Raw genomic sequence first — 50,290 nt, forward strand, 5'->3', positions numbered from 1 at the left:
GTTCATGTAAAGCTCCTGTGGTTGGTTGAGCTCTACTCTGGGCGTTTTTGACCGGGCGGGGTAGCCCGGTGCGTGGCATAGCGTTTATTCCTGGCGGGAATGATCGTGGGATTGGTCCGGCAGTACGGCATGCAGCCGTCGGTGTCGATCAGCTATTTCGGTCAGCTATTTGAGGTCGGTATTTTGGCCACCACCTTGATCTCGAAGTCAAACCCATACGACCACGTCACGCCCACCGCCGTCACGGTCGGATGCGGCGCCACGCCCCAGTAGTCGGCCTGCACGATATCCCAGATGCGCTGGAAGTTCGACTGCGGGTCGACGATAAAGATGGTGACGTCCTGCACGTCGTCGAAGGTGCAGCCGGCGGCGGCAAGGATGGCGTTCAGGTTGTCAAAGGCGCGCCGCACTTGCGCTTCGAGTTCGGGTTCGGGCGAGCCATCTTCGCGGCTGCCGACCTGGCCTGAGACGAACAGCAGGCCGTTGGCGCGCACGGCGGGCGAATAGCGGTTCTTTTCATACAGGGCCTGGCGGCCCGGGGGGAAGATGACGTCGCGTTTCATGGGGTTTCCTTGTTTGATGCAGCGAAGCTGCTGCCTGAGGAACACTGTAGCCATCAATCGATTGCGGATAAAGCGGCAAGACCGGCCTGGACTATTTGTATAATCCAAACAATCGGCTGACAAAGGGGCATATGGACAGGTTTGATGCGATGAAGGCATTCGTGCGGGTGGTCGAGACGGGCAGTTTCACGAAGGCGGCCGCGACGCTCAATATGAGCCGCACCACCGTGACGCAGCTGGTGCAGCAGCTTGAAGCGCGTCTGCGCCTGAAACTGTTGAACCGCACCACGCGCAAGGTGAATGTGACGGCCGACGGCGCCGCCTATTACGAGCGCATCGTGCAGGTGCTCGATACGCTGGAAGAAATCGAAACGAGCTTGCCGCATGCAGCCGCCTTGCCACGGGGCCCGTTGCGGATCGACGTGCCCAGTCCGCTGGCCGCCTTGCTGCTGGTGCCGGCGCTGCCGCGCTTTCATGCGCTGTATCCCGATATCGTGCTCGACATGGGCGCCAGCGACCGCATGGTCGACGTGATTGGCGACAATGTCGATTGCGTGATACGCGGTGGGGAACTTGCCGACCAGTCGCTGATGGCGCGCAAGATCGCCGACTTGCAACTGGGCGTGTATGCGGCGCCAAGCTATCTGGCACGGCTCGGCACGCCCTTGCATCCGCTGGAGTTGCAGGACAGCGCGCACCGCATCGTGCGCTTTCGCTGGGCGCGCACTGGCAACGGTTTTCCGTATGTGATGCACCACGAGGGCAAGAGCGTCAGGATCGAGGGCCAGCATGTGCTGTCGATCGACGACGGCAATGCTTATCTGGCGGCCGGGGTGGCGGGGCTGGGAGTGCTGTGGCTGCCGGACTATATGGCGCGCCCGCATGTGGCCAGGGGCGAGCTGCTGCCCCTGTTCGAACAATGGACGGTCGACCCCATGCCCTTGTTCCTGGCGTACCCGCCAAACCGCCATGTCAGCAAGAAGCTGCGCGTCTTTATCGACTGGGTGGTCGAATTGATGGCGCGTGACGGCGGCGCGGTGGCGCCGAGTTAATTGCCCAGGATAATCTGCGCGATCAGGCCGGTGGCAGCCGCCATCAGCACATAGTCGTTATCGACCTTTACCCACTGGTGGCCGCGTGGCGGTGCGCTCAGGCGGCGGGCGCGCCAGTCGTTGACGACATGTTTCCTGTTGCGGTATTCGGCCGGCAACCGGTTGCCCTTGTACAGATTGTGGCGCGGGCCGACGCCGCGGTTGCGGGCGTGCGGGTTGCCGTTGTTGCCGTCATTCGGGCGCGCATGGTCGTCACGGCGGTCATCGTGGTGATCGCCACGTTGGTCGTGCTGTTGCTGCCTGTTGTCATTCCGGTCATGGCGGTCCTGGGCAAAGGCCGAGGTGCTGCAAACCATAAAGGCTGCGATCAGGGAGGAGACGAGGATTTTCTTGTTCATGTGGTGTTCCTTTTTAACAGGACTAGCAAAGCAGCTGGTCAATAGTTGCAGTAGAACACTGTTGACGTACGGTTTCAGTCTGCTGGCGCACATAGTTTTCAGGGCAGCTGGTTGACCCACACGGGCGCCGACCAGAGCAGGTTGCCGTCGTCCTGCGTTATGCGCGCGTAGTAGAAGTGGGGGCCGGGTGCAGGTGTCAGGCTGATGCTGGCCTGGTCCGACAGGGCCGTCACGCTGCCATTGGCGCCAGGTACTCCCTGGACAATGGCAATGGCTGCCGCCTGGCGCCCGCGCGTATTGCTGAAACTGACGGCCAGTTGCAAGGGGCCCTGGTTGTCGAAGCGCTCGCCCATCATCCTGCCGTTGGCGGTAAAGATCAGTTGACCATGCTTGTCCATGGTGGCAAACACGCGCCGCGCGCGCAGTGCCTCGAACAGGCTGTCGCGCGACAGGGCGGCGTCGCGGTCGATCAGGATGGCGGTGCGGTTGCCATAGGCGGCGCCCCAGTTGGCGCAGTGATTGTCCTGGTTGCTGCTGAAGGCGACATGGTAGCCGGCCGCCAGGGCCTGGTTGCAGGCCGCTTCGAAATTGCTGCGCCGGGTTTCCGTTTCCTGCTCGTTGGTGGAAAAAGCCGACGTATTCATCACCTCGCACAGCACCATGGCCGCGTCGCCATCGGGCGTGTAGCCGAGCGGCTGGCCGCCCACCAGGAACTGGCCCGAGCGCGCCGGGTGGTTGAACTGGCCCAGCCAGCCGCGCTCGCGCATCAGGGTGTACAGGCCGGCGTAATCGCCTTTCGGCGTGTCGATTTCGGCAAGCAGTTCGCCACGGCCATTTTTTTCCCAGCCCAGCAATTGCTCGCTGTTGAAGATATTCAGGTGGCCGCCCTTGTTGATCACGCCCCATTCCATGCCGTACAGGGCCAGGAAGCCGGGGTGGGCCGCGGTGTAAGCGGCCGCTTCGGCCAGGCCGGCGTGGTACAGCGCGATCGTATCGAACGGTTCGGCCGCCGCGTTGGTACCGTCGGAGCCGTCATACATATGGTTGTGCTCGGACGTCAGCAGCACGTCCAGCCCATGCTGTTGCGCATAGCGGTAGGCGTCCAGCGGGCCGTAGGGCGCTGATTGCGGCTCCTGCGCGCCCTTGCAGGCGTCCAGCGCGGCGCCGCCGTCGCTGTGGCGGGTCTGGCTGTGCAGGTTGGCATGGACGATGCGATAGGGGAAGGTGCTTCCCACCACTGGTGCGGACATGGCCGCCATGCGTGGCGCCGAGGGTGCGTCACGGTCGACGGCGATCTGCCATTGCTGCTCTACCGTGTCGTCGCCGCTGCTGGCCAGCAGGCTAAGCGAGTACAAGCCTGCCGGCGCGCGGCGCCGATCAACGCCGCGGCCATCCCAGTGCAGGCGCAGGATGGCGCTGCCGCCTTCCAGCACTTGCCGTCCCGACCAGCTGCGGCGCAGCAGCCCCTGTGCACCGGGACCAGACAGGTTCAAGCTCCAGTCGACGGCGTGCGCGCTGCCGCCATCGGGATGCTCCAGGCGAACCACAAAAGTGCGTGCCTGCGTGCGGCGCTGTGCCGGTGCCGCCCGGAATGGCGCTTCCACGGTCGCTTCCAGTTCGCTGTGTTCTTTCGGTTCGGCCGCCTGCGCGGGCAAGGAGATCAACACCAGCGCACAAGCCCAGCTTGCCACCATATACCGTCGCCCGGCCATGATTGCCTCCACAGGGATGACTTCGATAACGATTAGACAAGCTCTGCCATCTTTCGGTTCCGTGCATGCACCACGAAGTGGCAATGCTGCACCGCGATAAACCATGAGCGGGCGCAAACGGCCTGCATTTCAAGGGCTAGCCCTTGGTGAAAGCTGGCACGGCGTTTGCTAAAGGATAGATACGGATCAACGGCGATCCCCTGAACAAACAACGGTCCAACGACGGACCACCATGGACAACGGCGTCCGCTCAACTGATTTTGTGATCGGTGGGAGCGGGCGCCGTTTTTGTTTTTCTAACGGGATACTTCGGGAACCATCATGGCCAGCAAAGCTACCAGCATCACGCTCTTTTCCCTCGCCACGCCACCCATGCGCGCCTTCCACCTGACCTGGATGGCGTTCTTCGTCTGCTTTTTCGCCTGGTTCGCCTGCGCGCCGCTGATGCCCATCATCAAGGGCGAGTTTGGCCTGTCGCTGGCGCAAGTGGCCAATATCAATATCGCCGCCGTCGCCATCACCATCCTGGTACGCCTGATCGTCGGCCCCATGTGCGACCGCTACGGCCCGCGCAAGACCTATACCGGCTTGCTGCTGCTGGGCGCGATTCCCGTGCTGGGCGTGGCCGCTTCGCAAAGCTATGAAAGCTTCCTGTTCTTCCGCCTCGGCATCGGCGCGGTGGGCGCCAGTTTCGTGATCACCCAGTACCACACCTCGGTAATGTTCGCGCCGCGCGTGGTCGGCACGGCCAATGCGGCCGCCGCCGGCTGGGGCAATGCAGGCGGCGGTGCGGCGCAGGCGCTGATGCCGCTGATGTTGGGCGCACTGGTGATGCTGGGCGTGTCCGAATCGATGGGCTGGCGCGTAGCGCTGCTGGTGCCGGGCGTGCTGATGCTGGTGATGGCGGCCCTCTACTGGCGCTTTACGCAAGACTGCCCGCAAGGCAATTACTCCGACATGCGCAAGGCCGGCATCGCCATCGAAGGCGGCAAAAAGGGCGGGTGGGCCAGCTTCAAGGCCGCCAGCGCCAACTACCGCGTGTGGCTGCTGTTCGTCACCTATGGCGCCTGCTTCGGCATCGAGATCTTTATCCATAATATCGCCGCCGTCTACTACGTCGACCATTTCGGCCTGTCGCTCAAATCCGCCGGCCTGGCCGCCGGCAGCTTTGGCCTGCTGGCGCTGTTTGCCCGCGCCCTGGGCGGCTGGATGTCCGACAAGCTGGCGCTGCGCGGCAACCTGAACAGCCGCGTCACCCTGCTGTTCATGCTGATGATCGGCGAAGGCGTCGGCCTGCTGTGGTTTGCCAAGGTCGACAGCGTCACCTGGGCCGTGATTGCCATGCTGGTGTTCGGCCTGTTCACGCACATGGCTTGCGGCGCCACCTACGCGCTGGTGCCATTTATCGACAGCAAGGCGCTGGGCGGCGTGGCCGGGATTATCGGCGCCGGCGGCAATGTCGGTGCGGTGGCGGCCGGTTTCCTGATGAAGGGCACGGGCGACATCCGCCAGACATTGATCATCCTGAGCGTGCTGGTGGTGGTGTCGGCCCTGTGTGCGATCGCGGTGCGTTTTACCACCAGCGCGGCCGAATCGAAGATGGCTGCGGCCTGAGGAGAACAGCATGAATCACCCCCTGAAAATCGTCGTCCTCGGCCATGGCATGGTCGGGCATAAATTCCTCGAACGCCTCGCACTGGAAAACAATACGCGCCTGTCCGTGACGGTGCTGTGCGAAGAGCCGCGCCCGGCATACGATCGCGTGCACCTGTCCGAGTTTTTCAGTGGCAAATCGGCGCAAGACCTGTCGCTGGTGGCGCCCGGCTTTTTCGACCAGGGCAACGTGGCCTTGAAGCTCAATGCCCGCGCCATCGCGGTCGACCGGGCGGCAAAAACCGTCACCGTCAGCACCGGCGAGATCCTGGCCTACGACAAGCTGGTATTTGCCACCGGGTCGACGCCGTTCGTGCCGCCGCTGCCCGGCAAGGACCGGGACGGCTGCTTCGTCTACCGCACCATCGAAGACCTGGAAGCCATGCTGGCCTGGGGCGACAAGTCGAAAACCGGCGTGGTGATCGGCGGCGGGCTTTTGGGTCTGGAATGCGCGAAAGCGCTGCGCGACCTGAAACTCGACACCCACGTGGTGGAATTTGCGCCGCGCCTGATGGCGGTGCAGGTCGACGAAGGCGGCGCGCGCGTGTTGCGCCGCAAGATCGAAGAGCTGGGCGTGACCGTCCATACGCAAAAGAACACGCTGGCCATCGTCGACGGCGAAGCCGCCACGCACCGCATGCAGTTTGCCGACGGCAGCCACCTGGAAGCGGACATGATCGTGTTTTCGGCCGGCATCCGCCCGCGTGACGAACTGGCGCGCGCCTGCGGCCTGGAAGTGGGGCCGCGCGGCGGCATCGCCATCGATGACAGCTGCGTTACTTCCGACCCCGACATCTACGCCATCGGCGAGTGCGCGCTGTGGGGCGGGCTGATATTCGGCCTGGTGGCGCCCGGCTACGAAATGGCCCGCATCGCGGCGCGTCATGTGCTGCAGGAAGAGGGCGAAGCGTCGTTCAAGGGTGCCGACATGAGCACCAAGCTGAAACTGATGGGCGTGGACGTGGCCAGTCTGGGCGACCCGCACGGCAATGCGCCGGGCAGCCGTTCCTACCAGTTCATGGACGAGCGCAAGCAGATCTACAAGAAAATCGTCGTCTCCGACTGCGGCAAATACCTGCTGGGCGGCGTGATGGTGGGCGACGCCAGCGAATACGGCACCTTGCTGCAGATGATGCTCAACAAGATCGAGCTGCCCGAGTCGCCCGAGTTTTTGATCTTGCCGCAGGCCGATGGCCAGCAAAAGGTGGGTCTCGGTGTCGACGCCTTGCCCGATGGCGCGCAGATCTGCTCGTGCAATGATGTTTCAAAAGGTGCGCTGTGCGCGGCGGTGGCCGATGGCGCCACTACCATAGCCGCATTGAAATCCTGCACGAAGGCGGGGACGGCCTGCGGTGGCTGCGTGCCACTGGTAACGCAGATCATGAAGGCGGAAATGAAGAAGCAGGGCATGGCGGTCAACAACCATGTCTGCGAACATTTTGCCTATACGCGCCAGGAGCTGCACCATTTGGTGCGGGTCGGCAAGATTCGCAGCTTCGGCGCGCTGCTCGAAGCGCACGGCCGTGGCCTCGGTTGCGACGTGTGCAAACCACTGGCGGCCAATATCCTGGCCTCTTGCTGGAACGATTTCGTGCTCACGCCGGTCCACGCCAGCCTGCAGGACAGCAACGACTACTTCCTTGGCAATATCCAGAAAGACGGCACGTATTCGGTGGTGCCGCGCATGGCCGGTGGCGAAGTGACGGCCGATGGCCTGATCGCGGTCGGCACGGTGGCGAAAAAATACGGCCTGTACACCAAGATCACGGGCGGCCAGCGGGTCGACCTGTTCGGCGCGCGCGTCGATCAACTGCCAGCGATCTGGGAAGAGCTGATCGCCGCCGGGTTCGAATCGGGCCACGCCTACGGCAAATCGCTGCGCACGGTCAAATCGTGCGTCGGCTCGACCTGGTGCCGCTACGGCGTGGCCGACAGCGTGGGCTTTGCAATTGAACTGGAAAACCGCTACAAGGGCCTGCGCACGCCGCACAAGATCAAGTTCGGTGTCTCTGGCTGCACCCGCGAATGCGCCGAAGCGCAAGGCAAGGACATCGGCCTGATCGCCACCGAAAAAGGCTGGAACCTGTACGTGTGCGGCAATGGCGGCATGAAGCCGCGCCATGCCGAACTGATTGCCTCCGACCTCGACGAAGCCACGCTGGTGCGCTATGTCGACCGCTTTTTGATGTTCTACGTGCGCACGGCCGACCGCCTGCAGCGCACCAGCGTGTGGCGCGACAACCTCGAAGGCGGCCTCGATTACCTGAAACGCGTGATCATCGACGACAGCCTGGGCCTGGCGCTTGAGCTGGAAGCGGACATGCAGCACGTGGTCGACACCTATGCGTGCGAGTGGAAAGCCGCCGTCAGCGACCCGGCCGTGCGCCAGCGTTTCCGCCATTTCGTCAACAGCGACAAGAACGATGAAAACGTGGTGTTTGTCGAAGAACGGGGCCAGATCCGTCCCGCCACCGAACTTGAACGCCGCAGTACCGTGATCCCCATCCTTGCCGTGGAGGCTTGATTCATGAACGCGATTAACGAACTTTCCGGCATCAGCGCCGACAACTGGATGGCCATCTGCCAGCTCGACGATATCGTGCCCGACACCGGCGTCTGCGCGCTGTTAAAAGGCCGGCATGTGGCCGTGTTTCGTGTCGGCGACGCCAGTCCGAAGATTTTCGCCATCGATAATGTCGACCCGAATGCGGGCGCCTCGGTGCTGTCGCGCGGCCTGGTGGGCAGCCTGGGGGAGCGCATCGTGGTCGCCTCGCCGATCTACAAGCAGCATTTCGACCTGCACACGGGTGAGTGCATCGAAGCGCCCGAGTATTCGGTGGCCGCCTGGCCGACGCGCGTGTTTGGCGGCATGGTGTGGGTGGCACTGTGAACCCGGCCAAACGACCATCGCTGGTGGTGGTCGGCAACGGCATGGCCGGCATGCGCACGGTGGAAGAGCTGCTGAAACTGGCGCCGGATTTGTACGACATTACGGTGTTCGGCGCCGAGCCGCACGGCAATTACAACCGCATCTTGCTCTCGCCGGTGCTGGCCGGCGAAAAGACGGTGGACGACATCATGCTGCATACGCGCGAGTGGTATGCGCAGAACGGCATCACCCTGCACGCGGGCGACCCGGTGGTGCGCATCGACCGCAAGGCGCGCACGGTACACGCGCTGTCCGGCATCAATGTGAGCTATGACCGGCTGCTGCTGGCGACCGGCTCGACGCCGTTCATCGTGCCAGTGCCCGGCCATGAACTGCCTGGCGTGATCGGCTTTCGCGATATCGACGACGTCGACACCATGCTGCGCGCGGCGCGCGAACACCGCCACGCGGTGGTGATCGGCGGCGGCCTGCTGGGCCTCGAAGCGGCCAACGGCCTGCAGCGCCAGGGCATGGACGTCACCGTGGTGCACATGAGCGGCAGCCTGATGAACCAGCAGCTCGACGCACCGGCCTCGATGCTGCTGAAAACGGCGCTGGAGGCACGGGGCCTGCGCTTTTTGATGCAGGCGCAGACCGCCGAAATTCTCGGCACCGAGCGCGTGCAGGGCGTGCGCTTTCTCGACGGCAGCAGTATTCCGGCCGACCTGGTGGTAATGACGGCCGGCGTGCGGCCCAATATCGCGCTGGCGAAAGAGGCCGGCCTGCACTGCGAGCGCGCCATCGTCGTCGACGACTGCCTGCAAAGCTATGATCCGCGCGTGTATGCGGTCGGCGAATGCGTGCAGCACCGGCGCGCCACCTTCGGCCTGGTGGCACCGATCTGGGAGCAGGCGCGCGTCTGCGGCGCCCACCTGGCCGGCGCCGGCCATCGCCGCTATGTGCAGCAGGCCAGCGCCACAAAACTGAAAGTGACCGGCATCGACCTGTATTCGGCCGGCGACATTATCGGCGGCGAAGGCAGCGAAGACCTGGTGCTGCGCGACCCGCGCCGCGGCGTCTACAAGCGCCTGGTGGTGCAGGGCAACCGCCTGGCCGGCGCCGTGCTGTATGGCGAGGTGCAGGACGGCCCGTGGTATTTCGACCTGATACAGAAGCGCAGCGACATCAGCCGCCTGCGCTCGCACCTTTTGTTTGGCCAGGCCTTGTGCGACCTGGCTGCCTGACTGGAAAGCTCCCATGACGACCTGCACGCCCGTGAAAACCACTTGCCCTTATTGCGGCGTCGGCTGCGGCGTCGAAGCGACGCGCCTGCCCGATGGCGCGATCCGCATCGCCGGCGACGCCAAGCATCCGGCCAACCTGGGGCGGCTGTGCGTGAAAGGCTCGGCCCTGGGCGACACCGTCAGTCTCGACGACCGCTTGCTGTACCCACAGCTGCGCCAGGACGGCGCGTTGGCGCCGGTGTCCTGGGATGATGCGCTCGATAAAGTCGCCGGCGGCCTGCGTGCGATTATCGACGAACACGGTCCCGATGCGGTGGCATTGTATGTCTCGGGCCAGTTGCTGACGGAAGACTATTACATCGCCAACAAGCTGATGAAAGGCTATGTCGGCAGCGCCAATATCGACACCAATTCTCGCCTGTGCATGTCGTCGGCGGTGGCTGGCCACAAGCGCGCGTTCGGCGAAGACATCGTGCCGGGCTGCTACGAGGACCTGGAACTGGCCGACATGGTGGTGCTGGTCGGTTCGAACACGGCCTGGTGCCATCCGATTCTGTTCCAGCGCATCGCGCGCCTCAAGGAAAGCCGGCCGAATCTGAAACTGGTGGTGATCGACCCGCGCCGCACCGCCACCTGCGAACTGGCCGACCTGCACCTGCCCGTCAAACCGGGCACCGACGTGTGGCTGTTCAACGGCCTGCTGTGTTACTTGGCGAGAGAGGGCGTGATCGCCGATGATTTCGTCACGCGCCACAGCGTTGGCCTGGACGAGGCGCTGGCCGCTGCCCATGTCGACTGCGCCGACCCCTTGCAAGTGGCGAAGATCTGCAAGGTCGACCCGCAGGCGCTGCTCGGTTTTTACCGCGATTTTGCCGCCACGCGCAAGGTCGTCACGGCGTTTTCGCAGGGCGTGAACCAGTCCTCGAGCGGTACCGACAAGGTCAACAGCATCATCAACTGCCACCTTGCGACCGGGCGCATCGGCCAGCCGGGCATGGGGCCATTTTCGCTGACAGGCCAGCCCAACGCCATGGGCGGGCGCGAAGTGGGCGGCCTGGCAAACATGCTGGCGGCCCACCTGGACCTGGACAAACCGGCGCACCGCGAGGCCGTGCAGACGTTCTGGGATTCGCCGCGCATCGCGGATAAGCCCGGCCTGAAAGCGGTCGAGCTGTTCCAGGCGATCGAGGCGGGTACCGTGAAAGCGGTGTGGATTATCGCCACCAATCCGCTGGTCAGCATGCCCGACGCCGACCAGGTGCGCCGCGCGCTGGACAAATGCGAACTGGTGGTGGTGTCCGACATCAGCGCGCAAGCCGATACCAACAGCTATGCCGACGTGCTGCTGCCGGCCCTGGGCTGGGGTGAAAAAGACGGCACGGTGACCAATTCCGAGCGCCGCATCTCGCGCCAGCGCGCCTTTTTGCCGGCGCCGGGCGAAGCACGCGCCGACTGGCAGGTACTGTGCCAGGTGGCCACGCGCATGGGCTACGAGGGCTTCGATTTCACGGCGCCGCAAGCGATTTTCAATGAACACGCGCGCCTCTCCACCTATCGCAACGAGGGCGAGACGGCGCGCCTGTTCAATCTGTCGCACCTGGCGGCGCTCGACGCCGAACAGTACGATGCTTTGCTGCCGCAGCAATGGCCGCACAATCAGCCACGCTTGTTCGGCGACGGCCGCTTTGCGCATGCCGATGGTCGCGCGCGCTTTATTGCCACCGCGCCGCGCGCGCCGCAGAACCTGCCGGACGAGGACTTTCCGCTGGTGCTCAATACCGGGCGCGTGCGCGACCAGTGGCATACCATGACGCGCACCGGCAAGGCGGCGCGCTTGTCCGGCCATATCGCCGAATCGTTCATCGACATCCACCCGCAGGATGCGCTGCTGTACAGCGTGCGCGAAGGCGAGCTGGCGCGCATTTCCAGCCGCTGGGGCGCGATGGTGGCGCGCGTGGTGCATGGCGGCGGTATCGCGCGCGGCCAGGTGTTTGTGCCGATCCACTGGAGCGACGCCAATGCGTCCGACGCGAGGGTCGGCGCCGTCGTCAACCCGGTGGTCGATCCGGTCTCGGGCGAACCGGAATTCAAGCATACGCCGATTTGCATCGAGCAGTTCCGCGTGCACTGGCATGCGTTTGTATTGAGCCGCACGCCCTTGAATCTGGACGGCGTGGCGCACTGGACGCGGGTGCAGGGCGAGCAGTTCCTGCGCTACGAACTGGCCGGGCGCAATCGCCTCGACGACCTGGCCGGCTGGGCGCGCGGCTTGCTGGGCGTGAGCGATAGCGACGCCGACTGGCTCGATTATGCCGACGCCAGCGCCGGCGTGTATCGCGCGGTGCACCTGGTCGATGGCCGCATCGCGCAATGTGTGTATGTGTCGCCACGGCCGGACCTGCCGTCGCGCGCCTGGCTGGCCGGCCTGTTTGCGCATGATCAGCTCGACGCGCTTGATCGCGCCGGCGTGCTGCTGGGCCAGCCGATCGTCAAGGGCATGGATGCCGGCGCCACCGTGTGTTCGTGCTTTGGCGTGGGCCGCAATACCATCTGCGACGCGATCCGCAAGGACAATTTGACGACCGCCGCGCAGGTAACCGCCTGCGTGAAAGCGGGAGGCAATTGCGGTTCCTGCGTGCCGGAGATACGCCAGCTGATTGCGGTAGTGGCGGCCGAAGCGCTGGCCGAGCGCGCTGCATAGGCTGTAATGCCGTTCAGTTAAGCTGTCCGACGCATGTCAATGCGTAAGGCTTACAAACGTAAAAATGGCGGGCCGGAGACGCGCGTCTGAGAAAATGCCGATGGCGGCGTTGCAGCTCCTCGCCGTACATGCGTACTGTCTTCGTCGCTGCGCCTTGCCCTCGACATTTTTCAGCCTCGCTTGGCCCGGTGGGCCTGTGCGGGCGACTGGGGTTTTAATCCGTTTTGCAGGTTTGCCGGGAGCGTAGGAACACTAACTGAACGGCACTACGGCGTAGGCTGTCTTTTTTGTTCGTGCTTTGTTATATTTCCTGTCACGACAGGAGAGCACATGAAGCAAGCACAAAGCAGGGCGGCCACGGTCTGGCTGACGGGGTTGAGCGGCGCCGGCAAAACCAGCATTGCCGAGGCGCTGGCGCGGCGCCTGAAGGCCGACGGGCGCCCGGTTGTCGTGCTCGATGGCGATCTGCTGCGCCATGGCCTGAACCGCGACCTGGGCTTTACGCCGCAGGACCGGCACGAAAATATCCGCCGCACGGCCGAAGTGGCGTGCCTGATGAATGATGCGGGGCTGGTGGTGATCGCGGCCCTGATTTCGCCCAACCGCGCCGACCGCGCCATGGCGGCGGCCATTATCGGCGACGCCCAGTTTATCGAGGTGCACGTCAGCACGCCGGTGCAGGTGTGCGAGGCGCGCGACCCCAAGGGCCTGTATGCGCGCGCCCGCGCCGGCCAGATCCCGCAATTCACGGGCGTCTCTGCCCCCTACGAAGCGCCGCTGGCGCCGGCCCTGACGCTCGATACCCAGAGCCAGGCGCTGGAAGACTCGGCTGGCCAGTTGTACCGTCACCTGCTGGCGCATGCGACACTGTTGTAAGTCCGCCCGTGTTGCGCGTAGGCATGGACAATTTGGTATCATATCGTAAAGCAATATTATTTTTTGCCTGCCGGCGCATGCGCCAGGACTGGCGACGACGATAGCAGGGGCGCAGCGCCAGGAAGTCCCGGACCCCTGATTCCATGAGAACGAGACTACGCAAGAGCATCGGCAACATCCTGCCCGCCAGCCTGAAGGCGCGCATGAGCGTGGTGGTCTTCCTGCTGGTGCTGGGCGCCGTCGCGCTGCTGGCGCTGGCCACGCTGGCGGTGGCCGAACGCGACATGCGCGGCGTGACGGGCCAGCAGCAATATGCCTCGCTGGCCAGCGCCGCCGTGTTCATCGATGAAGAGCTGGCCGCCAAGCGCAATGTGCTGCGCGTGATGGCCGACAGCCTGGCCGCGCAGGACCTGCCCGACCAGGCTGGCCTGCAGCGCTTCCTGTCCGCCCAGACGATGCTGGGCAAGGAGTTTTTCACGGCCGGACTGGTCGATCTCGACGGCCGCGTGCTGGCCAGCCTGGGCCCGGTCAAGCCGCGCACCGGCACGACGGTCAGGGACCGGCCGTATTTCACGCAGACACTGGAACAGAAGCGCTCGGTCATTTCCGAGCCGCTGCAAGGCAGCATCTCCGGCATGCCCATCGTTGTCGTCACCCAGCCCGTATTCAACGCGCAGGGTCAGGTGCGCCTGGTGCTGGCGGCCAGCGTCAACTTGCGCCAGCCCGATTTCCTGGGCCGCCTCGATACGCTCAAGCCGGGACCTGGCGGTCATCTGTACATCATGACGGAACAGGGCATCGTCATCGAGCATCCCGACAAGACGCTGATCATGCGCCATATCGGCGCGCTCTGCCCGCCCAGCGTGCCGACGCGCAGCGCAATGCAGGGCTTCCAGGGGGCGATGGCGGGCAAGACCAGCAATGGCGACGACGCCCTGTTTGCCTACCACCGCATCGCCAGCACCGGCTGGATACTGGCCTCGGTCTACCCTACGCGCGAGGCCTTCGCGCCGCTGCGCGCCATCCGCAGCAAGATCTTGCTTGCGGCGCTGCTGCTGGCGGCGCTGGCGGGCCTGGCGGGCTGGCGCGTGGTGCTGCGCCTGCTGCGTCCGCTGGAACGCCTGCGCAGCCAGGTGCACCAGATTCGCCGCCACCGGCTTGGCATCGAGGCGCTGCAGATTGAAAGGCGCGACGAGATCGGCGACTTGAGCCGCGATTTCTACACCCTGGTGGCCGAACGCGAACTGGCCGAGACGCAGACGCGCGACAGCGAACGGCGTTTGAAACTGCTGACCGACCATGTGCCGGTGGTGATCGTGTATATCGACCGCGAACACCGCTACCAGTTCATCAACGCCACGTTTGAAAAATGGTTCGGCGTCTCGGCCGAGGAGGGCATGAGGCGCCCGATCAGCGAAGTGCTGGGGGTAGCGGCTTACCGGCTGCGCGAGCAGTACCTGCGGCGCGCATTCGCCGGCGAAGAGGTCGAGTATGAATTCACGGTCGAGGACGAGCGCCACGGCTACGCTGGCGACGGCCGCGCCTTCCAGGCCAGCTATGTGCCCGACATCGATGAGCATGGCGTGGTGATCGGCGTGTATGGGCTGATCCATGAAATCACCAAGGTCAAGGCGGCGCACTCGGCGCTGCGCTTCGCCGCCGCCACCGACACCCTGACCGGCATCGCCAACCGGCGCCGTTTCGACGAGCACCTGGCGCAAAGCCTGGCGCGCACGCAGGCGGCGGGCGCGCCGATGGCGCTGGCCTATCTCGATATCGACCGCTTCAAGGCGATCAACGACAGCCTGGGCCACCAGGCCGGCGACGAAGTGCTGAAGGAATTTGCCCAGCGATTGCTGCGCAGCGTGCGCGCGACCGACCTGGTGGCGCGCCTGGCCGGTGACGAGTTCGTGATTATCTTCGAAGGGGTGAAAAGTGCGGCCGAAGTGCGCCAGATCGGCGCCAAGATCGTTGCCGCCATCCGTGTGCCGTTCGCGCTGGCCAGCGGCCCGCTCAGTGTCACCACCAGCATCGGCATCGCCGTCTGCCGCGAAGGCGGGCTGACGCCGGAGCAGTTGCTGCACCTGGCGGACCAGGCGCTGTACCAGGCCAAGGGCCAGGGCCGCGATGGGATGGCCCTGCTGGACGCTGCCGCCTAGTTGAGCGGGTCGCTTTTGAGCTGGTGCGTGCGCGCCACTTCCTTCATCGCCACCAGCAGGTTTTCGCGCAATTCCGGCGGCAGCTGGCCGAAGAATTCTTCGTCGTTCTGGTCGGCCATGTCGGCCAGCACCGGCACCAGTGCTTCGCCTTCGGTGGTCAGTTCGATCGAGTGCTGGCGGCGGTCGGCCAGCAGGATCGATTTGCTGACCATGCCCTTGCCTTCCAGGCGGTCGATCAGTTTCGAGACGGCGCCCTTGCTCATGCCGGCCACTTGCGCCAGCACGGTAGGAGAGGTGCAACCGAGGCGGAACATTTCGCGCAGCACCACCCACTCGGACACCGTCACGCCATTGGCTTCGGCTTTTTTCTGGAAACTGTGCGACACATGGTTGGAAACAAAACGCAGCCAGTAGCCCAGGTGGGCTTCCAGTTCGCTGACGCTGGCGGCGTTGGCGGCGTTGCTGGCGCTGACGGCGGGCGGCATGGTGGCCGATTCGATATTGTGGTTCATCTGTTTTCCTTCACTGGGCGGCATCGGGCAGGGTCGGGGCGCTTGCGGACGAGTGCGTTGTTGTCGGTATGCGTACGGAAGAAGGCGCTTTTGCGTATCGGCAAGGCGCTGCTTCACCAGTTTTTCAGCCTTCCGCCAGCGGCGCGATCAACAATATTAATCACGCAATAGTATTGCCAAAGAGGAAGATTAAAAAACCAACTCATGTTGCCTCAATGGTAACAGGAATTTTTTGAGCTTTGCTAACTATTTCACAGTGTTAAGTGAGATTGTCCACACATGGCGGCATTGCACCGCCACTTTTCCGTCCCGCCCAGGAAATCAGCCAGCCACCACCAGCTTGACGGCCGCGTCGCGCAGCACCTGGGCAAACAGCGCCGGCGGCGGCGCATCGGTAAACAGCATGTCGACCTGGGCCAGGTCGGCCAGGCGTACCAGGGCCTTGCGGCCGAACTTGTGCTGATCGGCCACCAGCCATACTTCACGCGATTGCTCGATGATCGCTTGCGCCACCTTCACTTCGCGCGCATCGAAGTCGCGCAGGCTGCCGTCTTCATCGATGCTGGAAATGCCGATGATGCCGATATCGACCTTGAACTGGCGGATAAAGTCGATGGTGGCTTCGCCAACGATGCCACGGTCGCGTCCGCGCACCACGCCGCCGGCAACGATCACTTCGCAGCCGGGGTTGTCGGCCAGGATGGCGGCCACGTTGAGGTTGTTGGTCACCACGTGCAAGCCCGTGTGCTGGCCGAGCGCGCGCGCCACCTCCTCGGTGGTGGTGCCGATATTGATCAGGAGCGAACAGCCATGCGGCACCTGCAGCGCGACGGCGGCAGCGATGCGGCGCTTGGCCTCGCTGTTGAGCACCTGGCGCTGGCTGTAATCGATGTTCTCCACCGACGAGGGCAGGCCGACGCCGCCGTGGTAACGCGCCAGCAGGCGCGCTTCCTCCATCTGCTTGACGTCGCGGCGCACGGTCTGCGGCGTCACTTTCAATTGCTGGGCCAGTTCTTCAACCGAGACGGTCAGGTGCTGGCGCACGGCGTCGAGCAGGCTGCGCTGGCGGGGATTGAGGATCATGATGCATTCTTTCTTATAATCGAACAGAAACGAACAAATAGTGATGAAAATATGTTGCCATGAGTTCGTATTCTGGCGTAATCTTATTCATCTGGCATATGAATTATATCGTTATTGATTACTACGAATGGAGTTTTGATGGTGGCAGCACAGGCAGACACAATCATGGAATGCGATCTGCTGGTCGTTGGCGGCGGCATCAATGGCGCCGGGATCGCACGCGATGCGGCGGGGCGTGGCCTGTCGGTGGTGCTGTGTGAAAAGGATGACCTCGCATCGCACACCTCGTCGGCCTCGACCAAGTTGATCCATGGCGGCCTGCGCTACCTGGAATATTACGAGTTCGGCCTGGTGCGCAAGGCCCTGATCGAGCGCGAAGTGCTGCTGCGCTCGGCGCCACACATCATGTGGCCGCTGCGTTTCGTGATGCCGCATGCCGAGGGCCAGCGCCCGGCCTGGCTGATACGCGCCGGCCTGTTTCTTTACGATATGCTGGCCAAACGCGAATTGCTGCCGGCGTCCGCCAGCATCAACTTGCAAAACCATCCGGCCGGCAAACCATTGAAGCCGCAGTTCAAGCGTGGCTTTGTGTATTCCGACGGCTGGGTCGACGACGCCCGCCTGGTGCTGCTCAACGCCATGGACGCGAAAGAGAAGGGCGCCACGGTTCTCACGCGCACGCGCTGCACCAGCCTGGCTCGCGAGGCCGATCACTGGCTGGCCAGCCTGCAGCGCAGCGATGGCGGCACGCTGCAAGTGCGCGCGCGCAGCGTGGTCAACGCCACCGGCCCATGGACGGCCGACTTCCTGCGCCAGGCCGCGCCCACCGCGCAAGGGCGCAATCTGCGCCTGATCAAGGGCAGCCATATCGTCGTCAAGCGGCTGTTCGAGCATGATCACGCGTATATCTTCCAGCACCATGACGGGCGCATCGTGTTTGCGATTCCCTACGAACAGGATTTCACCCTGATCGGCACCACCGATCTCGATTACCAGGGCGATAGCGGCAAAGTGGCGATCGACGATGCGGAAATTAGTTACTTATGCGAACTTTCCAGTTACTATTTCAGCAAGCCCATCGTGCCTGTCGACGTGGTCTGGACTTACTCGGGCGTGCGTCCGCTGGTCGAAGACGCCTCGGCCCAGGCGAAGGCCGTGACGCGCGACTACCGCTTCGAGCTGGACCGTGAAGGCGCGCCGCTGCTGAGTATTTTCGGCGGCAAGATCACCACCTTCCGCAAGCTGGCCGAGGAAGCGGTCGACCTGCTGGCACCCTTGCTGGAAGCCAGACAAGGACCCTGGACCGCGCAAGCCTGTTTGCCGGGCGGCGACGTGACCGGCAAGTTGCCTGACAACCGTGCGGTCAGCGGCTTTGGCGACTTTATTGCTGGCTTGCAGCGGCAATACGGCTGGCTGCCGGCGCCGCTGGTGGCGCGTTACGCACGGGCCTATGGCACGCGCATCCATGCGCTGCTGGAAGGGCGGGCCAGAGTGGAACAGATGGGCGAGGAAGTGGCCAGCGGGCTGTACGCGGCCGAGATCGATTATTTGCGGCGCCATGAATGGGCCACCGGCGCGGCCGACATCTTGTGGCGGCGCTCCAAGCTGGGCTTGCATTTGCCGGTCGGTACGGAACAGTTGCTCGATGCCTGGCTGGAGACGCATCCCATGTAGACCTGTGTAGCAGAAGCAAGCGGCAAACGACCATGCCCCGTCAGAGGGTGCGGCGACCATACCTGGAGGAGAAGACGTGCAACTTGACTTGAGCGAGATCAGCAAGCAGCAGGGTGCTGACACTTATTTGTATCCGATGTCGCTGGCGCTGGTGCCGGGCGCCATCAATGTACTGCTGGGCACCACGCGTGCCGGCAAGACCACCCTGATGCGCGTGATGGCGGGCCTGGACAAGCCCACCGCCGGCAAGGTGGTGGCCGATGGGGTCGACGTGACGGGCGTGCCGGTCAGTCGACGCAACCTGGCCATGGTCTACCAGCAATTCATCAATTATCCCGCGTTTTCCGTCTACGACAATATGGCCTCGCCCTTGCGCCTGCGCAAGGAGCCCGAAGCGCAGATCCGCAGCAAGGTGCTGGCGCTGGCCGAACGCCTGCATATCACGCCCTACCTGGAACGCCGGCCCGGCGAACTGTCGGGCGGCCAGCAGCAGCGCACGGCGCTGGGCCGCGCGCTGATCAAGGATGCGTCCCTGCTGCTGCTCGATGAGCCGCTGGTCAATCTCGACTACAAGCTGCGCGAGGAATTGCGGCGCGAACTGACGGAACTGTTTTCCAGCGGCAGCACCACCGTGGTCTACGCCACCACCGAGCCGCTCGAAGCGCTGCAACTGGGTGGCCATGTGGCCGTGCTGCACGAAGGCCGTTTGCTGCAGCAGGGCCGCACGCTCGATGTCTTCAATGCGCCCAACAGCATCGCCGTGGCGCGCACCTTCAGCGATCCGCCGATCAACCTGATCGAAGCGCAGCTCGATGCCAACGGCGTGGCGCAGGGTGCCGATGGCCTGGCAATTCCCTTGAGCCCACAGCAACTGGCATCCCTGGCCGGCCAGCGGCAAATCACCCTTGGCGTACGCGCCCACAGCCTGCATCTGGCGCCACAGTCGCCGCTTGACCTGGCGATCGCGGCGCAGGTCGACCTGGCCGAAATCAGCGGCTCGGAAACCTATGTCCACGCGCGGCGCGGGGCGCTGTCGCTGGTGGCGCAACTGGGCGGCGTGCACAACCTCGATATCGGCAGCGATTGCACCGTGTATTGCCAGCCGCAATCGTTGTTCATCTTCGGCGCCGATGGCGCCCTGTTGTTCGCTCCGCAGGGAGGGGCTTGAGATGGCGCGCATCGAACTGGTTGACCTGGCGCACGCCTACAAACCGAACCCTTCCGCGCCCACCGACTATGCACTGCGTCCGATGAGCATGAGCTGGCAGGATGGCGGCGCCTATGCCTTGCTGGGGCCGTCCGGCTGCGGCAAGACCACCTTGCTCAATATTATTTCCGGCCTGGTGAAACCCTCGCATGGCAAGGTGTTGTTTGACGGCAAGGACGTGACCCAATTGCCCACCGAAGCAAGGAATATCGCGCAGGTGTTCCAGTTTCCCGTCATCTACGACACCATGACCGTGCACGACAATCTGGCGTTCCCGCTGCGCAATCGCGGCTGGAAGGAAGCGGACGTGAAAAAACGCGTGCAGCAGGTGGCGCAGATGCTGGAACTGTCCGGCGACCTGAAAATGCGCGCGAGCGGCCTGTCGGTCGATGCCAAGCAAAAGATTTCGCTGGGCCGCGGCCTGGTGCGCCCCGACGTGGCAGCGGTGCTGTTCGACGAGCCGCTGACGGTAATCGATCCGCACCTGAAATGGCTGCTGCGCAGGAAACTCAAGGAAATCCACCACGAACTGAAACTCTCCCTGATCTACGTCACCCACGACCAGGTCGAAGCGCTGACCTTTGCCGACCAGGTGGTGGTGATGACGCAAGGCGAAGTGGTGCAGACGGGCAGTGCGCAGGCGCTGTTCGAAGCGCCCGAGCATACGTTTGTCGGCTACTTTATCGGCAACCCGGGCATGAATTTGCTGGAATGCAGCGTAGAGGATGGCCAGGCGCGCATCGCTGGCCAGTCCCTGGCCCTGTCGGAGCCAGCGCGCGCGGCCCTGCTTGGTGCGCAAGGCAAGATCACCCTGGGCGTGCGGCCCGAATTTGTCGAATGCATCGCTGCGGGCCAGGCTGGCGACGATAGCCTGGCCGCCACCGTATTGGCCGTGCGCAATATGGGCACGCACTACCTGGCCGAATTCCAGCTGGGCGCGGTAACGGTGGCGGCGAAATTGCGCGCCATCGACGCTGCCGCAGGCCAGTCCGTGCGGCTGCGCTTTCCGCGCGAGCGCACCTTGTACTACCTCAACGACAAACGGGTGGCCTGAATGAAGACCGATAACAACCGCGCTTGGTTTTTGATCCTGCCCGTGCTGCTGTGCGTGGCGTTTTCCGCGATTTTGCCGTTGATGACGGTGATTAATTATTCCGTGCAGGATATTTTGAGCCCGACGCAAAAAGTCTTTGTCGGCACCGAATGGTTCCGCATGGTCATGCTCGATGGCGACCTGCACAGCGCCTTGCTGCGCCAGCTGCTGTTCTCCGGTTCGGTGCTGGCGATCCAGATTCCGCTGGGCATATTGATTGCCCTGTGCATGCCGGCCGATGGCTGGAAGGCCTCGCTCGCGCTGGTGTTGATCGCGCTGCCGCTATTGATCCCCTGGAACGTGGTCGGTACCATCTGGCAGATCTTCGGCCGTGGCGATATCGGCCTGATGGGCTATACACTCAATTCGCTGGGCATCAACTACAACTACAACGGCAATTCGCTTGACGCCTGGCTGACCGTGATGGTGATGGATATCTGGCACTGGACGCCGCTGGTGGCCTTGCTGTGCTATGCGGGTCTGCGCGCGATTCCCGACGCCTATTATCAGGCGGCGCGCATCGATGGCGCCTCGCGCCTGGCCGTGTTCCGCTATATCCAACTGCCGAAACTGCGCAATGTCCTGATGATCGCCGTGTTGCTGCGCTTTATGGACAGCTTCATGATCTATACGGAACCGTTCGTGCTGACCGGCGGCGGGCCGGGCAATGCCACTACCTTCTTGTCGCAATACCTGACGCAAAAAGCCGTGGGGCAGTTCGACCTGGGACCGGCCTCGGCCTTCTCGCTGATTTACTTCCTGATCATCCTGCTGTTCTGCTTCGTGCTGTACACCTGGATGCAACGCGTTGGCACGGGAGACCAGAAATGATGCAGCATAAACTCAAGAGCCTGGTACTGGTCGCCTTTCTGTTCGCTTCCATGCTGCCGATCTACTGGATGCTGAACATGTCCTTGAAAACCAACGAGGAAATCGTTGGCGTGCTGAGCCTGTGGCCGCAGCAACTGACGTTCTCCAACTACCACACCATCTTTACCGACCCATCGTGGTACAGCGGCTATATCAATTCGATGATCTATGTGGCGCTGAACATGGTGCTGTCGGTCACCGTCGCCTTGCCGGCCGCGTATGCTTTTTCGCGGTACAACTTTGTCGGCGACAAGCACTTGTTTTTCTGGCTGCTGACCAACCGCATGACGCCGCCGGCCGTGTTCCTGGTGCCGTTCTTCCAGCTGTACTCGACCGTGGGCCTGATGGACACCCATTTGGCCGTGGCGCTCGCGCACATGGTGTTCAACGTGCCGCTGGCCGTATGGATACTGGAGGGCTTCATGTCGGGCGTGCCGAAGGAAATCGACGAGACGGCGTATATCGACGGCTACAGCTTTCCGCGCTTCTTTATCCGGATATTCCTGCCGATGATCAAGTCGGGCGTGGGCGTGACGGCTTTCTTTTGCTTCATGTTCAGCTGGGTGGAACTGCTGCTGGCGCGCACCTTGACGTCAGTCAACGCCAAGCCGATCGCTGCCACCATGACGCGCACGGTGTCGGCGGCCGGCATGGACTGGGGCGTGTTGGCGGCCGCCGGTGTGCTGACCATCGTGCCCGGCGCGCTGGTGATCTGGTTCGTGCGCCATTACATCGCCAAGGGCTTTGCCATGGGAAGGGTCTGAGATGGAAAACAATAGCGACAGCACAACCAGCCTGTTCGGCTGGATGGCGTGGACGCCGGAAGTGGCGGTGTTCTTTATTTGCATAGGCTTGATGCTGGCCGGCATGACGATCTGGCAGATTCGTTCACCGAGCATCGAACGAAAAGGTTTTTTGCCGATGCCGACCACGCGCGGCGACCGCCTGTTTGTCGGCTTGCTGGCGGCGGCCTATGTCAACCTGGCCTGGGCCGGTTTTACTGAATTTCAACAAACGATAGGAGCGGCGATCAGTTTTGTACTGTTGTTGGTAGTAATGCGTTGGGGATAAGTCGTAGAAGTAGTCGTAGATAAAGGCGCTGGCTGGTGCGACCGGCCGGATGACAACTATAAAGGAGAATCACGATGAAATTGCAGTTTACGGTAGTTGCGGCGGCAGCCGCGCTGTTGATGTCGGGCGCGGCGCTGGCCGACGTCAAACAGGCGCAAACCTGGATCGACAAGGAATTCCAGCCGTCGAGCCTGAGCAAGCAGCAGCAGATGGAGGAAATGAAATGGTTTATCGACGCCGCCGCCAAGCTCAAAGCCAAAGGCATCAAGGAAATTTCCGTGGTGTCGGAAACCATCGACACCCACGTCTACGAATCGAAGACGCTGGCCAAGGCGTTCGAGGAAATCACCGGCATCAAGGTGCGCCACGACATCATCCAGGAAGGCGATGTAGTGGAAAAGCTGCAAACGTCCATGCAGTCCGGCAAGAGCATCTATGACGGCTGGATCTCCGACTCCGACCTGATCGGCACCCACTACCGCTATGGCGCGGTCGAACCGCTGTCCGACTATATGGCGGCCAAGGGCAAGGAATTTACCAATCCGGGCCTCGACCTGAAGGACTTTATCGGCATCAGTTTTACCACCGCGCCGGACGGCAAGGTGTATCAGTTGCCCGACCAGCAGTTCGCCAACCTGTACTGGTTCCGCGCCGACTGGTTCGCGCGCAAGGACCTGCAGGCCAAGTTCAAGGCCAAGTACGGCTATGAGCTGGGCGTGCCGCAGAACTGGTCCGCCTATGAAGACATCGCCGAATTCTTTACCAATGACGTGAAAGAAATCGACGGCAAGAAGGTGTATGGCCACATGGATTACGGCAAGAAAGATCCGTCGCTGGGCTGGCGCTTTACCGATGCCTGGCTGTCGATGGCTGGCGCTGCCGACAAGGGCATTCCAAACGGCATGCCGATCGATGAATGGGGCATCAAGGTGGCAGCCGACAAGTGCACGCCGGTCGGCGCCTCGATGTCGCGCGGCGGCGCCACCAATTCGCCGGCGGCCGTGTTTGCGCTGACCAAATATATCGACTGGATGAAGAAATACGCGCCGCCGCAGGCGAACGGCATGAATTTCTCCGAGTCCGGCCCGGTGCCGGCCCAAGGTGAAATTGCCCAGCAGATCTTCTGGTACACGGCCTTTACGGCCGGCATGGTGAAACCGGGCTTGCCGGTGGTAAACAAGGACGGCACGCCGAAATGGCGCATGGCGCCGTCGCCGCATGGCCCGTACTGGAAGGACGGCATGCAGAACGGCTACCAGGACGTCGGTTCCTGGTTCCTGTTCAAGTCGACGCCGGACGACCGCAAGGCCGCCGCCTGGCTGTACGCGCAGTTCGTCACGTCGAAAACGGTGTCGCTGAAAAAATCCATCGTTGGCGTGACCTTCATTCGTGATTCCGATATTCGCCACGAGTATTTCACCAAGCATGCCAATGAATACGGTGGCCTGGTCGAGTTCTACCGCAGCCCGGCCCGCGTGGCCTGGACGCCGACCGGCAACAATGTGCCCGATTATCCGAAGCTGGCGCAGCTGTGGTGGAAGAACGTCGCCACCGCGATTACCGGCGAAAAATCGCCGCAGGCCGCAATGGACAACCTGGCCGAGGAAATGGACCAGGTCATGGCGCGCCTGCAGCGCGCTGGCATGAAGGCCTGCGCGCCGAAGCTGAACGCCAAGGGCGACCCGAACCAGTATCTGTCGGACCAGCACGCGCCGTGGAAGAAGCTGGCCAATGAAAAACCAAAAGGAGAGACCATCGCCTACGATAAATTGCTGCAAGCCTGGAAGGAAGGCAAGGTAAGGTAAACTGCCGCGCTGTCATGAGGGCGCAAGCACACGCTGCTTGCGCCTGTTTTTACCGGTTTTTTTGTAGTAGCAGACAATGACTAAATACATACTCGCTTTAGACCAGGGCACCACCAGTTCGCGCGCCATCCTGTTTGACCATGCCGGCCATCTGCATGCCTGCGCCCAGGGTGAATTCCGGCAGATTTTTCCGCAGCCGGGCTGGGTAGAACACGACGCGAACGAGATCTGGGAATCGCAGCTGAACGCGATGCACCAGGTCATGCGCGACAGCGGCGTGGCCGCGACTGACGTGGCCGCCATCGGCGTGGCCAACCAGCGCGAAACCACCGTGCTGTGGGACCGCGCCACGGGCCAGCCGGTAGCCAACGCCATCGTCTGGCAGGACCGCCGCAACGCCGCTTTCTGCGAGCAATTGCTGGCAGAAGGCAAGGCCGGACTGATCCAGCAAAAGACCGGGCTGGTGCTGGACGCGTATTTTTCCGCCACCAAACTCAAATGGCTGCTCGACAACGTGCCCGGCGCGCGCGCGCGGGCCGAACGCGGCGAGCTGGCTTTCGGCACGGTCGACAGCTGGCTGATCTGGAAGCTCTCCGGTGCCCACCTGACCGACACCAGCAACGCCTCGCGCACCATGCTGTTCAATATCCATACCCTGCAATGGGATGCGGACCTGCTGGCGCTGCTCGATATTCCCGCCTCGTTGCTGCCGCAGGTGGTGCCGTCGAGCGGCGTGGCCGTGCACACGCATGCCGAGCTGCTGGGCGTGTCCTTGCCGATCGCCGGCATCGCCGGTGACCAGCAGGCAGCCACCTTTGGCCAGGCCTGTCTGAAGTCGGGCATGGCGAAAAATACCTATGGCACCGGCTGCTTCATGCTGATGAATGTCGGCAAGAAGCCGCTGCCATCGAAAAACCGTTTGCTGAGCACGGTTGGCTGGCGCCTCGGTGACGGCCCTGACAGTACCGATTACCTGCTTGAAGGCAGCGCGTTTGTTGCCGGTGCCGCCGTGCAATGGATGCGCGACGGCCTGGGCATCATCCAGCATTCCTCCGAAGTCGAAGCGCTGGCCACCAGCGTGCCCGACACCGGCGGCCTGGTCTTCGTGCCGGCGTTTGCCGGCCTGGGTGCGCCGTACTGGGACCCGTATGCGCGCGGCACCCTGATCGGCATCACGCGCGGCACCGGCAAGGCGCATATCGCGCGCGCGGCGCTCGAGGGCGTGGCATACCAGAACGTCGACGTGCTGTCGGCGATGCGCGATGACGCCGGCATTGCGCTCAGTGAGTTGCGCGTCGACGGCGGCGCGGCCCGCAACGACATGCTGATGCAGTTCCAGTCCGATATTCTGAACGTGCCGGTGGTGCGGCCCGTGGTGACGGAAACCACGGCGCTGGGCGCGGCCTACCTGGCCGGCCTGGCCGTGGATTTCTGGAGTTCGCTCGATGAAATCGCGTCACAATGGCGGGTGGCGCGCCGGTTCGAGCCGAAAATGGCCGATGACGAGCGCTTGACGCGCCTGCACAAATGGCAACGTGCGGTCGAGCGTTCGCGCGACTGGAGCGAGTGAGTCAAAGCAGTTCGAGCGTGGCCGGGTCGCGCTGGCCATTGAAATACCGCGCCAGGCAGGCGTTAAACAGCGGCTGCCCGGGCGCGGCCTGCGCAAACAAGGTCAGCGACGAATGCAGTTTCAGATCATCGGGATAGCCGAAAATCTGGCTGGCCGTGCGGCCTTCGGTGGCCGCCAATATCCGGCAACATTCTTCCAGCCGCTCGCCCAGCAGCGGATGCGCCAGGTAGGCCTGCGCTTCGTCGATGCCGGACAGCGCAAAGCGGCGCGCCGTATCGCTGCGGCCAAGGCCGGCTATTTGCGGAAAGATGTACCACATCCAGTGCGTGCGCTTGTGGCCGGCCCGCAGTTCGGCGCGCGCCGTTTCGTACATGGCTTGCTGCGCATCGATAAAGCGTTGCAAATCAAATAGCTGCGTCATGCCATCATCCCCTGAAGTAATACAGCAGATAAGCCACGGTTTCGCGCGGAATCGAGTACAGGTCGCGCAGTTCAACGTAGCGCGCATGCGCGTGGCCGGCCACGTCCACGCCCTGGCGCGCCATTGCCAGTTCGAAGCGCGGCACATGGAAATACTGTGTGGCAACGATAGCCGTGGTTTGCCCCTGCGCACGCAGATACGCCGCCGCGTTGGCGGCAGTCGCGCCCGTGGTCCAGCCCTGATTGTCCTCGATAATGGCAGCCGCTGGCACGCCCTTGCGCCGCAGATAGGCCGCCATCGACGCCGCTTCATCAAAGCCTTCCTTGCCCGTACCGCCACTGACGAAGATGCGCGGCGCGCGGCCTTCCCTGAACAGCCTGATGGCCGCATCGAGCCTCGCTTGCAGACGCGGACTTGGCGTGCCGTCAGGCGCGATCGTATTGCCTGGCACTACGATCAGCTGGGCCTGGCCCGGCTTGTCGTTGAGTCCTGCCACGACGAGGGCGATGGACGCCAGCATGAAAGCCCCGAGGGCAAGAAGGACAAGGCGATTGATGAATCTGAGCATGGATGGTCGGCAAGGGTGAGGATATCAGCGCTGCATCATACGCCAGCGTCCTTTTTTGCCGCGCGCTGGTTGGACAGATAAATATTGTCCTTTTCCAATGGCTGGCCTAGTTCGACAGCCTTGAGCCAGTCGGCCGTGCTGGCCACGGCGGCAAAGTTTGAATGAAATACAGTGCTGTAGACACGGTGGATTTCCTCGGCGCTGGCCTGGCCGGCCGCATTGGCGTAGGGCAGGGAACCGCTGGCGTCAGACAGGAATTCCACGGCGAGGCCATCGTGCGATGCCTGGTAGATGGTGGCTGCGTCGCAATTGTGCGTCATGTAGCCGACGATGGTCAGCGTATCGATGTTCTTGCCAGAGAGCCACTCGCGCAAATCCGTGCCGGCAAAGGCGCTGCCCATGGCTTTGTGGACATGATGGTCGGCCGCGATGGCGGCCACTTGCGGATGCAACTGCCAGCTGTCGCTGCCCTTGGCAAACACGGGCGAACCTTGCGGCGCGTCGTGCTGCACAACGATCACGGGTACGCCGGCAGAGCGGGCGGCCTGCATGGCGGCCGTGATATTGGGCAGGGAAATGTCGACCGGTGGATATTCGATCCGCAGCTGGCCCGTGAAATATTCGTTCTGGACGTCGATGACCAGCAGGGCGCGGCGCGGGGTTGTATTGGACATGGGGTTTCCTTTCAAGGTGGACAGTGTGCTTATTCTGGCCCGTGCCGCATTGTACGGATAGTGGCCTGAAGGCCTGTCTGCGATATAATCGGGCCATGCTTGCACTTTCCGCCACCCGTCCCCTCGAAGTTGCCGTGATCGCCTATGAAGGCATCACGCCATTCCACCTGTCCGTGCCCTGCCTGGTGTTCGGCACCCGTTTCGACGAAGCCGAAGCGCCACAGTTCGTGGTCAGGGTCTGCGCCGCCATTGCCGCGCCGTTGCCCACGGCGGCCGGCTTTGCCATCGTGCCCGAGCATGACCTGTCGCTGCTTGAGACGGCCGATATCGTCATCATGCCGTCCTGGCATGACGATTGCCGCGCCGCGCCGGGTGCCCTGGTCGCGGCGCTGCAGGGCGCCCACCGGCGCGGGGCGCGTATGGTGGGCCTGTGCCTGGGCGCGTTTCCGCTGGCGCAGGCGGGGCTGCTCGATGGCAAGCGGGCCGCCACCCACTGGGGTATGGCGGCGATCCTGGCGGCGCGCCATCCGCGGGTGATGGTCGAGCGGGAAATGTTGTATGTCGACGATGGCGAGGTGCTGACGTCCGCTGGCGTGGCCGCCGGCCTCGATTGCTGTTTATATCTGCTGCGCCAGCTGGTCGGCGCCGAGCTGGCCAACCGCGTGGCGCGCCGGCTGCTGGTGGCGCCGCACCGGCAGGGCGGCCAGGCGCAATTTATCGAGCGGCCGCTGCCGGTATCTAGCAGTGAAGGACGCTTTGCCGACGTGCTCGCCCATGTGGGCGCGCATTTACATGCCGTGCACGGCATCGATGCGCTGGCGGAACGGGCCGCCATGAGCCGGCGCAATTTTACCCGTCATTTTCGCCAGGCGACCGGTACCTCGTTCAAGCAATGGCTGCTGGCCCAGCGCCTGGCGCACGCCCAGGGCCTGCTGGAAAAAAGTGACGTCGCTATCGACATGGTGGCGCACTCAGCCGGTTTTGGCACGGCCCTGTCGCTACGCCAGCATTTTCGCGCCAGCCTGCAGACCTCGCCGTCGGCCTACCGCAAGCAGTTCCGCCAGCAAGGTGCCTGTATTACTCAGACGGACTGAACTTTCCACAGCCTGGCCGGATCGCGCCCGCCCTCGGCCAGCTGCGCGCCGACGGCGATCTGGCGCGCGATGAACGCGGCCTGGTCGAAGCCGTAGCGTTCTTGAAACGATACGGTTTCCGCGCTCATCAGTTCCGCATAGGTTTGCATCAGGGTCGAGGCGGAGCGCAGATTGCCTTGTTCAAGATAAGTGTCGATGGCGGCGGACAGCAGCGGGTAGTCGGCGTTTTCCTTGCTGCCGCCAAAGTTGAACGACAGCTGTGCGCACTGGCGCCAGATCGGGTCGTGCTCCGTCCCGCTCTGCGTTTGCTGGCGCAGCCAATGCAAGGCTTTCAGTGGCGGACCGCCAAACGATGGCGGCGAAATAATGGCCTGGATTGCCACTTTCACTGCCTCGTCGATTCTTCCCGCGCGCACATATTGGCCGTGCAGTGCCACCAGCGCGTCGGTATATTCGGGCAGGATGAGCAGCGTCGCTTCCAGCAGGGCAATGGCCCCGGCGCTATCTTGCTGCGCGATCAGCTCCTTGGCTGCCAGAAAGGAAGCGCGTGGTGAAGCGGGGTCGTCGGCGAGCGTCGGCGTATCGACATAGCCGCCATCTTCGTCGTCTTCGTCCAGCTGGGCGTGCGCCTTCAGGAATGCCGCCAGGCTGGAAAAGTGCGGCTGGATGCGCCATTCGTCGTGCCAGGTCTCGACCACGATCGGTTCCTTCGCTTCGCGGCCGATCGGCCAGTACAGGCCGAAGCTGTCGCCATTGCCCAGGGCGGATTCGGAAAAGGGCATGAAACCGAGTGGCGGATAGGACTTGCCGTGTTGCCAGTCCTTGTCCAGCGAGATGAAATGGAGGTTGGCAGGTAGTTGCATAACGCTACAGGGAGATAAAACGCCACTGTAACGCAGCGGCCGGTGTTACGGCGGACAACTGCTTATTTGCGCGGTTCGTGGATGCGGAATTTCCTGACCACCCCGGCGCGGTCGAACATCACGGCCACTTCGCGCGTGCCCTTGGTGCCCGGCAAAGGCAGGTAGCGGCTGGCGGACGGCGCTTGCAGCTGGTTCTTGTAGACCCAGACTTCATAGCCGGGGTCGAAACTGACCACCGTGGCGCTGCCCAGGGCCGCGTCGAGGTCGAGGCGGGTGGTCTTGCCGACGGTAATGTTCTGGTAGATGGCGCCGTTGGCGGGCGCGCGGTTGACGGTATATTCGCTGGCGGTGCACATGGCCATGCTGAGGCCTGCGAGGCAAGAAAACGCCAGTTTTAAAAAATTATTCATAGCAGTAGTCCCGGTGCGCATCACTGCTTCCAATCTCAGAGGGGACGGGCGTGATGTCGAGGGGGAGTGTGCTTGCGTTTGTAACGTTCTGCTACATGAATATACAAAGGCGCATGAAACGATGCCGACGGTACTGGAAAGCGCTACCTTCAGCGGCCCTGCAGCACTTCGGTCGAGACCGCCAGGGTTTCCTTGATTTCTTCCATCACCACATAGCTTTTCGATTGCGCCGCGCCTGGCAGCTGCAACAGCATGTCGCCCAGCAATTTGCGGTATTCCGCCATTTCATGGATGCGCGCCTTGATCAGGTAGTCGAAATCGCCCGATACCAGGTGGCATTCCTGCACCTCGGGAATCTGCAGCACTTCGCGGCGAAATTGCTCGAAGGCCGATGCCGATTTCTGATTGAGCGTAATCTCGACAAAGACCAGCAGTTTGGCGCCCAGCGCGGCTGGATTGACCTTGGCGTGGTAGCCGGTGATGACGCCATCGCGCTCCATGCGCTTGACCCGTTCGATGCACGGCGTGATCGACAACCCCACCTGTTCGCCCAGGTCTTTCATCGAGATGCGGCCGTCCTGTTGCAGGATGCGCAGGATATGCCGGTCCAGCTTGTCCAAGCCGCGTGATGATTCTTTAAGAATTCTCATGGATTTTATGATTATTTGCTGAATATCTCGATTTATACGTGAACATATACTGGGGACTTGGCAATATCATAGCGGTAAATCTGGCAATCTGCCCTAAAATAAATAGAGGAAATTATGCGTATCGTGATTCTGGGTAGCGGCGTCATCGGCGTCACCAGTGCTTACTATCTGGCCCGGGCAGGGCATGACGTGACCGTCATCGACCGCCAGCCGGGGCCGGCACTGGAAACCAGCTTCGCCAATGCCGGGCAAATTTCTCCTGGTTACGCTTCGCCGTGGGCGGCGCCAGGCATTCCCCTGAAGGCCGTGAAATGGATGATGCAGCGCCACGCGCCTTTGTCGATCTCGCTCGACGGCAGCATGTCGCAGCTGAAATGGATGTGGCAGATGCTGCGCAACTGCACCCCCGAGGCGTATGCCGTCAACAAGGAGCGCATGGTGCGCCTGGCCGAGTACAGCCGCGATTGCTTCAAGGTATTGCGCTCTGAAGCCGGCATCACTTACGAAGGCCGCCAGCAGGGCACGATGCAATTGTTCCGTACCGAAAAGCAGTACAACGACGCTGCCAAGGATATCGACGTGCTGCGCGACGCCGGCGTGCCGTTCGAGGTGTTGCAGCGCGATCAATTGTCGCGCGCCGAACCGGCCCTGGAGGCTGTCAAGGACAAATTGTTCGGCGGCCTGCGCCTGCCCAACGATGAAACCGGCGACTGCCAGTTGTTTACTACACGCCTGGCCGAAATGGCCGTCAACCTGGGCGTGCAGTTCCGCTATGGCGTGTCGATCGACGCGCTGCTGACGCAGGGCGAAAACATTGCCGGCGTGCAGTGCGGCGGCGAAGTGGTCAAGGCCGACGCCTATGTGGTGGCGCTCGGTTCCTATTCGACCTCCTTGCTCAATCCCTTGCTCGGCATCCCCGTGTATCCGCTCAAGGGCTATTCGATTACCGTGCCCATCGTCAACGCGGCCAAGGCGCCCGTCTCGACCATCCTCGACGAGACCTACAAGATTGCGGTGACGCGTTTCGACGACCGCATCCGTGTCGGCGGCATGGCCGAGATCGCCGGCTACGACCTGCGCCTGAACCCGCGCCGCCGCGAAACCCTGGAAATGGTGGTCAACGACTTGTTCCCGGGCGGCGGCAATACAAGCGAGGCCACCTTCTGGACCGGCTTGCGGCCGATGACGCCGGACGGCACGCCGATCGTCGGCCGCACGCCGCTGCGCAATCTGTACCTGAACACGGGCCACGGCACCCTGGGCTGGACCATGTCCTGTGGTTCGGCCCAGTTGCTGGCCGACCTGATGTCGTCGAAACAGCCGGCGATCCGCGCCGACGACCTGTCCGTGGCCCGCTACAATGGCGGGGAGCAGCATGGCAAGCTGCACTATGCGGAGGCGTAATTCCAGATGTCCAAGATGAACAATGTAACGGCAAAAGAGCGCAGCGGCGCCATCCTTACCATCGATATCGACGCCGTGCGCGCCAATTACCGGCTGCTGCGCGAGCGTGCGCAACCGGCCGCCTGTTCGGCGGTGGTGAAATCGGACGCGTATGGGCTCGGTGCGGCGCAGGTGGCCGCTGCCCTGCATGAAGAAGGCTGCCGGCATTTTTTTGTGGCCCACCTGGAAGAGGGCATCAGCCTGCGTCCGTACGTGGCGCCGGACGCGGCCATTTTTGTCTTGCACGGCCCGCCAGTCGGCACGGAGGGCGAATTCACGCGCCATGGCCTGATACCTGTGCTGAACAGCGAAGCGCAGGTGGCCGGCTGGCGCGCCCATGCCGCAGCACTCGACCGCGAGCTCGACGCCATCGTGCAGGTCGATACGGGCATGTCGCGCATGGGCATGTCGCCGCAGGAAATCGATGGCTGGCTGGCGGATGTGCATTTTCTCGACGGCATCAAGGTGCTGTACCTGATGAGCCACCTGGCCTGCGCCGACGAGCGCTACCACCCGGCCAACGCCCAGCAACTGGCGCGTTTCCTCGAGATCCGCGCGCGCTTGCCGCAGTATCGCTGCAGCCTGGCCAATTCCTCGGGCGTATTCCTGTCGCCGGACTATCATTTCGACCTGGTGCGCCCCGGCGCGGCCTTGTACGGCATCACGCCGCAGGCGGGCGAACCGAACCCGCTGCAATCTGTCGTGCGCCTGCAAGGCAAGGTGATCCAGACGCGCAGCATCAATGCCGGCGACCATGTTGGCTACAGCTGCCGCTACACGGCCACCGGCCCTTGCGTGGTGGCCACGGTGTCCGTCGGTTACGCCGACGGCTGGCTGCGCAGCATGAGCAACCAGGGCGTGGCCGTGATCGATGGGGTCAAGGTGCCGCAGATCGGCGCCATTTCCATGGATTCGATCACGCTCGACGTCAGCAACATCGATGGCGAGCGGGTGGCGCCGGGCCAGCTGGTCGACCTGATCTGCCCGGAGCACCCGGTCGATGCGGTGGCCGCCATGGCCCACACTATCGGCTATGAAGTGCTGACCAATCTCGGTGGACGGTATTTCCGTGTATATACCGGGTTGGCAGAAGGCTCCAACTGATCTTCTGGCGTGCAGACGCCTGTGATATTTGTGTGGCAAGATAGGCCTGTCGTGAACATCACCACAGGCCTTTTCTTTAACCATCACAGGGGGATTTACATGAGTCAATACCAAGTTGCAATTATCGTCGGCAGCCTGCGCAAGGATTCCTTCAACCGCCAGCTGGCGGACGCCATCGTCAAGCTGGCGCCACCTGAATTTTCATTCAAGCATATCGAGATCGGCGACCTGCCGCTGTACAACCAGGACGACGACGGCGCGCAGGCCCCGCAAGTAATGCGCCTGAAAACCGAGATCGCCGATGCGCAGGCCCTGCTGTTCATCACTCCCGAATACAACCGCTCGATTCCCGGCGTGCTGAAAAACGCCATCGACCACGCCTCGCGCCCTTACGGCCAGAGCGTGTGGGGCGGCAAGCCGGGCGCCGTGCTCGGCGTGTCGGTGGGCGCCATCGGCACCGCGCTGGCGCAGCAGCATCTGCGCAATGTGCTGGCCTACCTCGACGTGCCACTGCTGGGCCAGCCGGAAATGTTTATCCAGGCCAAGGAAGGCCTGTTCGATGAAAACGGCAATATCGGTGAAGCCAGCTTGGGCTTTTTCCAGGCCTGGATGAAGCAGTATGTGTCGTGGGTACAAAAGCACGCGATCCACGCTTGAGCACGCCTTAGCCTGAACTTGACGCGTTTCGATATCGCTGGCAATAAACGGTTGCCACTGACGTTTGTTGCTCTATAGATATGTATAATGCGTCATTTTCAGGCGCGTCCTCCTCATGCCGCATCACCCCAAGTTGCCCTTGCGCATCAACCTGCGCCGCCTGATCGTGCTGGTGGCGTTCGCCAGCGCCATTCTCGCGCTGGCCAATACCTTTTACGCCGCCTATCGCGTGCAGCGGCAGTTGCTGATCGATACCACGCTGGAAGCGAACCAGGCATATGCGCACAAGCTGGCCGGCAGCACCGAGGATTTTTTGCAGTCGACGCGCCAGCAACTGGCGTACAGCGCCGGGCTGCTGGCACGCCGGTTTGACGACGCGGCCGCCCTGACGGCCGAGGCCGAACGCCTGCGTGGCCAGACCAACAGTTTCAACTCGGTTCTCATCGTCAACGCCAAGGGCGTGGTGATTGCTGTTTCGCCGGAAACCTTGTCGGTGCAGAACACCCAGCTGGCATCCGAAGGCGCACGCCAGGCGCTGCGCGAGCGCCGCCCTCTGATCAGCAAACCGTATTTATCGTCGGTTGGCAACCTGCTGATCTTCATCTCGCATCCGATCTTTGACGCCAGTGGAAACTACCTGGGCTATGTCGGCGGCTCGATTTACCTGAAGCAGAAAAATATCCTGTCGAGCCTGCTGGGCCAGCATTATTACCGCGACGGCTCCTACCTGTACGTGGTCGACCAGCGGCGGCGCCTGCTGTACCACCCCGATCCCGGCCGGCTCGGTGCCACCGCCGGCGCCAATGTGGTGATCGACGCCATCGTGCGCGGCGAAAGTGGCAGCGGCAGCACGGTCAATACGCTGGGCGTCGACATGCTGGCCGGCTACGCCGTGCTGCCGTCGACAGGCTGGGGCATCGTGGCGCAGCGCCCGACCTTGGCCACCCTGGCGCCATTGAACCAGCTGATGCTCAATACCTTCTGGCATACCCTGCCAATCGCCTTGCTGAGCCTGCCACTGATCTGGTGGCTCGCGCGCCTCATTTCGCGGCCACTGGTGCAACTGGCCGAAGGTGCCAGCCGCATGGATGCGCCCGGCATGGCCGAGCGTATCGGCCGCATCGGCGTGTGGTACCTGGAAGCGGCGCAGATCAAGCGTGCCTTGCTCCTGGGCATGTCCTTGCTGCAGAAAAAGATCGGCAAACTGAAGTCCGACGTGCAGACCGACCCGTTGACCGGGCTGGCCAACCGGCGCGGCATGGCGGCCGCGCTGGAAGCGTGGCAAGCGCAGCTGCGGCCATTTTCCGTGATCGCCATCGATATCGACCATTTCAAGCAGGTCAATGACCGCTGCGGCCACGCCGTGGGTGACGCCGTGATCCAGCGCCTGGCCCACCTGATGCGCACCTGTTCGCGCGACGCCGACGTGCTGTGCCGCAACGGCGGCGATGAATTCATCATGCTGTTGCCCGACGCCAGCCTGGATATCGCCTTGCAGGTGGCCGAACGCCTGCGCGCGCGGGTCGCCGAGGCCGAGATCCCGGGCGCCGGTTCCGTGACTGTCTCGCTGGGCGTGATTTCGTCCAGCGAGCAGGACCGCGACAGCGCCTCGATCCTGCTGGGCGCCGACGCGGCACTGTACGTGGCCAAGGAGCGCGGGCGCAATTGTGTCGGCGTCAAGGACACCCTGGTGCGCCACGCATGAACCAGCTGAACATCCGCTGCGAGGTGGACGGCCAGCCGTTCGACCCGCGCTGGCTCGGTTGCCGCGACATGGGGTATGGCCAGCGCAGCGAACTGCCCTTGCGGCCGTTTCGCCTGCGCCTGCCGTCCGGCATGCTCGACAGCCTGGTCGGCGAGGCCTGCGACGAGTTCGTGCAGACCTGCCGCGAAGACGATGCCGTGCTGGACGAGTCCGACCTGCCGCACTTGCGCGACGCCGGCTACCCCGGCCTGGCCGCCATGCTGGCGCATCACCAGCCGCTGCTGGCCGAATTGCTGGTCGATTATCTGTACCGCGACCTGCTCGACGCCATCGCCCTGCGCTGCGGCGCGCAACTGTACCGTCCGCGCCGCAGCGGCGACCCGCGCGGCGCCGACGGGCGGCGTTACTTCACCGTCAACGCGCTGCGGAAAGTGCATTTCGCGGAGGGCGAGATCGTGCTGGAAGGGCAGGGCTATTTTGGCACCTGGACCATCTGGCTGGCCCAGCCGGCGTAAGCGCTTGACCTTCCTCCCATGTCAAGGTTTATCATGCTGCCATGAACCGTGTCTTCCATCATCACCTCGTCCGCTCGCTGCTCTGGCTGCTGGTCGCCGCGCTGCCCTTGCAGGGTTTTGCCGCGGCCATGCGCAGCTGTTGCTGGCAACAGCCCGCCGCGGCGGTGTCGATGCAGATGACACAGCAAGAGGCGCCGCATTGCCACTCGATGGCCGATATGGAAAACCATGCCGGCAAAGTCATGGACATGGGCCATGGCCATGATTGCGGCAACCATGGCGCCTGCACCGTGGGCGCCACGGCGCCGCCACCGATGGCCGCGCTGCATCCCTTGAGGCCGGGCACGCCACAGCCGCCGGGCGCGATGCCGCTGCTGTTTGCCGGCCATATACCATCCGGGCCCGAACGTCCTCCCAGAAGCCCCCGCTCCGCCTGACCGCCCGTGAACCTGGCAGGGAGTTTCCCTGCGCCAGTGTTTTATTTCCGTGCCCATGCCGCACGACCGTCCTGTTACCGAGATTAACCATGAAGCAATTGTTCAGCCTGGCCCTGGCCGCGTGCCTGCCGCTGGCCGCCCATGCGCAGGTCCAAGCCCCTGCGCCCGCACCGCACGATGCGCAGGCATCCGTGCCGTCCATCGTCTACCAGTCCGCTGTTGATACCTATCAGCCCGCCGCCGAAGACGAGGCCACGCCCGACCAGACCTGGCGCGCCGTCAACCGGAAAGTGGGCGAGGCCGGCGGCCATATGGGCCATATGATGAAAGACCATAAAATGCCGATGAAGATGCCTGCAGTGCCCGCGGGCCCAGCCGAGCCGCATCATGAACACCAGGGGCACTGACATGGCCAGCTTCCGTCCTTTTTTACGTTTCACGCCGCTGGCGGCCGCCTTGCTGCTGGCCGGTTGCACCAGCTTCAGCCCCGATGGCGGCCTGCGCGATGTCGCCGCGCTCACCGACGCCCGTAGCGGCGCGCCAGCCGCCTTGTCGCCAGGCAATGGCGAAGACCGCCTGGCGCCCCTGCTGGCCCGGCCCCTCGATGCCGACAGCGCCGTGCGCATCGCGCTGATGAATAACCGGGGCCTGAAAGCCGACCTGGCCGCGCTCGGCGCTTCCGAAGCCGACCTGGTGCAGTCCGGCCGCCTGCGCAATCCCGGCCTGTCGTTCGGCCGTTCGCACGGCAGCGAAGGCCGGGAAATCGACCGCGGCGTCACTTTTGATCTGGCCGGCTTGCTGACGATGCCGATGCGCGTGAAGATCGAGCGCGGCCGTTTCGAGCAGGCCAAGCTGCAGGCGGCCGGCAGTGCCGTGCAACTGGCCAGCGAAACACGCCGCGCGTATTTCACGGCGGTGGCCGCCGTGCAGACCGAGCAGTTCATGCAGCGCGCGCTGGTGTCGGCAGAGGCCGGCGCCCAGCTGGCCACGCGCATGCAACAGGCAGGCAACTGGAGCCGGCTTGACCAGGTGCGCCAGCAGGTGTTTTACGCCGATGCGGTCAGCGACCTGGCGCGCGCGCGTCACCAGGCCGGCGCCGCGCGCGAACGCCTGACGCGCTTGCTGGGCCTGTGGGGCCGGCAAACAGCGTTTATCCTGCCCGACCGGCTGCCGGACTTGCCGGCCAAGGCGGAAGAGGCCGGCAATATCGAAGCGCAGGCGATGGAGCAGCGGCTCGACGTGCAGATGAGCAAACTCGACGCGCAAGCGACCGCCAGCGCGCTGGGCCTGTCGAACGTGACGCGCTTTGTCAACGTGCTGGGCGTCGGCTACACCAACAAGAGCACCAGTAGCGCACCGCGCGAAAACGGCTACGAGGTGGCGCTGGAACTGCCGCTGTTCGACTGGGGCACGGCCCGCCACGCGCGCGCGCAAGCCGTCTATGAGCAGGCGCTGCAGCGCACGGCCGGCACCGCGATCAATGCCCGCTCGCAAGTGCGCGAGGCGTATTCCAGCTACCGCACCGCCTACGACCTGGCGCGCCATTACCGCGACGAGGTGGTGCCGCTGCGCAAGACGATTTCACACGAAGTGCTGCTGCGCTACAACGGCATGCTGGCCAGCGTGTTCGAACTGCTGTCGGACGCCCGCGAACAGGTGGCCAGTGTCAATGGCGCCATCGAAACCCAGCGCGACTTCTGGATCGCGCAAACCGAATTGCAGTCGGCCATCAATGGCAGCGGCGTAGCGACAAAGGAATAATGATGATTACACGTAGAAATTTTTTCATGAACGCGGGCGCCGTCGCCCTCGGTGCGGCGGCCGTCAGCCGGGTTGGCGCCGCTTCCCTGCCCGAAGCGGCCAGCATGGCCGGTGCCGGGACCCAGGCGCCGCCACCGCCGCCGAATGGCCGGCCCTACAATCCGGTGGTCACCCTGAACGGCTGGTCCTTGCCCTGGCGCATGAACAACAACGTCAAGGAATTCCATCTGGTGGCCGAGCCCGTCGTGCGCGAACTGGCGCCCGGCATGATGGCCAATCTGTGGGGCTATAACGGCCAATCTCCGGGTCCGACCATCGAAGTGGTGGAGGGCGACCGCGTGCGCATTTTTGTCACCAATAAATTGCCGGAACATACCAGCGTACACTGGCATGGCCAGCGTTTGCCCAATGGCATGGATGGCGTGACGGGCCTGACCCAGCCCGGCATCGCGCCAGGCAAGACTTTCGTCTATGAATTCGTTGCAAGGCGTCCCGGCACCTTCATGTACCACCCGCATGCCGATGAAATGACGCAGATGGCGATGGGCATGATGGGTTTCTGGGTCACCCATCCGAAAGACCCGAACTTCATGAAGGTGGACCGCGACTTCGTCTTTTTGCTGAGTAACTATGACATCGATCCGGGCAGCTACACGCCGAAGATCATGACCATGAACGACTTCAACCTGTTCACCTTCAACAGCCGCGTGTTTCCCGGCATCGATCCGATGGTGGTGCGCCAGGGCGACAAGGTGCGCGTGCGCGTGGGCAACCTGACCATGACGAATCACCCGATCCACATGCATGGCCATGAATTCGAAGTGACGGGTACCGACGGCGGCTGGACCCGGCCCGAATCGCGCTGGCCCGAAGTGACCACCGACGTGGCGGTAGGCCAGATGCGCGCCGTGGAATTCATTGCCACCGACCCCGGCGACTGGGCTTTCCATTGCCATAAATCGCACCATACGATGAACGCCATGGGCCACGACGTGCCGACCATGATCGGCGTCGACCACCAGGGCGTGGCGGCGAAAATCAACCAGCTGGTGCCCGGCTATATGGTGATGGGCGAGCGCGGCATGGCCGACATGGGCGAGATGCAGATGCCGATCCCCGACAATACCTTGCCGATGATGGCCGGCGATGGGCCGTTCGGCGTGATCGGCATGGGCGGCATGTTTACCACCGTCAAGGTGCGCAAGGATCAAAAACCGGGCGATTACCGCGATCCGGGCTGGTACCGGCACCCGAAAGGCACGCTGGCCTACGAATGGACGGGCGCCTTGCCGGAACCGGTGCGGGGGCAGGGTTCGGGCAAGCCGGCCGCGCCCGCAACGGGAACCTTGGAAATGAATGTCAGAAAGCCTATCGGTCACGGTGGACACTGATTTTCTTTGATCAAGATCGGTGGCTTTAATAGCATGATCAGCCACCGATTGTGTTGCGCAGCGTCAAGGAATTGTCGTGGGGTGACAATCCGAGCATTTGTGCCAGTACTTTTTCTTTATATTCGACTGCGTCAATGAGCAGGCAGCAATGCTGAAGAATGGAGAGAAAATGTTGAATCAAATGAAAGTGGGAACGCGCCTGCTGGCGGCGTTCTTTTGCGTGGCCTTGCTGGGCGCCATCGTGGCCGGCATCGGAATTTATAACATGGGCAAGATCGACACCATGGCCAGCCAGATGTACCACAATGAATTGCTGGGCCTGTCGTATATCAAGGAAGCCAATATCGCCCTGATCAAGGCGGGCCGCGCGCGCAGTAATTTTTTGCTGGCCACCACCGATGAAGAGCGCGCCATGCGCCGCGACGATATTGCCAAATTTCTGGCCGCTAACAAGGATAACCTGGCCAAGGCGCAGCCGCTGTTCGTCTCGCAGTCGTCCAAGGAATTGTTTGCCCGCTTTGCCGTGGTGGAGGCCGATTATGCCAGCAGCATGGCGCAGGTGCTGACGATGGCGGCCGCCGCGCCGCTGGCGCAGCGCAGCCCGGAATTGACCGACTTGCTGAATCGTACACGCGCGCATGCGGATGAACTCGACAGCGTGCTCGACAAACTGTCGCAACGCAAGGAAGTGCGCGCCAAAGAAGCGGCCGAGCAGGCCAGCAGTGTCTACCGGACCAGCCGCAGCTTCATGCTCGCACTGGTGCTGGGCAGCGTGGCGGCCGGACTGTCGCTGGGCGCGCTGATCACGCGCGGCCTGACGCGCCAGCTCGGTGGCGAGCCGGGCTATGCGGCGCAGATCGCCGGCGCGATTGCCGAAGGCGATCTGACGGTGGTCATCCGGACCCGCAGCGGCGACAGCAGCAGCTTGCTGTTTGCCATGAAAACCATGCGCGACAAGCTGGTCGGCATTGTCAGCCAGGTGCGTTCGGGCACCGAAACCATTACCACCGCATCGAGTGAAATTGCCCAGGGCAACCTCGACCTGTCCTCGCGCACGGAAGAGCAGGCCAGCTCGCTCGAAGAAACCGCCTCGTCGATGGAAGAGCTGACTTCCACCGTACGCCAGAATGCGGAAAACGCGCGCCAGGCCAATACCCTGGCCGGCGCCGCCTCGGAGGTGGCCGGCAAAGGCGGCGCCGTGGTGGGGCAGGTGGTGCAGACCATGGAGTCGATCAACGCCTCCTCGCGCAAGATCGTCGATATTATCAGCGTGATCGACGGGATTGCCTTCCAGACCAATATCCTGGCCTTGAATGCGGCGGTGGAGGCGGCGCGTGCCGGCGAGGAAGGCCGTGGCTTTGCCGTGGTGGCGGCCGAAGTGCGCAACCTGGCGCAGAGGTCCGCCGGAGCGGCAAAAGAGATCAAGGCCCTGATCGGCGACTCGGTCGAGCAAGTCGAAGTCGGCAGCAAACTGGTGCGCGACGCCGGCCTGACGATGGACGAAGTGGTCGGCAGCGTACGCCGGGTAGCCGACATCATGCAGGAAATCACCGCCGCCAGCAGCGAGCAGAGTGCCGGCATCGAGCAGGTCAACATGGCCATCGTGCAAATGGACCAGGTGACCCAGCAGAACGCGGCCTTGGTGGAGCAGGCTGCGGCCGCCGCCGAATCGATGCAGGACCAGGCCACGGCCCTGAGCGAGATTGTCAGCGTGTTTCGCCTGGAAGGCAGCACGCTGGCCGCGCCGGCCAGCAATGTCACGCCGCTGCGCCGTCCATCCACTGCACGGCCGCAGCCCATGCGCCGCCTCGCCTGAGAGCAGCGCCGTTCCGCGCGGCCCGCTTGCCGGGCCGCGATTGCTTATGTGTCCTTGCGAACATACGACTTTTACTCGGAGCACTACAATCGGGGCATCTTATAAGGAGTGCCCCCATGAAAACCTTCGTTCTTGCCGCCAGCCTGTTGCTGGCCGCCGCCAGCGCGGCCACCGCCACTGCCGCCGTCACGGTCAGCATCGGCCAGCCCGGCTTTTACGGGCGTATCGATGTGGGCAACTATCCAGCACCGGAATTGATCTACGCCCAACCAGTCATCATCGAACGCCCGCAATATTATTCGGCGCGTCCGATCTACCTGCGCGTGCCGCCAGGCCACGCCAGAAACTGGTCAAAAAACTGCCGCCGGTATAATGCCTGTAACCAGGAAGTTTATTTTGTCCAGGATAGTTGGTATAACAATCAGTATGCGCCCCGTTACCGCCAGCAGCATGCGCGTCCGCCCATGCACAGGCCGCATCCGCAGCAGCATGGCCGTCCGGATCACGGACCGGACCGCGGTCATGGACGTGACCGTGACCGTGACCACCATGACAACCGGCCCGGCAATGACAGGGGACACGGCAACGGTCATGGCAACCGGGACAATGGACACAGGAATTAAGCAATCATCCAGGAGGACCTTTGCACAGTAAAATCGTTATCGTCGGTGGCGGGGCAGGCGGGCTTGAGCTCGCTTGTAAACTCAGCCGCAAGCTCGGCGCCGGCCAGGTGACCCTGGTCGACAGCCGCCTCTACCATATCTGGAAGCCTTCGCTGCATGAAGTGGCGGCCGGCACGCTCGATATCCACCAGGAAGGCCTGTCCTACCAGATGCTGGCGCACGATAATGGCTTCAGCTATGTGTACGGTCCCCTGATCGGCCTCGACGCCGCCTCGAACAGCCTGACGGTGGGCGCGATTGCCAGTGACAAGGGCGAGCAGTTGCTGCCCGAGCGGCAAGTCGGCTACGACCAGCTGGTGCTGGCCGTCGGCAGCACCTCGAATTATTTCGGCGTGCCGGGCGCGCAGGAAAACACGATTTCCCTCAATGCCACCGAAGACGCCGAGCGGTTCCGCCTGACCCTCTTGAAACTGCTGGCCATGGCCGAGCAGCGCCGTGGCGACGCCGGCCACCCCGGGGTCGATATCGTGATCATCGGCGGCGGCGCCACCGGCGTCGAGCTGGCGGCCGAACTGCGCGAAGCGAGCGATGTGTATGCGGCGTATGGTTTCCAGAACCTGAACGCCATCAAGGACGTGCGCATCACCTTGCTTGAAGGCGCGCCGCGCATCCTGGCGCCGCTGCCCGAGCGCGTCTCGCGCGCTGCCAACAAATTGCTGCTGCAGCATGGCATTACCGTGGCAGCCGATACGCGCGTCACGTCGATCGACGCCGACAAGGTCAATGTTGCCAACGGTGCCAGCTACGCAGCCGATATCGTGGTCTGGGCGGCCGGCATTCGCGCCCCCGAATTTCTCGCCACCCTGGGCTTGCCGACGAATCGTGCCGGCCAGCTTGAAGTGACGGGGATGCTCAATGTGCAGGGCCACGCAAATATCTATGCGCTGGGCGACTGTGCCGCCTGCATGGGCGAAAATGGCAAGCTGGTGCCGCCGCGCGCGCAGGCTGCCCACCAGCAGGCCGATTACCTGCGCAAGACCTTTGTGCTGCAGGCGAAGGGCAAGCCGCCGCAAACCAAGCCTTATGAGTACCTCGATTACGGCTCGCTGGTGTCGTTCGGCCGCACGACCTCGGTCGGTACGCTGATGGGTTCGCTCAAGGGCCTGAGCTGGTTTGTCGAAGGCTTTGTGGCGCGCATGATGTATGTCAGCCTGCACCTGATGCACCACAACGCCGTGCTGGGCAGCGTGCGCACGGCCGTGATGGCCATGGGTCGCTTCCTGATCAAGCGCAGCACGCCGCAGGTCAAGCTGCACTGATATCCCAAGCCCCCTACCGGAGACAAGATGAAACAATCGTTGAAGATGCTGATTGCAGTAGCGTTGTGTTCGGCATGGGGGCTGGCACAGGCCGCCACCAGGGCTGCACCGCCGCCGGAAACGGTGGCCAGGCTGGCCTGGCTGAGTGGCTGCTGGCAGGTCGATGGTGCCGAGCCCGGTTCCGGAGAACAATGGAGCACGGCCGCTGGCGGCACCATCCTGGGCGCCAGCCGTACCGTCAAGGGCGGCAAGACCACTGCCTTTGAATTCGTGCAGATCCGCCTGACCGTGCCGGGCCAGCTGGCCTATATCGTGCAGTCGTCAGGCGCGGCGCCGGTCGAATTCAACCTGCTGCGCCAGGACAAGCCGGATGAATTCGTCTTTGCCAACCTGGACAATGATTTCCCCAGCCGCATCATCTATCGCCACATCAGTGACCGTATCGTGCATGCCAGCATCGTCGGCACCTTGAAAGGGAAGCTGACCACCATTGATTTTCCCATGAAGCGCATCGGCTGCGATGCGCGCGCCGGCGAGCGTGCCAGGTAAAGACGGTTACTGCCCCGCGCTGCGCGGCAGCACCACCGTCAGCGCCGTGCCGCCTTGCGGATTGGCCGACAGCGCCATGGTGCCACCGAGGTAGCCGACCCGTTCGCGCACGGCGCGCAAGCCATGCTTGTGCATGTCGGCGGGCTCGCCGTATGGCAAGCTCGCTGGCAAGCCGGCGCCGTTATCCTTGACCGTCATCATCAGCGCCTCGTCATTGTCGTCGACGATGACGTCCACTTCCGTGGCCTGGGCATGGGCCGCGATATTGGCCAGCCCTTCTTCCAGGGTGCGCAGCAGGGCCACGCCCACGTTGCGCGGGCAGACCAGTTCATCTTCGGGCAGGCTGCAGCGCACGGTGATTTTATGCTGTGCAGCAAATTGCGCCGCCAGTTCGCCCAGCGCCACGTTTACGCCCAAAAACTCCAGCTTGTCATTCCACAGCTTGATCTGCATCTGCCGGTTGGTTTCGATCACATTCAACAGCAGCTGCTTCATTGTTGCCGCACGGTCCAGCAGCACGGGTTCCTGCGGCATTTTTTGCGTCAGCAGCGACAGATGCATGGTCAGCGCCGTCAGCGACGAGCCCAGGCTGTCATGCAACTGGCGCGACAGCAAGCGCCGTTCGTTGTCCCAGCTCGTATTGATGTGTCCCAGCAATTCGCTGAGATCGGCGGCACGCGCCGCATCGGGGTGGACCGCTTCATTGCTCTGATCTGTTTTTGCGGACATGGCGCCCCATGAATGGTAAAAGATGTCGACGAAATGAGGGGATCATACATGAGGATTTCGTTGCGGGGCGCATGGCAGGAAAATTCCTGACATTCCGATAACCATGATGTCTTTTGGTTAATATCGTGATGGGCAGGGAGCGTTGGACTGTGCACTGTGCGTACGCTTGCGCACATACCAGGGCGTGCGCGCCTGCCATAGTAAGACTGTGCGCAAGCCTTGCAGCAGATGCGGCACCGCCGCCATTGCGGCCCGGGCGCAGTACCGGCCCTCACCAAACGAAAGGACATGCCATGAATATCGATACCATTGTAGATCAAGAATACTGTGCCAAAAGCTTCCGCGACATCGTGAACGCCCCTATCAGCGCCTTGCGTGGCGTGAGCGCCAAGGATGCCAAGGCCCTGACCCAGGCCTTCGGCGTGACCACGGTACGTGAACTGGCCAACCTCAACTTCGTCAAATGGGCCAGCGCGCTGGCCATCCTGGCTGACGAAGAAGGCATGACGGGCGAAGAAAAAGCCAAGGAAGAGCTGCTTGACGACGCCGTCGAAATGACGTTCCCGGCCAGCGACCCGATTTCGGTCGACGCCGGCATCACGCGCATCGAAGTGGCGCCTGAAAAAGTCAGCGCACAGCTCGATCACCAGCATGCTGGCAAGCACGAAGAAGCGGCAGGCAAGAAGTCGAAGTAAGCCTGATTGCTGGAATAAAAAAACCGGGATGCCGCAGTTGCGCCATCCCGGTTTTTTTCATGGGAGACGATGCTGATTCAGGCGAGCGAGCTGACGCCGTGCGTGTTGGCCTGTGTCATGGCCAGGTCGTGCGGCGCGCAGCAATAGCGGTTCTTGCCGGCCCGCTTGGCTTCGTACAGCGCCGTGTCGGCTGCGTTCAGCAGGGCGTCGACGGTGGTGGCGTCGTCCGGGTAGATGCTGATGCCGATGCTGGTCGACAGGCGCAAGGTCAGGTCGTTGATGAAATACGGTTCGGAAATGACTTCGATCAGCTTGGCGGCCGGTTCGCGCGCGTCGCCCTTGCCGGCCAGGTTGCCCAGCACGATGACGAATTCATCGCCGCCGATGCGCGCCACCGTATCTTCCTTGCGCGAGGCGCTGACCAGGCGCGCCGCCACCAGTTTCAGGATTTCATCGCCATAAGCGTGGCCATAGGTATCGTTGATGGCCTTGAAGCCGTCGAGATCGAGATACAGAATGGCCGACTTGCCGCGCACGCGGGCCGAATGCTGCAAGGTGTGTTCGATGCGGTCTTCCAGCAGGCGGCGGTTGGGCAGGCCAGTCAACGGGTCGTGCAGCGCCAGTTCCTGCTGCTGCTTGCTGTATTGCGCCAGTTCCTTGTACAGCAGGCGCACTTCGAGCATGTTATGGATGCGCTTGTGCACCTCCATCAGGTCGAACGGTTTGCTGATGAAGTCGCGCGCGCCCGCTTCCAGGGCGGCGATCTTGAAACTCGGCTGCGCCGTCAGCGCCAGCACCGGAAGATAGCCGCCGTGTTCGATTTCCTTCAGGCCTTTCATGACCTGGAAACCGTTCAATTCGGGCATTTGCAGGTCCAGCAAAATCAGGTCGTAGCAATGTTCGAGGTGCAGCGGGCAGACCTGGGCTGGGCGCATGGTCGCCGTGACGTTGCTGTAGCCGGCCTCGCGCAGGATTTCCAGCATCAGGTCGACATTGTCCGGTGAATCATCAACGACCAAAATCTTGGCTTTCAAAATTTCATCTTGGCTTGGCATGGGGTGTCCCGGTGAATTCTGTAAGGTCATCGCAAGCATCGTACGCGGCGACAGCGGCCAGCGAAGGAGCGCGACGATAGTAACCGCTTGCATCAAGATGGGGCGCACGGAAGCGGATGTGTCCGGTTTATGCTTGCATGGCAAGCTGGCGTGCCTGTACTTGTGGATAGCTGCGCTTGTCTGATCCAGTGTAGCAAACGGGTTTGAAGTTGCTTGTAGGACAGTGCCGCGTCTGAAAGTAGGAAGTCTAAACCAGATTAATGAATTTTTGACCTGAATTATTTATTTCTTTGCATCACTTTTCCTGCCTCAATTTTTCTTCCCGTCAGCAGCCTTGCCGGCGCCGGGCACGGCGAGCCAGGCCACGGCGGCAAGCAGTGCGGCCGGATCGAGTGGCTTGGCGATGTAATCCTGGAAACCGCTGTCGAGTGCGCGCTGGCGGTCCTGAGGCCGCGCAAACGCCGTCAGCGCCAGCGCGGGCAGGTCGCCGCCCTGGCCGCTGGCGCGCGCGCGCAGCCGCGCCAGCAGGTCGAAACCGTCGATATCGGGCATGCCGATGTCGCTCACCAGCACATCGGGCAGTGTGCTGTCCAGCAACTGCAGTGCTTCTTCGGCGCTGGCGGCGCTGATGACTTGCGCATGGGCGTCGCGCAAGATGCGTTCTGCCAGTTCGCGCGCATCGGCCTCGTCGTCGACTACCAGCACCCTGACGCCGGCCAGGTCCTGTGGCGGTGACGGCTGCCCACTGTCGTGGGGCACAACCGGTGCCCGGCTGTCGGCGGGCAGGCGCACGGTAAAGGTGGCGCCCTGCATGTCGCCGGCACTGCTGGCGGCCACTGTGCCGCCATGCTGCTCCACCAGGTGCTTGACGATGGCCAGACCCAGGCCCAGGCCGCCATGCTTGCGGGTGGTCGAGGCGTCGGCCTGGCGGAAGCGGTCGAACACATGGGGCAGGAAGTCGGCGCGGATGCCGATGCCGTTGTCGGCGATTGTCAGCACCAGACGGGTGCCGTCGCGTACCACGCTGATATCGACCTTGCCCCCTTGGGGCGTGAACTTGAGCGCATTCGACAACAGATTCCAGATCACCTGCTGCATGCGGCTGGGGTCGCCCGTCATGGTACCGGCGTTGTCGGCGATCTGCGTGTGCACGGTGATTTGCTTGGCATCAAAGGCCGGCCGCAGGGTTTCAATCGCCGAGGCGATCACGGTGGCCGGCACGATGGTCTGCATCTCGAGCATCACCTTGTCGGACGTGATGCGGCTCATGTCGAGCAAGTCTTCGATCAGCTGGGCCTGGGCGCGCGCATTGCGCTCGATGCTGTTCAGTCCGCGGTGCAGATCGGCCTGGTCGCGCGTGCCGCGCCGCAAAACCTGCGCCCAGCCCAGGATGGCCGACAGCGGCGTGCGCAATTCGTGCGACAGGGTGGTCAGGAATTCGTCCTTCAGCTGGTTGGTGCGTTCGGCCTCGGCACGCGCTTCGCGTTCGCTGTCGAGCAGCACCTTGCGTTCTTCGGCGGCGCGCCGCGCTTCCACGTACAGGCGTGTATTGTCGAGCGCGACGGCGGCCTGGGCGGCGATGGCCGCGACGATGCGTTCGCTGCGCAGGCTGAACATGCCCGGCTGCGGATGGCCCAGCAGCAGCCGGCCCAGCAACTGGCCCGAGCGTGAGCGCACAGGCAGGCTCAGGCAGCTGCGCAGCTCGGGCGCGCCGTCGTCGCCATTTCCATTGCCGTCGCCTTGCGCCGTCTGCAAATCGTTGTGGCGCGTGGCCGGCCCCATGCGCAGATCAACGGCGATCGCTTCGGCCTGCCGCGCCGTCAGGCCATTGACGGCCTGCGCCACCGGCAGCAGCGGTTCGGCGCCGCTGCCGGGCTCGCCGGCGGGATGGGCCTCGTGCTCGGCATCATAATAAAAGGCGCCGAAGCGCGCGCCGCTGATGCGCGTGGCGGCGTCGACGGTTTCTTGCAGCAAGGAGGGCAGGTCGAGCGTGCCGGCCAGCGTGGTTCCCGTGTTATTGAGCAATTCCAGCACCCGCGTTTCGTCACGCAGCGCTTCTTCCACATGCTTGACTTCATCGACATCGGTGCTGGTGCCGAACCAGCGCAGCAGCTGCCCGCCGCGGTGCACGGGATTGGCCCGCGTGAGAAACCAGCGGTACTGGCCGTCGCTGCCGCGGATGGGGAATTCCATTTCGAACGGCGTGCCGCTGTGCAACGCGGCTTTCCAGCCCTCCAGCATCTGCGGCAGGTAATGCGGGTCGTACGCCCTGTCCCAGCCTTCGCCCTCCATCTCGCCGGGCGTGGTGCCCGTGTAGTCGTGCCAGCGCTGGTTATACCAGGCCATGGTGCCGTCGAAATTGGCGGTCCAGGCCAGTTGCGGGATCGAGTCGGCCAGCGCGCGCAAGTCTTCTTCGCTCTGGCGCAAGCTGTCTTCGGTGGCCCGGCGCTGGCTGATATCGTGGAGTTGGATGGTCAGGCCATCGGCGGCGGCAAAGATGCGCACTTCCAGCCAGCGTTCCAGCGGCGCATGGAACAATTCGACACTGCCGCTTTGCCGTAGCGCCATGGCGCGCCGGAAATGCGTTTCCAGTTCCGTGCCCTGCAAATCAGGACAGGCCTGCCACAGCCTGGCGCCCGCCAGGGCGGTGCCCGGGACGTGCCCGGGCGCCAGCATCTCGGCGCCGCGCGTATTGATATAACGTATGTTCCAGTGCGCATCGAGCACGCAGAAGCCATCGGTAATGCTGTCGAGCACATTGGCCAGGCCCGCATCCGGCAGGCTAGTCGGCGCCGGGGAAGGGGGCAGGTTCTGCTGGAGGTCATGCTTAACCATCGGAAATCCTGTGTGGCGGGCCTCCACGTCCATCGCCGCACCTTGGCGGGCAGGCGATGCGGGCTACCGTCGCTGAGTTCAAATAAATGGGTCATGATGAAACAGCTGTCATGAATAGTACCAGCCCCGCGCTGCATGCAGGCGTTGCAGTCATTGTAGCCCCAACATCAAATTGGACTCCACACGCTTGCCATTGTCACATTTCCAATGTTGTGAGCATCCCGTCAACCCGCCTGCAGGCGTGATTTGCCAGGCTTGTACAGATAGCACTGGACAGGCAGTGATGCAGTCCCTATAATCCCGCTTCTTTCGAGACAGCAACTTCTCGAAGCACTGGAGGCCTTCCGTGAAAGCGGAAAACGACGGTGCGAATGGCGTCAGCTTTTCAGGTGCGAAAAGGGTTGGGTCTTGCAGTGCGGTACTTTGCAAAACACGGCTAAGCGATTGAAAAATCGAACTTTTCAAAGCGAAACGAATACGCTATAATGTTTGCCTGCGCGGCTGTAGCTCAGCTGGATAGAGTACTTGGCTACGAACCAAGGGGTCGTGGGTTCAATTCCTGCCAGCCGCACCAACATTTCAGGAATCAGAGTTTCTCTGGTTTCAAGTAAGAGTTTCAAGCTTCATGTTGTGAGTGAAGTGTACTAGTTTTGCGGCTGTAGCTCAGCTGGATAGAGTACTTGGCTACGAACCAAGGGGTCGTGGGTTCAATTCCTGCCAGCCGCACCAGTATCAACCATCAGTGGCGTCCGTCTGCTGATGGAAACAAGTTGTGACTTCATGCAGTATGGTGAAGAGTAAGTTTTGCGGCTGTAGCTCAGCTGGATAGAGTACTTGGCTACGAACCAAGGGGTCGTGGGTTCA

General features: G+C 63.0%; 46 protein-coding genes and 2 tRNA genes (1 of these 48 running past the window's edge). 33 read left to right on the top strand and 15 right to left on the bottom strand.

The features are described 5' to 3' along the window. Positions 1 to 6, bottom strand: partial view of a carboxymuconolactone decarboxylase family protein gene (locus AC0Z42_RS27310; protein ID WP_485471215.1) — the start only. 528 nt of this gene lie to the left of the window's left edge; the window shows 6 of its 534 coding nt (coding positions 1-6); it begins with the start codon at positions 4 to 6; the stop codon falls past the left edge of the window. A 155-nt stretch (positions 7 to 161) separates the two neighbouring features. Further along, entirely contained in the window at positions 162 to 563 is a 402-nt protein-coding gene (locus AC0Z42_RS27315) for a RidA family protein (protein ID WP_485471216.1), read from the bottom strand. 131 nt (positions 564 to 694) lie between these two features. Between AC0Z42_RS27315 and AC0Z42_RS27320 the strand changes: the two genes are divergently transcribed. Continuing rightward, on the top strand, positions 695 to 1,615 hold the full coding sequence (locus AC0Z42_RS27320; protein WP_485471217.1) for a LysR family transcriptional regulator: 921 nt from the start codon (positions 695 to 697) through the stop codon (positions 1,613 to 1,615). Here AC0Z42_RS27320 and AC0Z42_RS27325 read toward each other — a convergent pair. Together AC0Z42_RS27325 and AC0Z42_RS27330 are read right to left on the bottom strand one after the other, a co-directional pair. Continuing rightward, positions 1,612 to 2,013 carry an RcnB family protein gene (locus tag AC0Z42_RS27325; RefSeq protein ID WP_485471218.1) on the bottom strand — a complete coding sequence of 134 codons (402 nt, stop codon included), beginning with the start codon at positions 2,011 to 2,013 and terminating at the stop codon, positions 1,612 to 1,614. The two genes, AC0Z42_RS27320 and AC0Z42_RS27325, sit on opposite strands and share 4 nt — an antisense overlap. A gap of 98 nt (positions 2,014 to 2,111) precedes the next feature. Further along, positions 2,112 to 3,725, bottom strand: a complete 1,614-nt coding sequence (locus AC0Z42_RS27330; protein ID WP_485471219.1) for a CehA/McbA family metallohydrolase — start codon at positions 3,723 to 3,725, stop codon at positions 2,112 to 2,114. A gap of 321 nt (positions 3,726 to 4,046) precedes the next feature. Here AC0Z42_RS27330 and AC0Z42_RS27335 point away from each other — a divergent pair, with 321 nt between their 5' ends. The 7 genes from AC0Z42_RS27335 (at position 4,047) to AC0Z42_RS27365 (ending at position 15,227) form a co-directional block, all read left to right on the top strand. Then, positions 4,047 to 5,339, top strand: a complete 1,293-nt coding sequence (locus AC0Z42_RS27335; protein ID WP_485471220.1) for an MFS transporter — start codon at positions 4,047 to 4,049, stop codon at positions 5,337 to 5,339. Positions 5,340 to 5,349: 10 nt separating this feature from the next. Next, positions 5,350 to 7,902: a nitrite reductase large subunit NirB gene (gene nirB / locus AC0Z42_RS27340; RefSeq protein WP_485471221.1), complete on the top strand. Its 2,553-nt coding sequence runs from the start codon at positions 5,350 to 5,352 to the stop codon at positions 7,900 to 7,902. A gap of 3 nt (positions 7,903 to 7,905) precedes the next feature. Beyond that, complete coding sequence (gene nirD, locus AC0Z42_RS27345) at positions 7,906 to 8,268, top strand: nitrite reductase small subunit NirD (protein ID WP_485471222.1); 363 nt, start codon at positions 7,906 to 7,908, stop codon at positions 8,266 to 8,268. Further along, the gene (locus AC0Z42_RS27350; protein WP_485471253.1) at positions 8,265 to 9,491 is read left to right on the top strand and encodes an NAD(P)/FAD-dependent oxidoreductase; all 1,227 of its coding nucleotides are present in this window, start codon (positions 8,265 to 8,267) and stop codon (positions 9,489 to 9,491) included. The genes nirD and AC0Z42_RS27350 overlap by 4 nt, the downstream gene beginning before the upstream one ends. A gap of 13 nt (positions 9,492 to 9,504) precedes the next feature. Next, positions 9,505 to 12,192: a molybdopterin-dependent oxidoreductase gene (locus AC0Z42_RS27355; RefSeq protein ID WP_485471223.1), complete on the top strand. Its 2,688-nt coding sequence runs from the start codon at positions 9,505 to 9,507 to the stop codon at positions 12,190 to 12,192. Positions 12,193 to 12,495: 303 nt separating this feature from the next. Continuing rightward, entirely contained in the window at positions 12,496 to 13,068 is a 573-nt protein-coding gene (gene cysC, locus AC0Z42_RS27360) for an adenylyl-sulfate kinase (protein WP_485471254.1), read from the top strand. Positions 13,069 to 13,211: 143 nt separating this feature from the next. Then, a complete protein-coding gene (locus tag AC0Z42_RS27365) occupies positions 13,212 to 15,227 on the top strand; it encodes a diguanylate cyclase domain-containing protein (protein WP_485471224.1) in 2,016 nt (671 codons plus the stop codon). On the opposite strand, the gene AC0Z42_RS27370 is transcribed toward AC0Z42_RS27365, so the two are convergent. Both AC0Z42_RS27370 and AC0Z42_RS27375 read right to left on the bottom strand, forming a co-directional pair. Next, positions 15,224 to 15,739, bottom strand: coding sequence for a MarR family winged helix-turn-helix transcriptional regulator (locus AC0Z42_RS27370; protein WP_485471225.1), 516 nt, complete (start codon positions 15,737 to 15,739; stop codon positions 15,224 to 15,226). The two genes, AC0Z42_RS27365 and AC0Z42_RS27370, sit on opposite strands and share 4 nt — an antisense overlap. A 321-nt stretch (positions 15,740 to 16,060) precedes the next feature. Then, positions 16,061 to 16,822, bottom strand: a complete 762-nt coding sequence (locus AC0Z42_RS27375) for a DeoR/GlpR family DNA-binding transcription regulator (protein ID WP_308921906.1) — start codon at positions 16,820 to 16,822, stop codon at positions 16,061 to 16,063. A gap of 165 nt (positions 16,823 to 16,987) precedes the next feature. Here AC0Z42_RS27375 and glpD point away from each other — a divergent pair, with 165 nt between their 5' ends. From glpD to glpK, 8 genes are all read left to right on the top strand, one after another. Continuing rightward, positions 16,988 to 18,496 carry a glycerol-3-phosphate dehydrogenase gene (gene glpD, locus AC0Z42_RS27380; RefSeq protein ID WP_485471226.1) on the top strand — a complete coding sequence of 503 codons (1,509 nt, stop codon included), beginning with the start codon at positions 16,988 to 16,990 and terminating at the stop codon, positions 18,494 to 18,496. 76 nt (positions 18,497 to 18,572) lie between these two features. Continuing rightward, positions 18,573 to 19,664, top strand: a complete 1,092-nt coding sequence (locus tag AC0Z42_RS27385) for an ABC transporter ATP-binding protein (RefSeq protein ID WP_485471227.1) — start codon at positions 18,573 to 18,575, stop codon at positions 19,662 to 19,664. A gap of 1 nt (position 19,665) precedes the next feature. Then, complete coding sequence (locus tag AC0Z42_RS27390; RefSeq protein ID WP_485471228.1) at positions 19,666 to 20,757, top strand: ABC transporter ATP-binding protein; 1,092 nt, start codon at positions 19,666 to 19,668, stop codon at positions 20,755 to 20,757. Then, the gene (locus AC0Z42_RS27395) at positions 20,758 to 21,627 is read left to right on the top strand and encodes a carbohydrate ABC transporter permease (RefSeq protein WP_312440117.1); all 870 of its coding nucleotides are present in this window, start codon (positions 20,758 to 20,760) and stop codon (positions 21,625 to 21,627) included. It abuts the gene before it with no gap. Next, positions 21,624 to 22,430 (top strand): carbohydrate ABC transporter permease, encoded by an 807-nt coding sequence (locus tag AC0Z42_RS27400; protein WP_485471229.1) that lies wholly within the window; start codon positions 21,624 to 21,626, stop codon positions 22,428 to 22,430. The genes AC0Z42_RS27395 and AC0Z42_RS27400 overlap by 4 nt, the downstream gene beginning before the upstream one ends. A gap of 31 nt (positions 22,431 to 22,461) precedes the next feature. Continuing rightward, positions 22,462 to 22,737: a DUF2160 domain-containing protein gene (locus AC0Z42_RS27405; protein WP_065308916.1), complete on the top strand. Its 276-nt coding sequence runs from the start codon at positions 22,462 to 22,464 to the stop codon at positions 22,735 to 22,737. Positions 22,738 to 22,811: 74 nt separating this feature from the next. Continuing rightward, complete coding sequence (locus tag AC0Z42_RS27410) at positions 22,812 to 24,542, top strand: ABC transporter substrate-binding protein (protein WP_485471230.1); 1,731 nt, start codon at positions 22,812 to 22,814, stop codon at positions 24,540 to 24,542. Between the two features lie 76 nt (positions 24,543 to 24,618). Then, on the top strand, positions 24,619 to 26,112 hold the full coding sequence (glpK, locus tag AC0Z42_RS27415; RefSeq protein WP_485471231.1) for a glycerol kinase GlpK: 1,494 nt from the start codon (positions 24,619 to 24,621) through the stop codon (positions 26,110 to 26,112). A 1-nt stretch (position 26,113) separates the two neighbouring features. Here glpK and AC0Z42_RS27420 read toward each other — a convergent pair whose 3' ends face one another. The 3 genes from AC0Z42_RS27420 to AC0Z42_RS27430 form a co-directional block, all read right to left on the bottom strand. Continuing rightward, positions 26,114 to 26,533, bottom strand: a complete 420-nt coding sequence (locus AC0Z42_RS27420) for a DUF1810 domain-containing protein (protein ID WP_485471232.1) — start codon at positions 26,531 to 26,533, stop codon at positions 26,114 to 26,116. Between the two features lie 4 nt (positions 26,534 to 26,537). Then, positions 26,538 to 27,053: a YdcF family protein gene (locus AC0Z42_RS27425; RefSeq protein ID WP_485471233.1), complete on the bottom strand. Its 516-nt coding sequence runs from the start codon at positions 27,051 to 27,053 to the stop codon at positions 26,538 to 26,540. 83 nt (positions 27,054 to 27,136) lie between these two features. Next, complete coding sequence (locus AC0Z42_RS27430) at positions 27,137 to 27,775, bottom strand: cysteine hydrolase family protein (protein ID WP_485471234.1); 639 nt, start codon at positions 27,773 to 27,775, stop codon at positions 27,137 to 27,139. A 95-nt stretch (positions 27,776 to 27,870) separates the two neighbouring features. On the opposite strand from AC0Z42_RS27430, the gene AC0Z42_RS27435 reads away from it, so the two are divergent. After that, the gene (locus tag AC0Z42_RS27435; protein WP_485471235.1) at positions 27,871 to 28,869 is read left to right on the top strand and encodes a GlxA family transcriptional regulator; all 999 of its coding nucleotides are present in this window, start codon (positions 27,871 to 27,873) and stop codon (positions 28,867 to 28,869) included. Here the strand turns inward: AC0Z42_RS27435 and AC0Z42_RS27440 are convergent. The 3 genes from AC0Z42_RS27440 to AC0Z42_RS27450 form a co-directional block, all read right to left on the bottom strand. Then, a complete protein-coding gene (locus tag AC0Z42_RS27440) occupies positions 28,857 to 29,732 on the bottom strand; it encodes a tetratricopeptide repeat protein (RefSeq protein WP_485471236.1) in 876 nt (291 codons plus the stop codon). The two genes, AC0Z42_RS27435 and AC0Z42_RS27440, sit on opposite strands and share 13 nt — an antisense overlap. 62 nt (positions 29,733 to 29,794) lie before the next feature. Further along, a complete protein-coding gene (locus tag AC0Z42_RS27445; protein WP_485471237.1) occupies positions 29,795 to 30,094 on the bottom strand; it encodes a hypothetical protein in 300 nt (99 codons plus the stop codon). Positions 30,095 to 30,291: 197 nt separating this feature from the next. Further along, positions 30,292 to 30,792, bottom strand: coding sequence for an Lrp/AsnC ligand binding domain-containing protein (locus AC0Z42_RS27450; protein ID WP_065308736.1), 501 nt, complete (start codon positions 30,790 to 30,792; stop codon positions 30,292 to 30,294). A gap of 114 nt (positions 30,793 to 30,906) precedes the next feature. Between AC0Z42_RS27450 and AC0Z42_RS27455 the strand changes: the two genes are divergently transcribed. The 13 genes from AC0Z42_RS27455 (at position 30,907) to AC0Z42_RS27515 (ending at position 44,112) form a co-directional block, all read left to right on the top strand. Next, positions 30,907 to 32,196, top strand: a complete 1,290-nt coding sequence (locus AC0Z42_RS27455) for a D-amino acid dehydrogenase (RefSeq protein WP_485471238.1) — start codon at positions 30,907 to 30,909, stop codon at positions 32,194 to 32,196. A 6-nt stretch (positions 32,197 to 32,202) separates the two neighbouring features. Then, on the top strand, positions 32,203 to 33,339 hold the full coding sequence (gene alr, locus AC0Z42_RS27460; protein ID WP_485471239.1) for an alanine racemase: 1,137 nt from the start codon (positions 32,203 to 32,205) through the stop codon (positions 33,337 to 33,339). 99 nt (positions 33,340 to 33,438) lie between these two features. Next, positions 33,439 to 33,996 (top strand): NADPH-dependent FMN reductase, encoded by a 558-nt coding sequence (locus AC0Z42_RS27465; protein WP_485471240.1) that lies wholly within the window; start codon positions 33,439 to 33,441, stop codon positions 33,994 to 33,996. A gap of 115 nt (positions 33,997 to 34,111) precedes the next feature. Then, the gene (locus tag AC0Z42_RS27470; RefSeq protein WP_485471241.1) at positions 34,112 to 35,701 is read left to right on the top strand and encodes a sensor domain-containing diguanylate cyclase; all 1,590 of its coding nucleotides are present in this window, start codon (positions 34,112 to 34,114) and stop codon (positions 35,699 to 35,701) included. After that, positions 35,698 to 36,216: a hypothetical protein gene (locus tag AC0Z42_RS27475; RefSeq protein ID WP_485471242.1), complete on the top strand. Its 519-nt coding sequence runs from the start codon at positions 35,698 to 35,700 to the stop codon at positions 36,214 to 36,216. The genes AC0Z42_RS27470 and AC0Z42_RS27475 overlap by 4 nt, the downstream gene beginning before the upstream one ends. Before the next feature lie 41 nt (positions 36,217 to 36,257). After that, positions 36,258 to 36,653, top strand: a complete 396-nt coding sequence (locus AC0Z42_RS27480) for a hypothetical protein (protein WP_485471243.1) — start codon at positions 36,258 to 36,260, stop codon at positions 36,651 to 36,653. Positions 36,654 to 36,742: 89 nt separating this feature from the next. Continuing rightward, positions 36,743 to 37,060 carry a hypothetical protein gene (locus AC0Z42_RS27485; protein WP_485471244.1) on the top strand — a complete coding sequence of 106 codons (318 nt, stop codon included), beginning with the start codon at positions 36,743 to 36,745 and terminating at the stop codon, positions 37,058 to 37,060. A 1-nt stretch (position 37,061) separates the two neighbouring features. Further along, the gene (locus AC0Z42_RS27490) at positions 37,062 to 38,414 is read left to right on the top strand and encodes a TolC family protein (RefSeq protein WP_485471255.1); all 1,353 of its coding nucleotides are present in this window, start codon (positions 37,062 to 37,064) and stop codon (positions 38,412 to 38,414) included. 2 nt (positions 38,415 to 38,416) lie between these two features. Further along, the gene (locus tag AC0Z42_RS27495) at positions 38,417 to 39,805 is read left to right on the top strand and encodes a multicopper oxidase family protein (protein WP_485471256.1); all 1,389 of its coding nucleotides are present in this window, start codon (positions 38,417 to 38,419) and stop codon (positions 39,803 to 39,805) included. 169 nt (positions 39,806 to 39,974) lie between these two features. Then, entirely contained in the window at positions 39,975 to 41,621 is a 1,647-nt protein-coding gene (locus AC0Z42_RS27500; RefSeq protein ID WP_485471245.1) for a methyl-accepting chemotaxis protein, read from the top strand. A gap of 116 nt (positions 41,622 to 41,737) precedes the next feature. Then, positions 41,738 to 42,244: a hypothetical protein gene (locus AC0Z42_RS27505; protein ID WP_485471246.1), complete on the top strand. Its 507-nt coding sequence runs from the start codon at positions 41,738 to 41,740 to the stop codon at positions 42,242 to 42,244. A gap of 20 nt (positions 42,245 to 42,264) precedes the next feature. Further along, positions 42,265 to 43,563 carry an NAD(P)/FAD-dependent oxidoreductase gene (locus tag AC0Z42_RS27510; RefSeq protein WP_485471247.1) on the top strand — a complete coding sequence of 433 codons (1,299 nt, stop codon included), beginning with the start codon at positions 42,265 to 42,267 and terminating at the stop codon, positions 43,561 to 43,563. 27 nt (positions 43,564 to 43,590) lie between these two features. Next, positions 43,591 to 44,112: a DUF6265 family protein gene (locus AC0Z42_RS27515; protein WP_485471248.1), complete on the top strand. Its 522-nt coding sequence runs from the start codon at positions 43,591 to 43,593 to the stop codon at positions 44,110 to 44,112. A 6-nt stretch (positions 44,113 to 44,118) separates the two neighbouring features. On the opposite strand, the gene AC0Z42_RS27520 is transcribed toward AC0Z42_RS27515, so the two are convergent. Next, positions 44,119 to 44,841 (bottom strand): sensor histidine kinase, encoded by a 723-nt coding sequence (locus tag AC0Z42_RS27520; protein WP_485471249.1) that lies wholly within the window; start codon positions 44,839 to 44,841, stop codon positions 44,119 to 44,121. 350 nt (positions 44,842 to 45,191) lie between these two features. Between AC0Z42_RS27520 and AC0Z42_RS27525 the strand changes: the two genes are divergently transcribed. Continuing rightward, a complete protein-coding gene (locus AC0Z42_RS27525) occupies positions 45,192 to 45,536 on the top strand; it encodes a hypothetical protein (RefSeq protein ID WP_485471250.1) in 345 nt (114 codons plus the stop codon). A 77-nt stretch (positions 45,537 to 45,613) separates the two neighbouring features. Here the strand turns inward: AC0Z42_RS27525 and AC0Z42_RS27530 are convergent, their stop codons facing one another. Both AC0Z42_RS27530 and AC0Z42_RS27535 read right to left on the bottom strand, forming a co-directional pair. After that, on the bottom strand, positions 45,614 to 46,591 hold the full coding sequence (locus AC0Z42_RS27530; RefSeq protein WP_485471251.1) for a response regulator: 978 nt from the start codon (positions 46,589 to 46,591) through the stop codon (positions 45,614 to 45,616). Between the two features lie 309 nt (positions 46,592 to 46,900). Next, the gene (locus AC0Z42_RS27535) at positions 46,901 to 49,426 is read right to left on the bottom strand and encodes a hybrid sensor histidine kinase/response regulator (RefSeq protein WP_485471252.1); all 2,526 of its coding nucleotides are present in this window, start codon (positions 49,424 to 49,426) and stop codon (positions 46,901 to 46,903) included. Between the two features lie 497 nt (positions 49,427 to 49,923). On the opposite strand from AC0Z42_RS27535, the gene AC0Z42_RS27540 reads away from it, so the two are divergent. Both AC0Z42_RS27540 and AC0Z42_RS27545 read left to right on the top strand, forming a co-directional pair. After that, positions 49,924 to 50,000: transfer RNA gene (locus AC0Z42_RS27540), tRNA-Arg, on the top strand. Between the two features lie 78 nt (positions 50,001 to 50,078). Further along, positions 50,079 to 50,155 (top strand) — tRNA-Arg (locus AC0Z42_RS27545). Positions 50,156 to 50,290 lie beyond the last annotated feature (135 nt).

The organism is Janthinobacterium sp. 1L-D-8-B-C4, from assembly GCF_057291295.1.

What these genes read in the sequence shown, in the direction of transcription:
- AC0Z42_RS27355 (WP_485471223.1), top strand. Translation starts at nt 9,505, where the DNA reads ATGACGACCTGCACGCCCGTGAAAACCACTTGCCCTTATTGCGGCGTC.
- AC0Z42_RS27495 (WP_485471256.1), top strand. Translation starts at nt 38,417, where the DNA reads ATGATTACACGTAGAAATTTTTTCATGAACGCGGGCGCCGTCGCCCTC.
- glpD (WP_485471226.1), top strand. Translation starts at nt 16,988, where the DNA reads ATGGAATGCGATCTGCTGGTCGTTGGCGGCGGCATCAATGGCGCCGGG.
- AC0Z42_RS27470 (WP_485471241.1), top strand. Translation starts at nt 34,112, where the DNA reads ATGCCGCATCACCCCAAGTTGCCCTTGCGCATCAACCTGCGCCGCCTG.
- alr (WP_485471239.1), top strand. Translation starts at nt 32,203, where the DNA reads ATGTCCAAGATGAACAATGTAACGGCAAAAGAGCGCAGCGGCGCCATC.
- AC0Z42_RS27485 (WP_485471244.1), top strand. Translation starts at nt 36,743, where the DNA reads ATGAAGCAATTGTTCAGCCTGGCCCTGGCCGCGTGCCTGCCGCTGGCC.
- AC0Z42_RS27420 (WP_485471232.1), bottom strand. Translation starts at nt 26,533, where the DNA reads ATGACGCAGCTATTTGATTTGCAACGCTTTATCGATGCGCAGCAAGCC.
- AC0Z42_RS27315 (WP_485471216.1), bottom strand. Translation starts at nt 563, where the DNA reads ATGAAACGCGACGTCATCTTCCCCCCGGGCCGCCAGGCCCTGTATGAA.
- nirD (WP_485471222.1), top strand. Translation starts at nt 7,906, where the DNA reads ATGAACGCGATTAACGAACTTTCCGGCATCAGCGCCGACAACTGGATG.
- AC0Z42_RS27500 (WP_485471245.1), top strand. Translation starts at nt 39,975, where the DNA reads ATGTTGAATCAAATGAAAGTGGGAACGCGCCTGCTGGCGGCGTTCTTT.
- AC0Z42_RS27370 (WP_485471225.1), bottom strand. Translation starts at nt 15,739, where the DNA reads ATGAACCACAATATCGAATCGGCCACCATGCCGCCCGCCGTCAGCGCC.
- AC0Z42_RS27520 (WP_485471249.1), bottom strand. Translation starts at nt 44,841, where the DNA reads ATGTCCGCAAAAACAGATCAGAGCAATGAAGCGGTCCACCCCGATGCG.
- AC0Z42_RS27400 (WP_485471229.1), top strand. Translation starts at nt 21,624, where the DNA reads ATGATGCAGCATAAACTCAAGAGCCTGGTACTGGTCGCCTTTCTGTTC.
- AC0Z42_RS27365 (WP_485471224.1), top strand. Translation starts at nt 13,212, where the DNA reads ATGAGAACGAGACTACGCAAGAGCATCGGCAACATCCTGCCCGCCAGC.
- glpK (WP_485471231.1), top strand. Translation starts at nt 24,619, where the DNA reads ATGACTAAATACATACTCGCTTTAGACCAGGGCACCACCAGTTCGCGC.
- AC0Z42_RS27530 (WP_485471251.1), bottom strand. Translation starts at nt 46,591, where the DNA reads ATGCCAAGCCAAGATGAAATTTTGAAAGCCAAGATTTTGGTCGTTGAT.
- nirB (WP_485471221.1), top strand. Translation starts at nt 5,350, where the DNA reads ATGAATCACCCCCTGAAAATCGTCGTCCTCGGCCATGGCATGGTCGGG.
- AC0Z42_RS27465 (WP_485471240.1), top strand. Translation starts at nt 33,439, where the DNA reads ATGAGTCAATACCAAGTTGCAATTATCGTCGGCAGCCTGCGCAAGGAT.
- AC0Z42_RS27435 (WP_485471235.1), top strand. Translation starts at nt 27,871, where the DNA reads ATGCTTGCACTTTCCGCCACCCGTCCCCTCGAAGTTGCCGTGATCGCC.
- AC0Z42_RS27330 (WP_485471219.1), bottom strand. Translation starts at nt 3,725, where the DNA reads ATGGCCGGGCGACGGTATATGGTGGCAAGCTGGGCTTGTGCGCTGGTG.
- AC0Z42_RS27480 (WP_485471243.1), top strand. Translation starts at nt 36,258, where the DNA reads ATGAACCGTGTCTTCCATCATCACCTCGTCCGCTCGCTGCTCTGGCTG.
- AC0Z42_RS27410 (WP_485471230.1), top strand. Translation starts at nt 22,812, where the DNA reads ATGAAATTGCAGTTTACGGTAGTTGCGGCGGCAGCCGCGCTGTTGATG.
- AC0Z42_RS27395 (WP_312440117.1), top strand. Translation starts at nt 20,758, where the DNA reads ATGAAGACCGATAACAACCGCGCTTGGTTTTTGATCCTGCCCGTGCTG.
- AC0Z42_RS27375 (WP_308921906.1), bottom strand. Translation starts at nt 16,822, where the DNA reads ATGATCCTCAATCCCCGCCAGCGCAGCCTGCTCGACGCCGTGCGCCAG.
- AC0Z42_RS27320 (WP_485471217.1), top strand. Translation starts at nt 695, where the DNA reads ATGGACAGGTTTGATGCGATGAAGGCATTCGTGCGGGTGGTCGAGACG.
- AC0Z42_RS27505 (WP_485471246.1), top strand. Translation starts at nt 41,738, where the DNA reads ATGAAAACCTTCGTTCTTGCCGCCAGCCTGTTGCTGGCCGCCGCCAGC.
- AC0Z42_RS27515 (WP_485471248.1), top strand. Translation starts at nt 43,591, where the DNA reads ATGAAACAATCGTTGAAGATGCTGATTGCAGTAGCGTTGTGTTCGGCA.
- AC0Z42_RS27325 (WP_485471218.1), bottom strand. Translation starts at nt 2,013, where the DNA reads ATGAACAAGAAAATCCTCGTCTCCTCCCTGATCGCAGCCTTTATGGTT.
- AC0Z42_RS27335 (WP_485471220.1), top strand. Translation starts at nt 4,047, where the DNA reads ATGGCCAGCAAAGCTACCAGCATCACGCTCTTTTCCCTCGCCACGCCA.
- AC0Z42_RS27440 (WP_485471236.1), bottom strand. Translation starts at nt 29,732, where the DNA reads ATGCAACTACCTGCCAACCTCCATTTCATCTCGCTGGACAAGGACTGG.
- AC0Z42_RS27390 (WP_485471228.1), top strand. Translation starts at nt 19,666, where the DNA reads ATGGCGCGCATCGAACTGGTTGACCTGGCGCACGCCTACAAACCGAAC.
- AC0Z42_RS27475 (WP_485471242.1), top strand. Translation starts at nt 35,698, where the DNA reads ATGAACCAGCTGAACATCCGCTGCGAGGTGGACGGCCAGCCGTTCGAC.
- AC0Z42_RS27425 (WP_485471233.1), bottom strand. Translation starts at nt 27,053, where the DNA reads ATGCTGGCGTCCATCGCCCTCGTCGTGGCAGGACTCAACGACAAGCCG.
- AC0Z42_RS27430 (WP_485471234.1), bottom strand. Translation starts at nt 27,775, where the DNA reads ATGTCCAATACAACCCCGCGCCGCGCCCTGCTGGTCATCGACGTCCAG.
- AC0Z42_RS27450 (WP_065308736.1), bottom strand. Translation starts at nt 30,792, where the DNA reads ATGAGAATTCTTAAAGAATCATCACGCGGCTTGGACAAGCTGGACCGG.
- AC0Z42_RS27490 (WP_485471255.1), top strand. Translation starts at nt 37,062, where the DNA reads ATGGCCAGCTTCCGTCCTTTTTTACGTTTCACGCCGCTGGCGGCCGCC.
- AC0Z42_RS27455 (WP_485471238.1), top strand. Translation starts at nt 30,907, where the DNA reads ATGCGTATCGTGATTCTGGGTAGCGGCGTCATCGGCGTCACCAGTGCT.
- AC0Z42_RS27535 (WP_485471252.1), bottom strand. Translation starts at nt 49,426, where the DNA reads ATGGTTAAGCATGACCTCCAGCAGAACCTGCCCCCTTCCCCGGCGCCG.
- AC0Z42_RS27445 (WP_485471237.1), bottom strand. Translation starts at nt 30,094, where the DNA reads ATGGCCATGTGCACCGCCAGCGAATATACCGTCAACCGCGCGCCCGCC.